Source organism: Arthrobacter sp. PGP41, from assembly GCF_002953935.1.
In the GTDB taxonomy this organism is placed as follows: Bacteria; Actinomycetota; Actinomycetes; order Actinomycetales; family Micrococcaceae; genus Arthrobacter.
In genome coordinates, this window is record NZ_CP026514.1 from 340,710 (window position 1) to 397,109 (window position 56,400).

Below are 56,400 nucleotides of genomic sequence, written 5' to 3' on the forward strand. Positions count from 1 at the left end.
ACGCCGACGAGGACGGGTTCCGCCGGGACGTGCTCGAGCTGACCCGGGAACTGGGGGTGTCCACGGTCCGCTATCCCGGCGGCAACTTCGTCTCCGGATACCGCTGGGAGGACGGCGTGGGCCCGGCGGACCAGCGGCCCGTCCGGCTGGACCTGGCCTGGCACTCCACCGACCCCAACCTGGTGGGGGTGGACGAGTTCGCCAAGTGGTCCGCCAAGGCCGGCGTCGAGCCCATGATGGCCGTGAACCTGGGCACCCGCGGCACGCAGGAGGCGCTTGACCTGCTGGAGTACTGCAACATCGACGGCGGCACCACCTTCTCGGACCAGCGCCGGGCCAACGGTGCGGAGGACGGCTATGGCATCAGGATGTGGTGCCTTGGCAATGAAATGGACGGGCCCTGGCAGATCGGGCACAAAAACGCGCTGGAGTACGGGCGCCTGGCAGCGGACACCGCCCGCGGCATGCGCATGATCGAACCGGACCTGGAGCTTGTGGCATGCGGCAGCTCCGGACCCGCCATGCCCACTTTCGGGGAGTGGGAGCGCGTGGTCCTTTCCGAAACCTACGAGCTGGTGGACCTCATCTCCGCCCACCAATACTTTGAAGACTTCGGCGACCTGCAGGAACACCTTTCCGCCGGGCACCGGATGGAGGCGTTTATCCAGGACATCGTCAGCCACATCGACCACGTGAAGTCCGTAAAGAAGTCCGCCAAGCAGGTGAACATCTCCTTCGACGAGTGGAACGTCTGGCACATGACCCGCGACGAGTCCAAGGTGCCCACCGGCAAGGATTGGCCCGTGGCCCCCGTCCTGCTTGAGGACACCTACACGGTGGCGGATGCCGTCGTCGTTGGCGATCTCCTGGTCACCCTGCTCAGGAACACGGACCGCGTCCACTCGGCCAGCCTGGCCCAGCTGGTCAATGTGATCGCCCCGATCATGACCGAGCCGGGCGGCCGCGCCTGGAAGCAGACCACGTTCCACCCGTTCGCGCTCACCTCCCGCCACGCTTCCGGAACCGTGCTGCAGCTCGCCGTCGAGTCCCCGCGGGTCAGCGGCGGCAAGACGGCCGACTTTGCCGCAGTGTCCGCCGTCGCAACCCATGACGCCGAAAAAGGCGAGGCGGTTGTCTTTGCCGTCAACCGCTCGGCCACGGACGTGATCGGTTTGGACGCCGCTTTGTCCGGGCTGGGCAGCGTGCGCGTGGTGGAGGCGCTCACCTACACGAACAAGGACCCGTACTGGCAGGCAACCGCTGACGACTCAACATCAGTCCTGCCGGCCGAAAACGTCACGGTGAAGGCCGACGGCGGCCGCCTCACAGCCGAGCTCCCGGCAGTGTCCTGGTCCATGATCCGGCTGGCGGTGGGGCAGTAGCCGCCAGCCAAACTCCTGCCGGGCCGGGGCGGGGACGGCATGACGGCGGCGGCCCGGGGATGGGAGGATGGACCGCATGGAATTGCACATCACGGGGGATCCCGCCGCGGACAAATTGCTGAGCGAGGACGCCTTCGCACTGCTGACCGGCATGCTGCTGGACCAGCAGGTCACAATGGAGTCCGCGTTCGCGGGACCGGAGAAGATCAGGACCAGGATCGGGTCAATGAAACCCGAGGCCATCGCCGCGCAGGAGCCGCAGGCCTTCGTGGAGATGTTCAAGGAACGGCCCGCCGTGCACCGCTTCCCCGGCTCAATGGCCGCACGCGTGCAGGCCCTCGCCGAAACGGTGCAAGACGAGTGGGACGGGGACGCCACCGCCATTTGGACCAGGGGCAACCCGGACGGCGCGGAGGTGCTTCGCCGGCTGAAGGCGCTGCCCGGCTTCGGGGAGCAGAAAGCCAAAATCTTCCTGGCGCTGCTCGGCAAGCAGTGCGGGCTGCAGGCGCAGGGCTGGCGGGAAGCTGCCGGGCACTACGGCGAGGAGGGCTCGTACCTCTCCGTGGCCGACATCGTGGACCCGGAGTCCCTCGCCAAGGTGCGGGCCAGCAAGCAGGCTGCGAAGGCGGCCGCCAAGGCAGCAAAGGCCTGACCGGCCGTTCCCCTCGCGGCCGTTCGCCCCTGCCCTGGCCGACGGCGGCACTAGCCCTTGGCCCGACGGCGGCACTGGCCCCTGGCAGCGTTGGTTGCGGCACCCACGCCATCTTCTGCAACGATGTATGGCAGGAACCGGCTGAACCACACGAAGGAGCCATGATGGCGGTCACCATGAACGACGTTGCGAGGGTGGCGGGAGTGTCGCTCAAGACCGTTTCCAACGTGCTCAATGACTACGAGTTCATCCGGCCCGCCACCAGGCAGCGGGTCCTGGACGCCATCGCGGAGCTGGGCTATGAGGCCAACCTGACCGCCCGCAGCCTCCGGTCCGGCAAAACCAGGATGCTGGGGCTGGTCCTCTCCGACCTTTCGGCCCCCTACTATGCGGAACTGGCGTCAAGGCTGATGAAGGCGGCGTCCCGGCGCGGATACCGGGTCCTGGTGGAACAGTCGGACGCGGTGGGTGAAGCGGAACTGAACGCCCTGCAGGGGCCGTTCCGCCAGCTCACCGACGGGCTGCTGTTCACCCCCCTGATGGTTGACGCGGACAGCATCGCCGCCCGCCTCGGCAAGAAGCCCCTGGTCCTGCTGGGCGAACACATTTTGGATCCCCGGTTCGACCTGGTCACCATGAAGAACGGGGAAGCGGCTGCCGCCCTGACCACCCACCTGCTGGCCGGCGGCCGCCGCCGGATTGCCGTGGTTGGTGCCTACCCAGGGGAGTCGGCGGGCAGCGCCGGGCTGCGGCTCAGCGGCTACCGAACGGCGCTGGACCATGCAGGAATCCCGTTTGATCCGGCACTGATAGCGCCCTGCGAGTGGCGGCGGGACGGCGGAGCGGCGGCCGTGGCCGGGCTCCTGGACAGCGGCGTGGAGTTCGACGCCGTCTTCGGCCTGAACGATGTCCTCGCCCTGGGAGCCATGCACGAGCTGCTGATCCGCGGCGTGCGGATTCCGCAGGAGGTTGCCGTGGCGGGCTTCGACGACATCGACGAGGCCCGGTTCGCCGCACCCTCGCTGACCACCGTCTCGCCCGGCATGGAGGAAATTGCGGAACGCTCCATCGGCCTGCTCATCGACCGGATCGAGGGGCTGGCCATGGAGGAACAGGGTGTGCAGGTCGAGGCCGGCTTCCAGTTGAAAGTGCGCGAGTCGGCCCCGTAGGGGTTGTACCTGCCGAGGTTTCGACGGCAAGGCACGGGGTACGTTTCCGGACATGATTGCACTTCTTGTCATCGACATGCAGAACGCGTACTTCGAGGCGCCCGAACTTGCAGCGCAGCAGGAACAGCTGGTGGCGTCCTGCAACAGGCTGCTGGAGGCCTTCAAAGCGAACGGCCACAAGGCCCTGATGGTGGGGACGGAGCACGAGCGGGACAAGTCAACCTGGACGCTGAACATGCTCGACGACGACCAGGGCTTCGTATTCCGCGGCACCGAGCAGGCCCAGGCAGTGCCGGGGCTCGCCCTCGACGGCCTGCCGCAGCTGAACAAAACCCGGGACAGTGCCTTCGTGGGCACCAACCTCCTGTCCCGGCTGCGCAACTGGGGCGCGGATGAGGTGGTCCTCGCCGGAGTCTCCACCCACAACTGCATCGCCCAGACCGGCGCAGACGCGTTCGCGCACAACATCCGGGTCACCTACGCCAAGGACGCGATGGCATCCGAGGACAGCCAGGACGCCGCGGACATGCTGCGCATCCTCTCCACCAGCTACCGCCAGCCAGTCCAGTCCATCGAGGAGATCCTGGCCAGGCTCACCAGGTGAGCCTCCCGCCGTCGGAGCCTCGCCTGGACCGGAGAGCCGCCCATAACAAAGCCGAAACGTAGCCGAAACGTCCGCCACCTACTGTGGGTCCCACGCCGTCCGCTGGCTGCCGAAGGGACCCTCATGCATTTGATGCCACGTGAGCAGGAAAAGCTTCTGATCGTGGTGGCCGCGGACCTCGCGCGCCGCCGCCAGGCCCGCGGGCTCAAACTCAATTACCCGGAAGCCGTGGCCATCATCAGCTACGAACTGATCGAGGGCGCCCGGGACGGCCGCACCGTCGCTGACCTCATGAGCTACGGCACCACCTTGCTCAGGCGCGAAGACGTCATGGAAGGCGTGCCCGAACTGATCCATGATGTGCAGATCGAGGCCACCTTCCCCGACGGCACCAAGCTCGTCACCGTCCACAATCCCATCCGCTGAAGGGGCAGGCCATGATCCCAGGAGAGTACGTCCTCCGGCCGGAGCCGGTGACGGCAAACGCCGGGCGGACGGCGATCGAGGTCGCCGTGACCAACACCGGCGACCGGCCCGTGCAGGTGGGCTCGCACTTCCACTTTGCCGAGGCCAACGCCGCGCTGGCCTTCGACCGGGAAGCCGCCTACGGGCGCCGCCTGGACATCCCCGCCGGGACGGCTGCGCGTTTTGAACCAGGGGACTCCCGGAGCGTTCGGCTGATTGAACTGGCCGGCACCCGCGAGGTGTACGGGCTCAGCAACGCCGTCAACGGGCCGCTGTCCGGCCGTGCCAAGGAACACTCGACGGAGGGTGCCAAGTGAGTTTCGAGATTCCCCGCCGGCAGTATGCGGACCTGTACGGTCCGACGACGGGCGACGCCATCCGCCTGGCGGACACCGAGCTGTTCCTCGAGATCGAGGACGACCTCACCGTCTATGGCGAAGAGGTGGTGTTCGGCGGGGGCAAGGTGATACGGGACGGCATGGGCCAGAACGGCCAGGCGGTCCGCGACAGTGTCGGTTCCGGCGGCGTTGGTTCCGGCGGCGGGGTGCCCGACACCGTGATCACCAACGCCGTCATCCTGGACTACACCGGCATCTACAAGGCCGACGTCGCCCTCAAGGACGGGCACATCTTCAAGATCGGCAAGGCCGGTAACCCGCAGATCACCGACGGCGTCACCATCACCATCGGCGCCAGCACCGAAATCATCGCCGGCGAACGCAAGATCCTCACCGCCGGCGGCGTTGACACCCACATCCATTTCATCTCCCCGGACCAGATCCCGACGGCGCTGGCCAGCGGCGTGACCACCATGATCGGCGGCGGCACCGGTCCCGCCGAGGGCACCAAGGCCACCACCGTGACGCCCGGGAAGTGGCACATCCAGCGGATGCTGCAGGCGGCCGAGGGGTTCCCCATGAACATCGGCCTGTTCGGCAAGGGCCACGCGTCCGCCGTCGAACCCCTGGCCGAGCAGATCCGCGCCGGTGCCATCGGACTGAAGGTCCACGAGGACTGGGGGTCCACCACCTCCTCGATCGACACTTCCCTGACTGTGGCCGACGAGTACGACGTCCAGGTGGCAATCCACACGGACACGCTCAATGAGTGCGGCTTCGTGGAGGACACCATCCGCGCCATCAACGGGCGCGTCATCCACACCTTCCATACCGAGGGAGCCGGCGGCGGGCACGCGCCGGACATCATCAGGATTGCCGGGATGCCCAACGTCCTGCCGGCCTCCACCAACCCCACCCTTCCCTACACGCGCAACACCATCGAAGAGCACCTGGACATGCTGATGGTGTGCCACCACCTCAACCCGGACATTCCCGAGGACGTGGCCTTCGCCGATTCCCGGATCCGTGCCGAGACCATCGCGGCCGAGGACGTACTGCAGGACCTCGGCGTCTTCTCCATCACGTCGTCGGACTCCCAGGCGATGGGGCGCATTGGCGAGGTGATCACCCGCACGTGGCAGGTGGCGGACAAGATGAAGAAGCAGCGAGGTGTCCTGGAAGACCCCCGCGGGGACAGCGCTGCCGGCACACACGGCAGCGCGGGCAGCGACAACTTCCGCCTCAAGCGCTACGTGGCCAAGTACACGATCAACCCCGCCATCGCCCAGGGGATCGCGGACTCCGTAGGCTCGGTGGAGGTGGGCAAGTTCGCCGACCTGGTGCTGTGGGACCCGGCCTTCTTCGGCGTCAAGCCCGAACTGGTCCTCAAGGGCGGCCAGATCGCCTACGCGCTGATGGGGGACGCCAACGCCTCCATCCCCACCCCGCAGCCGCGCACCATGCGGCCCATGTTCGGAGCCTTCGGGAAGGCGGTGCAGCAGTGCTCCATCACCTTCCTGTCCAAGGCAGCCATCGACGCCGGCGTCCCCGGGGAACTCGGGCTGGAGAAGGTCGTCCGGCCCGTCTCCGGCATCCGCACCCTCACGAAGGCCGACCTCAAATACAACGACGCCACACCTGACATCCAGGTGGACCCGGAAACCTACCAGGTGACGGTCGACGGAGAGGACGTCACCTGCGATCCGGCCGACGTGCTGCCCATGGCCCAGCGCTACTTCCTCTTCTGATTTCTTCCAAGCCCTCGGAGAACCAAGTGATCATCGACAAAGTCCTCGGCAACCTGCACGAACTGCCGGACCCGCACACCTACGCGGGCCTGCACCAGGAAAAAGTGGTCCTCCCCAGTGCCCAGCTGGTCAAACGCATCCAGCGCGCCACCACGGACCACGGAAAGGAGATAGGCATCCGGCTGCCGGCCGGCTCCGGCGACCTGCGCGACGGCGACATCCTGCACGTCGCTGAAACCAACATGATCGTGGTGTCCGTCCTGCCCACCGACGTCCTGGTGATCGCGCCGCGCTCCGTCTACGAAATGGGTGTCGTAGCCCATTCCCTGGGCAACCGGCACCTGCAGGCACAGTTCTTCGACGCTGCCTCGGAGTACGGGGCTGACGTCATGGTGTGCGCCTACGACCACACCGTCGAGGACTACCTCCGCCACAATGCCGTGCCCTACTCCCGCCAGGACCGCGTCATGCCTGTGCCTTTCCGCCATGCTGAGCACAGTCACTAAGTATCAGCTGGCGCTGCAGCAGCTTACTGACTCTGCGCTTCCTACAGGGGCTTTTGCGCACTCTCTTGGGTTTGAGACTTACGTCGACGCTGGGGTCGTTTTTGATGAGGGGTCCTTCCGGGTGTGGCTCGGTGCTTTCATCGGGCAGCAGTTGACCTATTCCGACGGGCTGGCTGTCCGGTTCCTCTATGAGGGGGTTGATGTTCTTGAGCTCGATGCCCTGCTTTCCGCCTCTCTTTTGCCGCGGCAGGTTCGGGAGGCTTCCGTCAAGATGGGGACCCGGTTGCTGGAAATCGGGGCGGAGGTCTTTCCCTCGGCGGAGCTGGAACTGTTCCGGGACCTGGTGGCCACCGGCCGGGCCGCCGGGCACCAGCCGCTGGCGTTCGCCGTCGTCGCCCGATCACTCGGGGTGCCGCTCCAGGAGGCGCTCGCCGCCTACCTGTTCGCCACGGTCACGTCCCTGGCGCAAAACGCCGTCCGCGCCATCCCGCTGGGCCAGAATGCAGGCCAGCGGCTGCTTCGCCAGGCGGCCGACGACGTTGCTGCCGCCGTCGAACGCATCCAGCACCTGACGCCGGACGACTTCGGGGCCGTAAGCCCCGGACTGGAAATTTCGCAAATGCGGCACGAACGCCAACGTGCCCGGATGTTCATGAGCTAACAGTGCTTTTGAATTCAAAGGAGGACATCATGGCTGAACCCATCAAAATCGGCATCGGCGGGCCCGTGGGGGCGGGCAAGACCCAGCTTGTGGAGCGGCTCACCCGGCACATGAGCGGGGAGGTCTCCATGGCCGCCATCACCAATGACATCTACACCATAGAAGACGCCAAAATCCTCGCCGCCAACGGCATCCTGCCCGCGGACCGGATCATCGGCGTCGAAACCGGCGGCTGCCCGCATACCGCCATCCGCGAAGACACTTCCATGAACACCGCCGCCATCGGGGAACTCAAAGCGCGGCATCCGGACCTGCAGGTCATCTTCGTCGAATCCGGCGGAGACAACCTCTCGGCCACCTTCAGCCCGGAACTCGTCGACTTCTCCATTTACATCATCGATGTGGCCCAGGGCGAAAAGATCCCCCGCAAAGCCGGCCAGGGCATGATCAAGTCCGATCTCTTCATCATCAACAAAACCGACCTCGCTCCCCACGTCGGGGCGGACCTCGCTGTCATGGAACGGGATTCCAAAGAGTTCCGCGGAGCCAAGCCGTTCTGCTTCACCAACCTCAAGACCGACGAAGGGCTGGACAAAGTCATCGATTGGATACGCCATGACGTCCTGATGCTTGACCTGGCGCAATGAGCACGACGGCGGCCCGGTCACCGATGGGCCGGCTTGAGCTTGGCGTGAGTTTCCGGGGCGGCAGGTCCGTTGCCTCCCGCCAGTTCCATCAGGGTGCCCTGCGGGTGGTGCGGCCGCACTACCTGGATGACTCGGGACAGGTTTGCTATGTCGTCGTGAATCCTGGCGGGGCCTATCTCGGGGCGGACCTCTTCGTGCTTGATGTCGAGGTCTGTGAGGGCGCTGACCTGCTGCTCACCACGCAGTCCGCCACCAAGGTTTACCGGACACCCGGGTCCTTCGCCGAGCAGCGGATGGCTGTCCGGCTGGGGGAGGGGGCCCGGCTGGAGCTGGTGCCGGACCAGCTCATTGCCTACCGGGAGGCCAGCTACCGGCAGCGGACGCACATTACTGTTCGGCCGTCGTCGAGCCTTGCCATGGCCGAGGTGGTGACCCCGGGCTGGTCTCCGGACGGTGCTGCCTTCCGGTTCGAGGAAGTGCGGCTGCGGAACGAGATCCACGTCAGGACGGAAGGCGCCACCCAGCTGCTGGCGCTGGACAACCTGCTCATCCGGCCGCCGTCGGGGGATGTCACAGGGCTTGGCTTCATGGAAGGCTTCAGCCACCTGGGCTCGCTGATCGTGGTGGACCCGCGCGTGGACCAGGCGCTCGCAGATGAGCTGCACGGCGTCACGTCGGACAATGCCCTGACCGGCATCTCCCTCACCCGCACAATCGCCGGAACCACGGGCCTGGTCCTCCGTGCGTTGTCGAACAGTACCGGGGAACTGAACCGCCTCCTTGGGTCCTGCACCGCGCTCCTCCGGGAGCGGTGGCACGGGCAGGGACCACTGAACCTGAGGAAACACTGATGACTGCCCTCGGCAACATCACCACGCTGTACCGGGACCGGGAAGCGCTGCCGCTGCGGACCCGCCTGCTGTGGATGTTCGGTGCCGTGGCCGCGCTGCATGCAGCCGCCGTCGTGCTCCTGCTCGCCGGGAACGCAGGCAAAGCAGGCGGAACCGGGGCGCAGGCACTCACCTGGGGGCTGGTCCTGACCGCCTACCTCTCCGGCGTGAAGCACAGCTACGACTGGGACCACCTCGCGGCCATCGACAACTCCACCCGCAAATTCGTGGCGCAGCGGCAGGACCCGGTGAGTGTCGGCTTCGCGTTCAGCCTCGGCCACAGCTCCGTGGTGACGCTGGCCGGCGTGCTGGTGATCGCGGGCGCCGCCGTGGTGGGGGAGTTGATGCAGGAAGGGTCCGCCGGCAACCTGGTGCTCGGGCTGGTGGGCAGCGGCATGTCCGGACTGTTCCTGCTGGCCATGGGCCTGTTCAACGGTTCAGCGTTTGCCCGCTCGGCCCGCGCCTACCGCCGGGCACGGACCGGGGCCGCGATCAATCCGCAGGACCTCGCGCCGCAGGGACTGGTTGCCCGCCTCCTTGCCCGGCCGCTGGCCAGGGTGCGGCGGCCGCGGAACATCTATGTGATCGGCTTCCTGTTCGGGCTGGGCTTCGACACCGCCACCACCGTCGGACTGTTGATGATCACCACCGCGGCCTCGCTGGCCGGGGTGCCCGCGTTCGCCTTGCTGGCGCTGCCCCTCGCTTTCGCGGCCGCCATGACCCTGTGCGACTCCCTCAACGGGATGGCCATGATGCGGATGTACCGCTCGGCCCTCGACGATCCGCAGCGGAAACTCGGCTTTAACGCGCTCGTCACCGGAATCTCGGCTGTCTCCGCCCTGTTTATCGCGGTCATCACCCTGGGCGGCTTCGCCGACACAGCCTTCGCGCTGGAGGACCCCTTGACGGCGTGGCTGGGATCCGTTGACCTGGGCGACGCCGGCCTGCTGTTGGTGGCGCTGCTGGTGACCGTCTGGGCAGCAGCAGCCTTGAAGGCACGGACGCAGGATAGTAAGACGCACGGCCGGCCTGCCCCTTAGCTTGCTGCACGTGCCGGCGCGGCGGCCCGTGCAGCAATGCGGCTCAGGCGGCTACCCGGCCCCTGCCCTTGGCATGCGTCCGGTTCTTACCGGGAACGGGCCGGGAACGTTTTCCATAGGGCCCGGAAAGGACCTGTCCGCCGTCGGGCACTGTTGCGTCCGCTTCCAGGTGGGCGCCGTGCTCAATCGTCACGCTTGAGCCGATCCGGGAATGGCTCCCGATGTGGACCCGGTTACCCACCACGGCGCCGCGGCCAATCCGCACTCCGTCGCCGATCACCGTCCGCTCGCCCACCGTCGCGTCGCGGTCAATCCAGCTGCCGTGCCCGATCCTGCACCCCGGGCCGATCCGGGCGCCGCTCTCCACGTACGTCATGGCGCCAATCCGGGCGCTCTCGGCCACAACGGCGCCGGGCCCAACAAGCCCGCCGCCGTTGGCGTGCCGGACGTACCGGGTGACCTTCCCGGCGTCGTCTTCCACTGATACAAACTTCGCGGTCATTCAATCCCTCGTTCGAATGAGCGGAACTTTCCGCACATTCAGTTAACGGCGCGGAACTCAGGAGGATTCCCGAACGGCGTAGACCAGTCCGCTACGGTAGGTCCTCTCCGGGCTGTGCATCTTCGTCCTGCTCAGGGGCTTCTTCTGTCAGCTGCAGGACGGTTCCGTGGAAGGCGGGCAGTTCGAGGAAGAAACTGTGCAGGTCATCCACCTGGCCAACAGCGTCGCCGCTGAAGAGGTCGTGGACGGCGGCCCCCGGCACCAGGTGGCTGGACTGGATGCTGCCGGCAATGTCCTGGTCCGAGAAGTTCAGCACGGTGACCCCCAGGGCCCCGCTCTCCAGCCGGATGACCATCACCAGCAGCCCGCGGTTGGAAACGTCCGGAACATCGAGCAGGGCCCCTGTGGCTATGCCGCTTTCTTCGCGCACAGCCAGGATCCGCTGGAGCCTGCTGGCGTAGGAGTCCGGGTTCTTGAGCTGCTCGGGGAGCGGGCCGTAAAGGCTGCGCGCCCGGGGCATGCCGGAGGAGGACACTTCCGCGTCCGGGCTGGTGCCCATGATGTCGTGGGCCCCGCGGTTGATCCAGCGGGTGTCGCCCTGGGCGGTGAGTTCCTCGACGCTCTTCCGGTCCAGCGCGGTGATGCCGGCCAGGTCCCAGCCGGAAAGGGCGAAGACCCCCGGCTGGAGGGCGTTGAACATCGAGAGGAGGATGTGCACATCCAGGACCTGCGCTTCCTCTTCGGAAGTGATGGCATCGGGGTCCCGGATTCCCAGCGCGGCCATGATGAAGCTGACCGATGTGCAGGCGATGCCGTTCGTAGTGAACACCGCGTTGTAGGGTGCGTTCTCGCCGGTGAGCCGCTCGCGCATGGTCTGCTGCACCTGCTCGGCAAGCTGCGCCCCGGTGAGCTCCTGCCCGTTGAGCTCGAACATCTCGTCCCGGTGTCCGGCAGCAAAATGCATCAGCTCGTAGGTCAGCTCATCATGGTTCTGCAGCGCATGCACCAGCGAAGCCTGGTCCACGCCGATTTCCATTGACAGGCGCAGTGTGAGCCGCAAGAGCTCTGTGTCCGCGGTGACAAGCGCGTAGTGGTAGGCCGGCCTGGTGATGAAGTCGTACGAAAGGTCGGGGCCTGCTTCGGAGGTCGCCTTGATGTCGTCGATGGTCAGGTTCAGCTCCTGGAAGGAGAACCCGCCCACCTTCCGGATCATGGAGCCGATGAGCTGGTTGGCCGCCTCGGACAGCGGATGCCCCTCGGACCAGCCCGGCTGCTCCTCGGCACTCTTTTCCACACCGAGGAATCCGTTGGCGTCCAGCCTGAGCGCACCGGTGCCCAGGTCAACCAGGGAATGCAGCGCATCGCCCACCACCAGGCGCATCCCGGCGAACGTGGGGTCCAGCCAGTTGATGGACGGCTGTCCTGCCTTGAAGTAGTGCAGGTAAACCCAGCGGCGCGTCTTCCCGGTGGTGTCAACGATCGGCCGGGTTGCGCTCCAGTTCGTTTCCTTGACGCCGGGCTCATAGAAGATGACCCGCTGCAGCCGGCCGATGATGTACCCGGCCTTCTGCAAAGCCTGCTCGGCGTCCGGGCTCAGGTTTACCGAGTCCTGCCCTTCGGGGACGTCCGGCAGCAGGTGCCAGTCCTCCTCCGGGATATCCACCATGTGGTAGATCCCCGGGTAGTCCCGGAAGTTCATTTCGGCGAGGCGGAAGTCCGCTCCCTTGCCGGTGTGCCCCGGAACGATGTCGTCGATGATGGTCCCGCCATGGTCGGCAGCAACCTCGCACATCCGGCGGAATTCATCCTCAGTGCCGAACACGGGATCAATCGCCATGCTGATCCTGTCGAAGTGGCCGTCCACGCTGGGTGTCTGGGACCAGCCGCTGATGCCGCCCGCCAGTTTGACCGGGCCGGTGTGGATGGCGCGGATACCTATTTGGCTGAAGGCTTCCCACATGGCCGGATCGCCGAGGGCCGAGAGGAAGGACTGGCTGGACCTGGTGATGAAGGACAGGGGATATGCGGTGAACCATACGGGTGCGCGTTCAACGGCGGCCCGGGGATTCGGATGGGCGTAGGAGTTCTGCCACATGCTGGCTTGCCCTGAGAGCTGCCGGGCCAGCGTATTGGCGTCGCCCAGCATCGCCTGGTTCCGCAGCCATTCGACGTAGGCCGTATTGCGTCCATCGAATTCGAAGGAGGGCCTGGTGGCAAAGTATTGGCGGCGGCGGGCGGTGGGGCGCAGCGCCTTGGGCCGGGCAGGATAGAACTGCTCGTCGAAATTGACGTCCGGCTCCACCGAGGGTTCAACAGTTGCCGAAGTAGCTTCCTGGTCATCACCCGCAACGGTCTCCGCTTCATAAACACCGTCGCTGGCCATCGGTTCCCGCATACAGTCCTCTTTCTACACGTTGATTCCGCGGTCCCAAGGCGCGCCGCCTGACACCCTTCCCATAGTCCCAGTACCCGGGGGTGCCGAGACTATTCGGGCGAACTACGAAACTACCAAGAAATGGCTAGGCCACAAGATTGGCCGCGGCAGTGTCCATATGTTCCCGGATGGTTTTCCGGGCCAGCGAGGCGTCGCCGGTTTCGATGGCCGCCACAATATCGTGGTGGCGGTCCACGCTCATGTTCTTAACGCCCTTTTCGAGCCCGGCGAACATGATGGACATCCTGATGGACCCTTCCAGCGCTTCCCAGGTGTGCAGGAGTGTCTCGTTGCCCGTGAGCCGGCACAGCGTACGGTGGAATTCCAGGTCGGATTCGACGCGCTGCTGCAGGCCTTCCTCCTCGGCTGCCTTCATCGCGTCGATGGCCGAGCGGAGGGATGAGATGACGTTTTGGCGGTCCGGCAGTTCACAGAGCGTGCGGGCGGCCAGTGCTTCCAGGGCGGCGCGAACGGTGTAGATGTCGCGGATTTCTTTTTCGTCCAGGTGCCGGACGGAGAGCCTGCCACGGGGCCCGGCAGAGACCAGGCCTTCCTGTTCCAGCTGGCGCAGGGCTTCGCGCAGGGTTCCCCGGCTGATCTGCAGCATCTCGGAGAGTTCGGTTTCCACCAGGTGGCGGCCCGGTTCAAGTTCTCCGCTGGTGATTGCGGCGCGCAGGGCCGAGAGTGCCTGTTCGCGCAGGCTCTTTTTTTGCAGTCCCAGCAGCGGGGCGGTCAGTCCGGCCATGGCCTCTGTCCTCAATGTTGTAAGTCGACTGTTTACAGTCGGTAGTAGTTTCGATAGTACGGCAGAAAGCACGGCGCCGGCCGGGTCCGGTGCCGTGCTTTCTGCGGTGCGGGGCGGATGCTAGCCGAGTTCGGCGAGGACCTTTGCCACGATGCGGTCCACGGCCAGGCCGTAGCGGTCGTGCAGGGTGGGCAGTGCGCCGGCGTCCAGGAACTGGTCCGGTAGTGCCACGGGCACCACGCGCTTGCCGAGCCCTGCTGTGACCACCGCGGAGGCGACGGTTTCGAACAGGCCGCCCACCACTGAGTGGTTCTCGAGGGTGACGGCGAGCCGGTCGGTGTTGATCTCGGCGAGGACGGTTTCGGCGTCGAACGGCTTGATGGTGGGGGTGTGCACGACGGCGACGTCCACGTTGTGTGCCGCCAGGGCCTTTGCTGCCTGCAGGGCCCGCATGGTCATCAGCCCGGAGGAGATGAAGACGACGTCGTTGCCGCCGCGCAGCACCTTGGCCTTGCCGAGTTCGAACGTGTAGCCGTACTCGTCCAGCACGGTGGGCACGTTGCCGCGCAGCAGGCGCAGGTACGTGGGCCCGTCGCTGGCAGCCAGTTGGGGGACCGCCTGCTCGATGTCCACCGAGTCGCACGGGTCCACGATGGTCAGGTTGGGCATGCCGCGGAAGATCGCCATGTCCTCGGTGGCCTGGTGGCTGGGGCCGTACCCGGTGGTCAGGCCGGGCAGGCCGCCCACGATGTTGACGTTCAGGTTCGGCTCGGCCGCGTCCAGGCACAGGAAGTCATAGGCGCGGCGGGCAGCGAACACCGAGTACGTGGACGCGAACGGCACGAGCCCGGTTTCGGCCAGGCCGGCGGCGGCACCGAGGAGCAGCTGCTCGGCCATGCCCATCTGGAAGAACCGTTCCGGGAAGGCTTTGGCGAAGATGTGCATGTCCGTGTACTTGCCCAGGTCCGCCGTCAGGCCAACGATCTTGTCATTTTCCTGGGCGGCCTTGACCAGCGCGTGCCCGAACGGGGCGGAGCTGGTTTTCTGGCCGGGGTCGGCGAAGGAGGCGATCATCGCCGAGGTCTTCAGCTTCGGCTTCGCCGCTGTTGCGGTGTCGGGGGCCTCGGTGGTGGTGCTCATGCTGAAGCCTTTCCTTCGTATCCGGCGGTGAGCTGCTCGCGGCAGATTTGCCATTCGTGTTCGTCGATACGCATGAAGTGTGCCTTCTCGCGCTCCTCCAGCAGCGGCACTCCGCGGCCCACCTTCGTGTCGCACAGGATCACCGAGGGACGTCCGACGGCGGCGGCCTGGGCCGCTGCATTGTCGAACGCCGCCAGCAGCGCGCCGACGTCGTTCCCGTCCACCCGCTGCGTGTACCAGCCGAAGGACTCCCATTTCTCGGTCACCGGCTCGGTGCGGAGCACTGTGTCCGTCTTGCCGTCCGCCTGCAGGGCGTTGATGTCCACCATCGCGGTGAGGTTGCCCAGCTGGTGGTGGTGCGCACCCATGGCAGCCTCCCAGGTGGAGCCCTCGTCCAGTTCACCGTCGGAGAGGAAATTGAAGACGCGGGCGCTGGAGCCCTGGTAGCGCAGGCCCAGGGCCATGCCCACGGCAATGGTGAGGCCGTGCCCCAGGGAGCCGCCCGAGATTTCCATTCCCGGCGTGTAGGTGGACATCCCGGACATCGGCAGCCGCGAATCATCCGAACCGTAGGTTTCCAGCTCTTCGACCGGGACGATCCCGGCCTCGGCGAGGGCGGCGTAGTGGCCAATTGCGTAGTGCCCGGTGGAAAGCAGGAACCTGTCCCTGGCCTCCCAGTGCGGATCCTCCGCCCGGAAGCGGAGCTGGTCTCCGTAGACCGCGGCCAGCATGTCCGCGGCTCCCAGGGCCTGGCCGACATAGCCCTGGCCCTGGACCTCGCCCATGTTCAGGGCATGGTGGCGGATGCGGTAGGCCGCGGCGCTGACCTGCGCCAACCGGTCCTGGACGATTCCTGCGGGCATTGCCGACTCCGTGTTCGATTCGTGGGTGATGGTCATTAGACAGTTACCGGATGCGGGGTGCTTTTGCTGGCCTCATCAGCCAGCTGGCGTTCGCGCTTGCCCCAGGTCTCCCTGGTGACGAGGGCGGCCCAGAGGCCGATGGCTGCGTAGAAGCTGAAGAGGAGCGCCGGGCCCATCCAGCCGAGGGCTACGAACAGCAGGGTGGTGACGAAGGGCGTGAAGCCGGAGACCATGGCTGAGATCTGGTAAGCCAGGGACGCTCCGGAGGAGCGGGTCTTGGCCTGGAACAGTTCCGGGAACCACGGGCCCTGGGCGCCGGCAAGCGAGTTCTGGCAGACGGCGTAGGAGATAACGATCGTGGCAATGACGAAGATGAACAGTCCGGTGTTCACCATCAGGAACATGGGAATGCCGAACAGGGCAGCGAAGGCTGTGGACCAGATGTACAGGGGCCGGCGGCCGATGCGGTCCGTGAGGCGGGCCCATGCCATGGTGGCGAAAATGCCGATGAACGAGGCGATGCAGAGGGCCACGAGGGTTTCGGTCTTGTTTGCGAGCTGCTGGGTGTGCAGGTAGGAAATCATGTACGTGACGGACACCGCGTAGCCTGCAGTCTCGGCGATGCGCAGGCCGATGCCGCGGACAATGCTCCGCCAGTCGGTCCTGATGACCTCGGTGATGGGCGACTTCACAATGGAGCCGCTCTCCTTGACCTCGTCGAAGACGGGGGACTCCGGCACCTTGGAGCGGATGATCAGGCCGACGGCCACCAGCACGATGCTTGCGAGGAACGGAACACGCCACGCCAGTTCACCGCCGAGGTTAACGCTGACCAGGAAGACGAGGTTGGCCAGGAGGAGGCCCACGGGGAAGCCTGCCTGCACAATGCCCGTGTACTTGCCCTTGGACTTCCAGGGCGCATGTTCGTAGCTCATGAGGATGGCGCCGCCCCATTCCGCGCCGAAGGCGAGGCCCTGCACGATGCGGACAAACACCAGCAGCGCGGGAGCCAGCAGGCCAACCTGTTCGTAGGTGGGCAGCAGGCCGATAAGGAACGTGGCCACACCCATCAGGATCAGGGAGGCAACCAGGACGGGCTTGCGGCCCACCTTGTCACCGAGGTGGCCGCCGATGATGCCGCCGATGGGGCGGGCGGCGAAGCCGACGCCGAGGGTGGCGAATGCTGCGAGCGTTCCTGTTACGGGATCGCCTGTGGGGAAGAAGGCTGTTCCGAAATAAAGGGCCGCAGCGGTGCCGAATCCGATGAAGTCGTAGGTTTCAATGACGGCGCCCACTCCGGAGCCGATGGCGACGCGCTTAGCATCCTTGGTGCCGTGAACGTGTCCACGCATTTTTAGAGCTTCGTTGCTCATGGTGTTTCCCTTTCGAAAAGCGGTCCGAGGGGGTTCGGCCGCTGTCGACTGTTAACAAATGATATCCCCAGTGTGACGTGCCTCATGCCGACTGTCAACAGTCAATGTTGGAAGTTGACTGTTAACAATGAAAGGCCTACAGTGATTCACATCACCCCCCGCTCATCCAGAGGATCAACGACGATGTTCAACTCCCGGCTCGGCTGCTCATCCATCAGCTTCAGGCACCAGGACCTGCCGGCCGCCCTGCGGACCATCAGCGGCCTGGGCTTTGAAGAGATCGATCTCGGCGCCCTCCCCGGCGTATGCGATCACGTCCCGTACAACCTGGACGCACCTGCCGTTGAGGCGGTAACAGCCGAGGTTGCCGCCTCCGGGCTGCGGGTCCGTTCCGTCAACGGGGATATCGGTGACCTCAATGCCGTACTCGACGCCGGACAGCAGGCAGCCCGCGAGCGGCACTTGGAGGCGCTGCTGACCCTCACGCGGAATACCGGCGCGAAGGCGCTCGTCCTCCCGTGCGGTGCCCTCAGCCACGAACCTGTCCGGAGCCTTGGGGAGGACCTGGACCTTATTGCCGCCCAGCTCACCCACGCGGGTCAGCGCGCGGCGGAGTTCGGCGTCGAACTCTGGACAGAGTCCCTGCATTTCCTGCGCTTCTGCTGGAACCTCGAACGCGCGGAAGTGCTGGCACAGCGGCTGGCGGGCACCGGCGTCGGAATTGTCATGGACTTCAGCCATATCGTCGCCGCCGGCGAAGACCCGCTGGAGTACCTCGAACGGCGCAAGGGCAGTATTTCCCACGTCCATCTCCGGGATGCCGTGCCGGGCAACATCAACCTCAGCATCGGCAACGGCAACGCCGATTTTGCCGCAGGGCTGCGCCGCCTTGCGGCGGACGGCTACGGGGGGCACTTCTCGCTGGAACTCGAAACCAGGGACGTCACCCACGACGAACGCCCCGCAGCGGCAGCCAAAGCCGCGAGCTTCATCACTGACCTCATCTGACCATCGACACCCACTTCAACAATCCAAACGATTCAAGGGAGCATCATGACCACCATCCAGCGCACCGCCGTACTCACCGGGGCAACCTCGGACCGGGGCATCGGCATCACCACCGCCCGCCGCTACGCACGCCAGGGCTGGGCGGTGGTGATCCTGGACCTCGATGGCGAGAAGTCCGCCAAGGTCGCCGCCGAAATCGGCAATGAATTCAACGTCCCCGCCTTCGGCCACGAGATCGACGTCGCCTACGAAGCGTCCGTCACCGCAGCCCAGGCCGCCGTCGCCGCCGAGGTCGCTTCCGGCAACCTTCCGCCGGTAGGCGCGCTGGCCAACATCGCCGGCATCACTTCGCCTGTCCCGTTCCTGGAAACCACCCTTGAGCTCTGGCACAAGGTCATGGATGTCAACGCCACCGGCACGTACCTGGTCACCAAGGCATTCCTGCCGGACATGATCAGCAACGGCTGGGGACGCATCGTGAACATGTCCTCGGTCTCCGCCCAGCGGGGCGGCGGCGTGTTCGGCAAGGTTCCCTACTCCGCCGCGAAGGCCGCCATCCTGGGCTTCACCAAGGCACTGGCCCGCGAGCTCGGCACCACCGGTGTGACCGTCAACGCCATCACCCCCGGCGCCGTGGACACCAACATCCGCGTGGGCAGCACCGAGGAGCAGGAGGCCGCCATCAATGCCGGCATCCCGCTGGGCCGGAACGCCACCACTGAGGAAGTTGCCGCGGTGATCACGTTCCTTTCCTCCGAGGACTCGGCCTACCTCACCGGCACCACCATCGACATCAACGGCGGCAGCCACATCCACTAGGGAGCCGTAGCCACCCAGCGAACCCTTAGTCCCGCCCAGGAACCCACGGCAGAGAGCACATCATGACAAAAATCTTCAACGATCCCTCGGAGTTTGCCGAGGAGGCCCTGGCGGGGTTCTGCGACGTCCACGGGGACCTGGTGCGCCAGGTCCCCGGCGGTGCCGTGCGGCGCTTCCGGCCCCCGCAGCCCAAGGTTGCCGTCCTCGCGGGCGGCGGGTCGGGACACTACCCGGCCTTCGCCGGCATCATCGGACCGGGATTTGCAGACGGCGCAGTGGTGGGCAACATCTTCACGTCCCCTTCGGCGCAGCAGGCGTACGCCGTGGCGAAGGCGGCTGAGTCCGGCGCAGGCGTTGTGTTTACCTACGGTAACTATGCCGGCGACGTCATGAACTTCGGCATGGCCAGCGAGCGCCTGGCTGCAGAGGGCATTGCCGTGGAGAACGTCCTGGTGACTGACGACATCGCCAGCGCACCGCCGTCGGAATCCGCCAAGCGCCGCGGCATCGCCGGTGACTTTACCGTCTTCAAGGTGATGGGGGCCGCAGCCGAGGCCGGCGCGGACCTCGCCGAAGTGGCACGCCTGGGCCGCAAGGCCAATGACCGGACCCGCACCATCGGCAGCGCGTTCTCCGGCTGCACCTTCCCGGGCGCGGAATCGCCGCTGTTCTCCCTGCCCGACGGGCAGATGGGGCTGGGCCTGGGCATACACGGCGAGCCGGGACTGTTCGACACCGCGCTGCCGTCCGCAAAGGAGCTTGGCCGTGAACTGGTGGCACGCGTGCTCGCTGAAACGCCGCCCGGCGCCGGCGAACGGATGGCGGTCATCCTCAACGGGCTCGGCTCCACCAAGCACGAGGAGCTCTTCGTTCTCTGGGGCACCGTGGCGCCGCTGCTCCGCGCCGCAGGGTACACCCTGGTGATGCCCGAAGTCGGGGAACTCGTCACCAGCCTCGACATGGCCGGGGTATCGCTCACTGTCACCTGGCTGGACGAGGAACTGGAACCGCTGTGGCTTGCCCCGGCGGAAACACCCGCCTACCGCCGTGGCAACGCGGTCCGGGAGGCCGGCACCGTGGCGGCCGGAGGAACGTCCGACGACGATGCGGCTTCTGCCCCGTTTGTTGCCACCGACGCCTCCCGGCAGTTTGCCGCCGCGGGCTTTGCCGCGCTGGAAGCCACGCAGTCCCTCCTGCACGACGCAGAGGAGCGGCTCGGCAGGATGGACGCCATTGCCGGAGACGGTGACCACGGGCGCGGCATGGTGCGCGGGATCGACGCCGCTGCCGCGGCTGCATCCGCTGCCCTCGGGCAGGGCGCCGGAGCGGGCGATGTGCTGGCAGCCGCCGGTGATGCCTGGGCCGACAAGGCGGGCGGAACGTCCGGCGTCCTGTGGGGAGCCGGATTGCGGGCTTTTGGCGAATCCCTGGGAAACAGTTCAGCGCCGGAACCCGGGCAGCTGGCAGCGGCGGTCAGGGCATTCGCGGACCGGATCGTGCAGCTGGGGAAGGCGGAGGCAGGCGACAAGACCATGGTGGACGCGTTGCTGCCGTTCGCCTCTTCCTTCGCCGGGCTGGTGGCAGCAGGCGTGGAACCGGGCCGGGCGTGGGAGGACGCGGCCCGCGCCGCGACGGCGGCCGCCGAGGCGACAGCCGGCCTGCTGCCGCTCAAGGGCCGCGCCCGCCCTTTGGCGGAAAAGAGCCTGGGTGCACCGGATCCCGGAGCAACCTCGCTGGCCATGATCTTCACCGTCATGGGCCCGCACCTCACCGCCGCCGTATCCAGCGAATCTGTGGGAGCACGGCAATGAATACTGAAGGACGAACCATGGGACTGAGACTTGTTGTAGGCGCGGACGAAGCGGGAGTCGACTACAAGGACAAGGTCCTTGAGGACCTCCGGCAGGATCCCAGGGTCAGTGAAGTGATCGACATTGGCGTCAACCGGTCCGATGCTCCGAATGACTTCACCAGGCCGTATCCGTACGTGGGAATCGCGGCGGGCGAAATGATCAGGGATGGCGTCGCGGACCGGGCCATCCTCTTCTGCGGCACCGGAATCGGCGTGGCCATCGCGGCGAACAAGGTGGAAGGAATCAGGGCCACCGCCGCCCACGATTCCTTCTCCGTGGAACGCTCCATCCTGTCCAACGACTGCCAGGTCCTCACCATGGGCCAGCGCGTGGTGGGCATCGAACTCGCCCGCCGGCTGGCCAAAGAGTGGATCGGTTACACCTTCGATCCGGCCTCCGCGTCTGCGGGAAAGGTCAAGGTCCTCACGGACTTCGAGGCCTGCTAAGCCCTGCCCTGCTGCAGGAAACAGGCCACGATGGTGATCAGGGCGGCAATCGACAGTAAAGTTTAGAGGGCCCGCACCAGCGGGCAACGCCAAAGGCAGGAGCCAGGATGGGCCGCAGGACACTCGTTGACGATCTCGTCGACGGCCTGCTTGACGACATCCTGGCGGGCAAGCTGAAACCGCACGATGCCATCCCTCCCGAAGGGGACATAGCAAAGGCCTACGACGTCAGCAGGCTCACGGTCCGCGAGGCCCTCAAGGCGCTGAGGGCGCAGAACATCCTTTACGTCAAGGCGGGGCGCGGAACCTTCGTGAACCCGTCGGACAACTGGACCGGGCTGGACGCGATCTTCAAGGCCGCCTCGCATGGAAACGGCGCGGACCAGGTGTCGGTGGGGCTGATCGAAATGCGGCGCATGGTGGAAACAGGTGCGGCGTCCCTGGCGGCCAAGCGCCATACTCCCGAGCATGCCCGGCAAATGGCGCAGTGCATCGCGGATATGAAGCGCTTCCAGGAGGCCGGGGACCTGGACCGCTTCGTCGAAGCCGATATCGCGTTCCACGATGCTGTGCTCAGGGCCTCCGGGAATCCCTTCGTGCGGGCCCTCTTCGCGCAGTTGGGACAACTGCTCTACATGACCCGGCGCGAGACCTCGGCCGTGCCCGAGATCCAGCTTCATGCGATTGAGTACCACCAGAAGGTCATGGAGAGCATCGTCAGTGGTGACGCCGAACTTTCCCGCCGGGTCATGGATGACCATATGGAGCAGACGTACCGCGATTACGAGCGCTACGTCCAGCACCCCGAACCGCAGGGCTAGGTCGCTGGCGCCCCCGCCCCGGCGATGCGCCATCCCCGGTGGGCGGCGCCCCTTTCCACTCGGCTTGACGTAATCCGGATCACCCTTCTATGATCTTTCTCATGTTGCTTCGTCAGATGTCAGACATCAGACCCAATGGGCAGCAGAAGGAATATCCCCATTTCCCTCGGACGCGCCGCCCCCAACGCGCCGCGTCCGCCAGATAGAAGGTCGACGATGACTTCACTCTCCATGCCGTCCGCAGGACTGGGCGAACTCGGCGAGCGCACGCTCCGCAAGGTCCGCCGCCGCGTCATGCCGCTGATTGTCCTGCTTTACTTCATTGCCTACCTTGACCGCAATAACGTAGGTTTCGCCAAACTCACCATGAGCGAGGACATCGGCCTCACCGCCGCTGCCTACGGCCTTGGCGCCGGCATCTTCTTCCTCGGCTACGCACTGCTGGAAGTTCCCAGCAATGCTGGAATGTACCGCTTCGGCGCCCGCAAGTGGCTGGCCAGGATCCTTATCACGTGGGGCATCTTTGCCACCGCCATGGCGCTGGTCAACGGCGAAAGCACCTACTACATCATCCGCTTCCTGCTGGGTGCAGCCGAGGCCGGGTTCTTCCCCGCGATCCTCTTCTACCTGACCCTGTGGTTCCCCGCCGCCCAGCGCGTCACCGTCCTGGGAATCTTCATCCTGGCCCAGCCCATTTCCAACGCACTCGGCGCCCCGGTCTCCGGCCTGCTGCTGCAGATGGACGGCATCATGGGACTCCACGGCTGGCAGTGGCTCTACATCATCGAGGGCATCCCCGCCATTCTGCTTGGCCTGCTGACCCCGATGCTGATGACCGACCGTCCCCGTGACGCCAAATGGCTCAACACTGAAGAACGCGAATGGCTCGCCACCACCATGGACGCCGAGCTTGCCGCCAAATCCAAGGTCGGCAGCCACAACTTCCTGGCCGGCCTCAAGGACAAGCGCACGCTGACCTACTCGGCCCTGTACTTCGGCCTGGTCTGCGGCATCTACGGCCTCGGCCTCTGGATGCCCACCATCGTGGCCGCCCTTGGCAAGTTCTCCACCACCGAGGTGGGCTTCATTGTCCTCATTCCCTACTCCATTGCCGCAGTCTTTGTGTACTTCTGGAGCCGGCGGGCGGACCGCACGGGCAAGCGCGCCTGGCACTCCTCCGTCAGCATGGTGCTGGCCGGCATGGGCCTGCTGGCCGCGGGCTACCTGCTCCCGGTCAACCCCATCCTTGCCCTCATCGCCCTGACCGCTGCGGCGATGGGCATCTACGGCGCTATTGCACCGTTCCTGTCCATGCCGTCCGCCGCGCTCACCGGAGCAGCTGCTGCCTCCGGACTGGCGCTGGTGAACTCCCTTGGCAACCTCGGCGGCTTTGTGGCCCCGTACGCCGTGGGCCTGCTCAAGGACGCCACCGGCAACAACCAGAGCGGCCTGCTCTTCCTGTCCTTCTGCCTGTGCGTCACGGCAGTGGCCACGTACTTCTACGCCCGGAAGCGGCCTGAGGGCGACGCCGCCCTGGACCCCGCAGTTGCCGCTGCGGCAGAAGTCAACGCAGCCAAAGTCTCCTGACCCCGAACCCTGACGAAAGATACACCTGTGACAACCACCCCATTTCCCGCTGAACGAACCGTCGTACTGACCGGGGCTGCCTCTGCCCGCGGCATCGGCCGGGCCACGGCGGACCTGATGGCCAGCGAGGGCTGGTCCATCGCGATCCTCGACATCAACGCCGAAGATGCCAAAGACGCGGCTGCGGAGATCGGATCCAACCGTGCAGTGAAGGCCATTGGAGTCGGCGCGGATGTTTCCGACGCGGCCTCCGTGGACCGGGCCATTAGCGAAATCGAAGACTCGCTGCCGCCGATCGTTGCCCTCGCCAACCTTGCCGGCATCAGCTCGCCCACAACCTTCATGGAAACCAGCGTGGAGGAGTGGGACAAGGTATTCGCGATCAACATGCGCGGAACGTTTATCGTGTCCCAACGAGTCCTCAAGGGAATGATTGAGCGCAAGCTTGGACGCATCGTGAGCATTTCCTCGATTTCCGCCCAGCGCGGCGGCGGCACCTACTCCAAGGTGGCCTACAGCGCCTCCAAGGCCGGAATCATCGGCTTCACCAGGGCCCTTGCCCGTGAAGTGGGGGAGTTCGGCGTTACCGTCAATGCGATCGCACCGGGTCCCATCGACACAGACATCATGGGCGGCACCCTCACCGAGGAACGCAAGGCCCAGATGTCCGAGGGCATCATGATGGGAAGGGTGGGTACCCGCGAGGAAGTGGCCGCCCTCATTTCCTTCCTGCTCGGGAAGGACGCTGGCTACATCACCGCAGCGACCTACGACATCAACGGCGGCCTGCAGGTCAGCTGACCGCACAACCGTGATTCACGGCAGCAGCGCCCCGGCGGGTTCCGTCCGGTGCGCTGCTGCCGTTCCCGTGCGTGGGCACCGGAGGGCTGGGCTTCCCGGTTGCCTGTTTCCTACACTGGGGTGATGATCACAGTCACCGGAAGTGTGGAAACCAAACTGTCCGCTGAGAAGGCCTTTGCCTTCCTGAGCGCGTTCGAGAACACCAGTGAGTGGGACCCCAACACTCCGGTGATGGAAAAACTGACGCCCGGCCCGGTTGCGGTGGGGCACCGGTACCACGCCGAGTCCGAATTCCGTGGCAAGCGCCAGTCACTGGAGTACGAGGTCATCGAGCTGACGGAGAACCACATCAAGCTCCGTGGCGAGAACAAATCCGTCACGGCCTTCGACTCCATTGACGTGAGTCCCGCCGCCCAGGGGTCTGTAGTGAAATACACCGCGGAGTTCAGCATCAAAGGGCCTGCCAAAATCGTCCAGCCGCTCCTGAAGCCTGCCTTTATGTCCCTGCGGGACCCGGCGCTGAACGGGATACGGGACACGCTCAACGCCTTGGCCGCCGCCTAGGCTTACACCGTTACACCGTTACGCCGTCAGCCGGCGGCCTTCGCAGACTCACCAAACACTGTGACATTCCCGGTGCGCGGGCATGCGTCTGTCATGGTGGACACATTATGACTATCCCGCGGGTAGGCTGGGATTACCGTTCGGCAGTGAGCGGCCAAGGCGTTCTTTAATGGACTACATGGCCTTTGTGCTGTTCGGGAGGGGGAAGCAGTGGCTCACGCCGAAGCCGCGAATGACGAGGTTTTCACTGACGTCGCGCTGCATCTTCAGGACCTGGTGCTGGACAGCCCCGATGTTGACCAGTTCCTTCAGGACCTGGCCAGCTATGCCGCGGGACGGTTCAGCAGCCCTGGCCGGGAAATTTTCTGCGGAGTCGCCGTCGAAAGGCACAAGAAGGCCACGGCCATCGCCGGCAGCGATCCCTGCATCCGCATCCTCGACCAGTTCCAGGACAAGGACGGCGACGGTCCAGGCGTCACCGCCATGCGCACCTCGGACACGGTCCTGGTCGCCGATGTGAGCCAGGAAAAGCGGTGGCCCGCGTATGCGAGTGCCCTTTCCAGGGAGGGACTGTCCTCCGCAGTGAGCGTTCCGCTCGCGCTGGGCGAAGACATCCGTGGGGCACTCAGCCTGTACTGCGGGCAGCTGCAGGCATTCAGCAGCGAAGACATTGCCGCTGCCCGGGCCTTCTCCGGCCAGGTTTCAAAAAGCCTGCGGCTGGCCCTGCGGATCGGCAAGTTGCAGGACACCAGGGACAGCATGAGCGAGGCCATGAAATCGCGGACCGTGATCGACCTGGCCACAGGCGCCATCATGGCCCAAAGCCATTGCAGCCAGCACCAGGCGTTCAGCGTGCTGCTGCAGGCATCCAACACACGGAACATGAAGCTCAAGGACGTTGCCGCAACCGTGGTTGCGTCAATCCCCGGCAGTTCCGGAATCTCGACCTACTTCGACGAGTAGGGTTCCTGCGAGTCGCTGCGTGCCAGGGCCAGCAGGGAGTCACTGAACGGCGCCCGGGACAGCAGTCCCGCTGCAGCACAATGCTCATTGACGGCCTGGGCCAAAGTGTCCCGGTCCTTTGGAGGAAGGGTTGCCAGCCCAGCGCTGTAGTCCCGGATTTCCTCCTCGGAAGCGTCGCCGCCGATGGCCAGGTGTTCCAGCCACAACTGCCCCATGTCCAGGCCGTGCTCCCGTATCACTGCGCCGGTCAGGGCCTGCTGGTCCGCTGCGTCCACCGTTCCGTCCTTTCCTGGAAAGACTTTTGTCCCCAGTGGGGGTTCGGAGCGGCGGCGCTGCCGGATGGGCGGGGCGGTGACTCTTTTTCCTAAGCCCGGCAAATGCGGTGGGATTCCTGGAACCGTCCGTGTGGAATGGAAGCACGACGACGGCGCGTTCCACCTCGAGGCGACGGTACCTGGGGGAGTGGAGGCCGGCGTCGTACTAGCTGCCCACGGCCAGGAGCCGCTGGATCTGCTCAGCGGCGTCGCTTTCCGGCGCCGGAGTGTAGACCACAAGATGGAGGTCGGGCCGGTCCGAGGGCGAGACCTGGTGGTGTTCCAGCCTGAGGACGCCCACCGACGGGTGGTGGAACAGCCGCTCGCGGGATTCGAAGCCCAGGATGTCGTACCGGTCCCAGCCCTCCTTGAATTCCGGACTCGTGTCCTTGAGCCGCTCCACCTGGTAGGCCACGTCCGGATCGCCGAGCCGCTGCCCGGCTTCTGCCCGGAATTCGGCAAGGAACCGCCTGCTGGTGACGTCCCAGTCGGGGAGCAGTTCACGGACATACGGGTCGGTGAAAACCAGCCACAGCAGGTTCCGTTCCGGGGCGGCCACGTTGGCGATGTTGGGGTACAGCGCGGCGTAGGCCCTGTTCCAGCCCGTGACGCTCCAGTCCGGGGCGAGCGCAAAGGCCGGGTTCGGGCCCAGGGCGTCGAGGAGCCGCTGGATGTGGGCTGGAGCGTCGGCAGCCGCCGGGCCTGCGGACACCGGCGCGGAATAGCCCGCGAGGGACAGGACGTAGGAGCGGCCGGTCTCCGAGAGGTGGAGGGTCCGGGCCACGGATTCCAGGACTTCCCGCGAGGGCCTGATCTCGCGGCCCTGCTCGAGCCACGTGTACCAAGTGACGCTCACGCCGGAAAGGAAGGCCACTTCCTCCCGCCGCAGCCCCCGTTCCCGCCGGCGGGCCACGGGCGGCAGGCCGTACTCCGACCGCAGTGCCTGGTCGCGACGTGCCCGCAGGAAAAGACCGAGTTCCTTGCGCTTTTCGCCTGCCTCTTTCACGACATCCAACACTAGTACTCTGGTACTCCTGCTACTAGTATCAACACTGTCTTCCGCCCGCGCGCCCGGAACGGCAGGATCGGTAGCATGCCTCCTCTTCGTTCACGTACTGTCACCCACGGCCGCAACATGGCCGGCGCCCGCGCACTGCTGCGCGCCTCCGGCGTCGCTAACACGGACATCGGCAAGCCGATCATCGCCGTGGCCAACTCCTTCACCGAATTCGTCCCAGGCCACACCCACCTCGCCCCCGTGGGCCGGATCGTCTCCGACGCGATCCTCGCCGCCGGCGCCGTGCCGCGCGAGTTCAACACCATTGCCGTGGACGACGGCATCGCGATGGGCCACAGCGGCATGCTCTACTCGCTGCCATCGCGCGACCTGATCGCCGACTCCGTGGAGTACATGGTCAACGCCCACTGCGCCGACGCCCTGGTCTGCATCTCCAACTGCGACAAGATCACCCCGGGCATGCTCATGGCGGCGCTGCGCCTGAACATCCCCGTTGTCTTCGTTTCCGGCGGACCCATGGAGGCCGGCCGCGTGACCCTGACCGACGGCTCCGTGCGCTCCCTGGACCTGGTGAACGCGATCGCCGACGCCGTGGACGAGTCCATCTCCGATGAAGACATCAACCTCATCGAAGAGAACGCCTGCCCTACCTGCGGTTCCTGCTCCGGCATGTTCACCGCCAACTCCATGAACTGCCTCACCGAGGCCATCGGCCTGTCCCTGCCGGGCAACGGCTCCGTGCTGGCCACCCACACCGCGCGCAAGGCGCTGTATGAGAAGGCCGGCAGCACCGTCGTCGAGCTGGTGAAGCGCTATTACGACGGCGACGACGACTCCGTGCTGCCGCGCTCCATCGCCACCGCCAAGGCATTCGACAACGCCATGGCGCTGGATATTTCCATGGGCGGTTCCACCAACACCATCCTGCACCTGCTGGCCGCGGCCCAGGAGGCAGGCGTGGATTATGGACTGGCGGAGATGGATGCCAAGTCCCGCAAGGTGCCCTGTTTGGCAAAGGTGGCCCCGAACGTCGCCAAGGACAAGACCTACTACATGGAGGATGTGCACCGCGCCGGCGGCATCCCTGCCCTGCTGGGCGAGCTGAACCGCGGCGGCCTGCTGCACAAGGACGTCCACTCCGTGCACTCCGCCGACCTGGACGGCTGGCTGGACGACTGGGACATCCGCGGCGGCAAGGCAACCGAAGAAGCGAAGGCCCTGTGGCACGCGGCTCCCGGCGGCGTCCGCTCCTCCACCGCGTTCTCCCAGTCGAACGAGTGGACCTCCCTGGACACCGACGTCGCGGAAGGCTGCATCCGCTCCGTGGAACACGCGTACTCCAAGGACGGCGGGCTGGCCGTGCTCCGCGGCAACGTGGCCATCGACGGCGCCGTGGTGAAGACCGCCGGCGTGGACGAGTCGATCTGGACCTTCTCCGGCCCGGCCGTGGTGTGCGAGTCCCAGGACGAGGCCGTGGAAAAGATCCTGAACAAGACCGTCAAGGAAGGCGACGTAGTGGTCATCCGCTACGAAGGCCCCCGTGGCGGTCCGGGCATGCAGGAAATGCTCTACCCGACGTCGTTCCTCAAGGGCCGCGGCCTGGGCAAGAAGTGCGCCCTGATTACGGACGGCCGCTTCTCCGGCGGCACCTCCGGCCTCTCGATCGGCCACATCTCCCCGGAGGCCGCCTCCGGCGGCACTATCGCCCTGGTGGAGAACGGCGACATCATCAGCATCAACATCTCTCAGCGCTCAATGCAGCTGGAGGTCTCCGACGAGGTCCTTGCCGAGCGTCGCGAGAAACTGGAAGCCAATGGCGGTTACAAGGCCAAGAACCGGGACCGCCTGGTGTCCCCGGCCCTGCGCGCCTACGCCGCCATGGCTCTGTCTGCAGACAAGGGTGCGGTGCGGGATGTCTCGCTGGTGGAGAACCTCGTTTAGGCCCTCCTGGGTTCTGGGGCGTCTTTACGGCTGGAAAGGTTGGCTAGTGTGGAAGCGCGCGAAGCCGGCGTGGAGGTCGTGGACGATGACGGATCCGGTCCACGGGCACCTGAACCTCGCCGCGGGCATGCCCGAAGCATTGCCTGCGCTGGAATTCCTTGTGAAATGGGCTGGCTTCGGCCAAGGGGCGGTGAGCCTCGGCGTGAAGCGCCCGAAGCGCGCTTGCCTTGCGGGGGTCCTTTAGGAGTGGGCGATGTCCGCCGGGGGGCCCAACGGAGCGTTGCCCGCTCCGCCCTGGTTGCTTGACCAAATCTGGCCCATTTCTTCGGTGGACTGCTCCACAATCCTGCTCATCGCCGCGTGCGCTGCGCCCGCCTCGCCGCGCTGGATCGCGCTGGCCAGATCCACATGCAGCTGCAGGGCCTCGTGGTGCGGCAGGTGGGGCATCAGGCCATGCTCTGTCCGGCCCGTGAGGACCTCTGCCACAAGGTTTTGCAGCTGGGAAAACATTGCATTGCCGGAAGCTTTGAGTATTGCGGCATGGAACTCCACGTCCAGCCGGAGGAATTCCTCCTGGTCTCCGCGCTGGCCGGCGGCCCACAGCCTGGCCGCGAGGGAGACGAGCTCGCTGCCGGCATCCCAGGAGGCCCGTTCGGCGGCGAGGCGTGCAGCCTGCGGCTCGATGGCTCCGCGAAGTTCATTAAGGGACTGCAACTGCTCCAGCCGGCGGGCGGAAGCAAGGCGCCAGCGGATCACTTGCGGATCGTAGAGATTCCAGCACTCCTCAGGCTGCACAACTGTCCCAAACCGCCGCCGGGATTCCAGCATGCCCTTTGATGACAGCACCCTGGCCGCTTCACGGACCACGGACCGGGATACGTTGTGCTGCCCCTCCAGCTCATCAAGCCGCAGGACGGAATGCGGGGCCCAGCGCCCATCGGCAATGCCGAGCCCCAGGCTTTCGACCAGCGCGGCATGCAGGTCGGTAGGAGACTCCGCCTTTGGGGTTTTCATAAATAAATCATACGGCTCACTGGCAAGGGGTTGTCTAAGTCTGCCTTATTTCCATATGATCGCTTCCAAGGCAGATGTAAAGATGCATTTGTAGGGCGGCTGGACAGTGATGTCAGTCCTCAGAAAGCAAAGGGAGTCGTAATGAAGCGACGTTCAATCGTGAAGTACGCGGCAGTCGCCGCAGCACTTTCGCTGGGGCTGACCGCCTGCAGCGGGGGCGGCGGCAGCACGGACGCCAAGGAATCAGGCACGGTGCGGGTGACGCTGGCCAACCACGTCTGGACCGAAGGCATCAAGGCAGCCATTCCCGACTTTGAGAAGTCCAGCGGGCTCAAGGTGGAACTTACCCAGCTCGGCGAAGACCAGCTCTCGGACCAGTACAACGTCAAGCTCAACGCGGGCAGCGATGAGATCGACGTGATGATGTACCGCCCGCTCCAGGAAGGCAAGGCATTCGCCAAGAACGGCTACCTTGCCGACCTGACCGAAAAGGTGTCCTCCGATTCCGGTTGGGACTGGAAGGACTACCAGGAAGGCCCGGTCAAGGCCACCACCGCCGACGGCAAGGTCGTCGGCGTTCCGATCATCACCGAGCGCGAGGTCCTCTACTACCGCAAGGATCTGCTGCAGGCCGCCGGCCTCCAGGTTCCCAAGACGATGGAGGAGCTCGAAGCGGCAGCCAAGGCCATCAAGGCGTCCAACCCCGACATTGCCGGCTTCGTGGCCCGCACCGGCAAGTCCGCGGCCGTCACCCAGTTCTCCAGCTTCCTTTACAGCTTCGGTGGCGACTTTACGGACGCCAGCGGAAAGTCTGCAGTCAACTCGGATGCAGCGAAGAAGGCCTACGGGTACTACGGCGGCCTGATCAGGAACTACGGCCCCGCCAATGTCAGCACCGACATGAGCTGGCCCGAGGCGATGGCAATCTTCACCCAGGGCAAGGCCGCCTTCTACACTGAGGCGGACTCGCTCTACAAGAACGCCACTGACCCGGCCAAGTCCAAGGTTGCGGACAAGGTCGGGTTCGCGCCACTGCCCGCAGGTCCTGCAGGGTCCAAGCCCTACAACATCCCGTCCTGGGGCCTTGCCGTCAACGAGGCGTCCAGCAACCAGGACAACGCGTGGAAATTCATCCAGTGGGCCACGGGCAAGGAACGCACCCTGGCCGCGCAGAAGGCCGGTGTCCCCGGACCCAGGACTTCCGTCTGGTCCAACGCCGAGGGAACCTCCACCTACCCCAAGGACCTCGCCGAAGCCATCGCCGTCAGCGCGAAAAACGGTGTTGGCCACGACCGTCCCCAGGTTGTCACCGTGGGCAAGGCCAGGGAAATCGTGGGCGAGCCCATCGTAGCCAGCATCACCGGCGCCGACCCCGCCGCCGCGGCTGACTCAGCCCACGAAGCCTTCCAGAAGTTCCTGGACGGCGAAAAGAAGTAACGCAGCAGGCGCCTGCGTGCGCCACAGCCCGGCGGGACGGCAGACCCTGTCGCCGTCCCGCCGCGGACCGCTCCCCCCCAACTCCTTAGGTGAACCATGTCCGTAACGAACGCTCCCCGCAGCGCTCCCGCCCGCAGCGCCGGCCGCCCTCCCAGCCTTGGGGGGAACATCTCCGCCTGGTCCAACCGGCACCGCAAATGGCTCTTTGCGGCCCCCGCGATGATCTTCGTCGGCGTTCTGATTGTCTTCCCGCTGGTGTGGACCCTGTACCTGAGCCTCACCGATTCGCAGGGCTCGGTGCGCGCCGCCACGGAGTTCATCGGCCTTCAGAACTACCTCACTGTCCTCACTGACACCGAACGCTTCTGGCCTGCAGTGGGCCGCACGCTGACCTTCACGGGTGTCGCGCTGGTCTGCGAGGTTGTGCTCGGCATGGGCATCGCTCTGCTCCTATGGCGTCCCTTCCGCGGTGAAAAGTGGGTCCGCGTGGCCATCCTGCTTCCGCTGGTGGCCACCCCGGTTGCCGTCGGCATGATGTGGCGGCTGATCTTCGATCCCAACATCGGCTTCGCCAACCAGTTGCTGGGAATGGTCGGCATTCCGCCGCAGCCCTGGCTTTCCGGCCAGGACACGGCCCTGGGCACAACCATCTTCATGGACGTCTGGCAGTGGACCCCCATGGTGGTGCTGATCCTCCTGGCCGGGCTGACGTCCCTCTCCGATGAACCTGACGAGGCTGCCCGGGTGGATGGCGCGAACGCCTTCCAGCGCTTCTTCTACATCACGCTGCCCCTCATGATGCCCACCGTGATCGTTGCCATCCTGCTCCGCGGCATCGACGCCCTGAAGACCTTCGACATCCTGTACGCCACCAAGGGCAAAGGCGGCGGCTCCTTCAACGAAGTGGAAACCCTGAACGTCTATGCCTACGGACTGAGCTTCGACTACAACCAGTACGGGCTGTCCTCCGCCGTCTTGATCCTGTTCTTCATGATCATCATCGGCTCCATGTGGCTGCTGACCATGCGCAAGAAAGCGGTAAGCAAATGACCGTCCTGACCCCAACCCAAACAGCCGGAAAGCCCCAGGTGCTTCACCGCCGCCGGAAGCCCCTGTCCGTCAGGCTCTACAAGGTCTTCCGGGTTGCAGCCCTCATTGCCGTGGTGGTGTTCCTCCTCGCCCCGCTGTTCTGGATGTTCCTTGCCTCCCTCAAGACCAACGTGGACATCTATGACACCGGCAAGGCCCTGTTTTTCACGCCCACCGGCGAGAACTACGCCAACGTCCTGCAGCGGAACAACTACTTCGTCTTCATTTTCAACAGCTTCTGGGTGGCCTTCGTTTCCACCGCACTGTCCATTGTGCTCGGAGTGCCTGCCGCATACGCGATGAGCCGCTTCACGATGCACCGCTCCGCCCTCGTGGTCCTGATGGCCCGCGTGATTCCCGGCGTGTCACTGCTGGTGCCCTGGTACTACGTGTTCTCCAACCTGCGGATGGTGGGCCGTTTCGAGGTGCTTATCCTCAGCCACATGTTCGTTGCCCTGCCGCTGATCGTCTACATCATGATGAGCTACTTCGATTCACTGCCGTTGGAGCTGGAGGAGTCCGCCCAGGTGGACGGCCTCACCCCGATCGGCGCGTTCCGCCTCATCACGCTGCCGCTGTCCGTCGCGGGGATCGCCACGGCCGGGATCCTCTCGTTCATCTTTTCCTGGAACAACTTCATGTTCGCACTGGTGCTCTCCGGCTCCAGCACCAAGACGCTGCCCGTGGCCATCTTCGACTTTGTGTCCTACGCCAGCATCGACTGGGGCGGGCTGATGGCTGCTGCCACCGTGGTCACCATCCCGATCATGATCATTGCGCTCTTCACGCAGAAGTACATCGTTTCCGGCCTCACCGCCGGCGCGACCAAGGGCTAGGGAACAGATGACGTTCATCAGCAGGATTGAAACCTTCCTCGTCGCGCCGCGCTGGCTCTTCGTCCGGATCGAGACGGACAGCGGAATTGTCGGCTGGGGAGAGGCAACATGCGAAGGCCGCAGCGAGACGGTGCGCACCGCCGTCGAGCAGCTCGCCGAACTCCTGATCGGCAACGACGCACTGCGGATCGAGGACCACTGGCAGGTGATGACCAAAGGGTCCTTCTACCGCGGCGGCCCCATCCTCGCCAGCGCCGTCTCGGGCCTGGACCAGGCGCTCTGGGATATCGCCGGCAAGCACTTCAACACCCCCGTGCACCAGCTGCTGGGCGGCCACGTCCGGGACCGCATCCGAATGTACGGGTGGGTGGGCGGCGACGAACCCAACGAGGTGGCCGACCAGATCAGTGCCCAGCTGGAGGTGGGCCTCACCGCGGTGAAGATGAATGCCAGCGGCCGGATGAGCCCGATCGCCTCGGTGGCCGAGCTAGACGGCGTTGTCCGCCGGGTGGCCGCCGCCCGCGAAGTCCTGGGTGAGCACCGGGACGTTGCAGTGGACTTCCACGGCCGCTTCAGCCTCGCCAACGCCCGCCGCGTGGCGCCGCTGCTGGAACCGTACCGGCCTTTCTTCCTCGAAGAGCCCGTGGTCCCCGAGAACACGCACCTGCTGCGCGAGTTCACGTCGTCCACTACCACGCCGGTCTCCTCGGGCGAGCGGCTCTACAGCCGGCAGGAATTCCTGCCGGCGCTGCAGGCCGGCATCGCCGTGGCCCAGCCGGACCTCTCCCACGCGGGCGGCATCACGGAGGTCCGCAAGATCGCCTCGCTTGCCGAGGTCTATGAAGTCCAGCTGGCGCCGCACTGCCCGTTGGGCCCGCTGGCACTCGCCGCATGCCTCCAGGTGGGCTTCGCGACACCCAACTTCCTGATCCAGGAACAGAGCATCGGCATCCACTACAACAAGGGTGCCGAGGTCCTGGACTACGTGGTGGACAAAACGCCACTGAAGTTTGTGGACGGCCACATCGAGCGGCTCACCGGACCCGGCCTGGGCATTGAGATCGACGAAGCCGTGGTCCGGGCCGCGGACAAGCGCGGACACGCCTGGCGGGGCCCGGTCTGGCGGCAGCCGGACGGCGCGTTCGCAGAATGGTGACGGCCCGGACTGCGGGCACGGACACGGACACCCCTCAAAAGGAGAATCCCGGCATGGAAAACACCCTGACCCCCGAGGCCCTGCTGGCCGGGGTGCGCCAGGCCAGGCTGGTGGCGATCGTGCGCGGCACGGACGGCGCGGCCACGGGGAGGGCGGCCCTCGCTGCGATGGAGGAAGGCTTCAAGTACGTTGAAATCGCCCTGACGACGCCGGGAGCGCTCACCGCGATCAGCCAGGTTCGCGCCGCTGCACCCGCCGGGTGCTTCGTGGGCGCCGGGACCGTGCTGACAAAGCAGGACGCGGAAAACGTCGAGTCGGCGGGCGGCCAGTTTGTGGTCACCCCGTCACTCGCCCCCTCCATTGAGGCGGCGGCCGGGCGGGGGATCGCCGTCCTGGCCGGGGCCCTCACTCCGAGCGAGGCATTCGAGGCGATGAACCGCGGCGCCACGGCAGTCAAGCTTTTTCCCGCCTCCATCGGCGGGCCCGGTTACCTCAAGGCGCTGCGCGATCCGTTCCCGGACATCCCGTTCATCGCAGTGGGCGGCGTCGGGCTCGGGGAAGCCGCCGGGTACTGGGGAGCCGGGGCCATCGCGGTCGGGCTGGGAGGGCCGCTGTTCGGCGATGCCGGATCCGGGGGCGACCTTGCGCCGATGCGCGGACGCGCGCGCCGCTTTGTTGCCCTTGCCGCGGAGTACAACGGCCGGGCCGCCGAGGGCCTGCGGTGACTGCCGCCGTCGAACGGCCTTCCGTGGACCTCCTGACCTTCGGCGAGTCCATGGTCTCCCTGCGCTCCGCCGGGCCGCTGTCCGCCGGCGGCGCCCTGACCATGCACGTTGCCGGCGCCGAGTCGAACGTGGCCGTCGGCCTTGCACGGCTCGGGCACAGCGTCACCTGGGCCGGCGTGGTGGGTGCCGATCCGCACGGCGAGTTCATCCTCCGCCAGCTCCGTGCCGAGGGGGTCCGGCTGGAGCACCGCGAGGTCGCTGCCCGACGGACCGGGGTGATGTTCCTTGAACAACGCACGGCCGACGTGACCCGCGCCTTCTACTACCGCTCCGGCTCGGCAGGGTCAACGCTGTGCCCGGAGGACGTGGAACAGGCCCTCAGCACGGGCGCCCGCATCCTCCACCTGACCGGCATCACGGCCGCCCTCAGCCTGGAGTCACGGAAGGCAGTGGAATATGCTGCCGAACAAGCCGCCGGCGCCGGTGCAGTGGTGTCCTTCGACGTCAACTACCGCAGCAAGCTCTGGTCCCGGGAAGAGGCGCGGAAAGTGCTGGCACCGCTGGTGCGGCACGCCGGCATCCTGATCGCTTCCGACGACGAACTTGGCCTGGTTGCCGCCGCACCGGACAGTGCACCAGGGACCGGTGAATCGGCGATGGTTGCCGAAATCCTTGGGCTAGGAGTCCGCGAAGTTGTGGTCAAGCGGGGCGCGGCCGGCGCCAGCGTCCACACCCCGGAGGGCCGGTGGGACGCCCCGGCCGTCCCGGTGACCAGCATCGACACGGTGGGAGCCGGCGACGCCTTCACCGCCGGCTACCTGTCCGCCCTGCTTGACGGCGCCGACGTGGCCGGCCGCCTGCAGCGCGGCGTGCTCACCGGAGCCTTCGCCGTCAGCACTGCGGGCGACTGGGAAGGCCTTCCCGGCCGTGCGGAGCTCGCCCTGCTGGGAACCACTCCCAGCGGAGCCACGCAACGTTGACCCCTTCGCGGTCCACCCCTGCCCGCTTAACCCGCCGCTTTATCGATTAAGAAAGCCTGGATCTTTTGTGAAAATCATTGCTGCTGATGTGTTTGTGACCAGTCCCTCCCGTAATTTCGTGACGCTTCGGATTACTACGGAGGATGGTGTGACCGGTATTGGTGATGCGACGCTGAACGGGCGTGAGCTCGCCGTCGCCGCCTATCTCAAAGAACACGTTGCGCAGTTGCTGATCGGGAAGGATCCGCACCGGATCGAGGATACGTGGCAGTTTCTGTATCGGTCGGCGTATTGGCGGCGGGGGCCGGTGACGATGGCGGCGATCGCGGCGGTGGATATGGCGTTGTGGGATATTAAGGGCAAGCTGGCGGGGATGCCGGTGTACCAATTGCTCGGGGGTGCGTCGCGGAACGGTTTGCGGGCGTACGGGCACGCGTCGGGCGCGGATTTGCCGTCGTTGTTTGATTCGGTGCGGGAGCATCTGGAGCTGGGGTATAAGTCGATCCGGATCCAGACCGCGGTGCCGGGGATCAAGGCCGTGTACGGGGTCGCCGCGCAGGCGCAGGCTTCGGGGGAGCGGTATGACTACGAGCCGGCCGGGCGGGGTGCGTTCCCGGTGGAGGAGGATTGGGATACCCGGGCGTATCTGCGGCACCTGCCTACCGTGTTTGAGGCGGTCCGGAATGAGTTCGGTCCGGAGATCCCGTTGCTGCATGACGGGCATCACAGGATGACGCCGATTCAGGCGGCGAAGCTGGGCAAGGCGCTGGAGCCTTATGATTTGTTCTGGTTGGAGGACTGCACTCCGGCGGAGAACCAGGAGGCGCTGCGCCTGGTCCGGCAGCACACCACCACGCCGCTGGCGATCGGTGAGATTTTCAACACCGTGTATGACTACCAGACGATCATCAAGGAACAGCTGATCGATTACGTCCGGGCCGCGTCCACGCATTTTGGGGGGATCTCCCCGTTGAAGAAGGTGATGGATTTCGCCGCGCAGTACCAGATCAAGTCCGGCTTCCATGGTCCTACGGACATTTCCCCGGTGGGGTTCGCGGCGCAGCTGCATGTGGGCCTGGCGATCCACAATTACGGGATCCAGGAGTACATGCAGCATTCGGACAAGACCAACGAGGTGTTCGGGCAGTCCATGACGTTCGTGGACGGCTACCTCCACCCCGGGGACAAGCCCGGCATCGGCGTCGAATTCAATGAAGAAGCGGCGGCGGCGTTCCCGTACCAGCAGGCCTACCTGCCCTACAACCGCCTCATCGACGGAACGGTCCACGACTGGTAGGCCTCACGCGCTGCCGGAGGCCGGTTATTACCGCGTGTCAGCCCGCTGGCCTTCTTTCCAGCCGGCCGGGGTGGAGGCAGTGCAGCGCCGGCCTCCACCGGACAAACCGCCCCTCTAGGACTCGCACTCCCGGCAGTACTTCTTGCCGTCCTTCTCCCTGGCGAGCTGGCTGCGGTGATGGACCAGGAAGCAGGACATGCAGGTGAATTCATCGGCCTGGACCGGCACCACATGGATCTGGAGCTCCTCGTTTGAGAGGTCCGCCCCGGGCAGCTCGAAACTGTCCGCGAGCTCCGCCTCGTCTACGTCGGCTATAGCCTCCCGTCGGCCCGACTTCTCGGTCTTCAGCTCCTCGAAGCCGGCGTTAGGCTCTTCCTCGGGCGTCACCCGTGGAGCGTCATAGTCAACTGACATCGATGTGTTCTCCTGTCGGCTGGAAGCAGTTTGTTCTGAACAGAGCAACAACATGAAGGCGGGCCGGGTTATTCCCGATGGTTAAATAGGTAGACTGATCTAACTACTTTTGACCCAAGGAGTCGCTTTGTCCCTCCCGCGAACCACCAGATCCGGCGCTCCCGTTGCCGCTTCGGGCGGACCAGCAGCCGCGAAGCCAGTTCGCGCCGGATCGACCAGGCATCCGGCCCGGGTGCTGCTGCTTGACGCTGCGGCCCGGCTCTTTTACGCCCGCGGTGTGGGGTCCACCGGCATCGATGCCATCACCGCTGAAGCCGGCGTGGCCAAGAAGAGCCTTTATAACAATTTCTCCTCGAAAGCGGAGCTGGTGGCGGCCTACCTGGAAGCCCGGCACGATGAATGGCTTGGCATGTACCGCCGGCGGCTGGAAACCGCGAAGACTCCGCAGGAACGGGTACTGGCCGTCTTTGACGCGTACATGGACCATGCGAATTTCGCCTACCAGGACGGGTTCAGGGGATGCGGGCTGCTCAATGCGGCAGCGGAACTTCCCGCGGGGGCGGCCGGGCGGGTGGCGGTCCGGGAGCACAAGGAGGAGGTTGAGGAACTGCTGGCCGGGCACGTCGCCGAACTCCTGCCGGGGCAGGATGAGCGCACCGCCGGACTGGCCCGGCACCTGGCTTTCCTGCTTGAGGGTGCCATGGCAAGGGCAGGGCTGGAGGGGGATGACCAACGACTGAAGGACGGCCGGACCATCGCTGCCCGGCTGTTGGAGGGGCTGTGAACCCGGGCGCCGGAAATTTCAAGGTGACGCTCTGGGGCGCTTTGTGCGTTGCGGCCGCATCCGTGCTGTGGGGAACCACGGGCACGGCTGCCACCTTCGCCCCGTCGCTGAGTCCGTTGGCCGTTGGGGCGGTGGCCATGGGAATCGGCGGGCTGCTCCAGGCCCTTTACGCCGTCGGTGCCATCGCCGGGCAGTGGCCGGGCCTGCTGGACCGCTGGCGCCTGGTGTCCTTGGGTGCAGCGGCGGTGGCCGTCTATCCCCTCGCCTTCTACAGCTCGATGCGTCTTTCGGGGGTAGCAGTGGGAACTGTGGTTTCCATTGGCTCGGCGCCGGTGGCGGCCGCCCTCATTGAGCGTTTCGCGGACGGAAAGCCGCTCACCCGGAGGTGGCTGGCCGGAGCTTTCCTGGGTGTCACGGGCGCAGCACTGTTGTCCTTCGCCGGGCAGGGGCACGGGCAGGCCGCCGGCTCCGGTTCCCCCGGCGGGTCATGGACGCCATTGGCGGGAATAGCCCTGGGCCTGGTGGCCGGTGCCACGTATGCCGTGTATTCCTGGGCAGCCCACCGCCTTATCGGCGGCGGCCTGTCCTCGCGGGCTGCCATGGGAACTGTCTTTGGCCTCGGTGGGCTCCTGCTGATGCCCGTGCTCGCGGTCACCGGTGCGCCCCTGCTGGAATCCTGGACCAATTTCTCGGTGGGGGCCTACATGGCACTGGTTCCGATGTTTGCCGGCTATGTCCTGTTCGGCTGGGGCCTGGCCAGGATCCGGGCCAGCACTGCCACCGGCATCTCCCTGCTGGAAACGGTGGTGGCGGCGGTCCTGGCAGTGCTGGTGGTGGGTGAACGCCTGCCCCTCCATGGTTGGCTTGGCGCCGCCGTCGTGATTTTCAGCCTCTTCATCCTGACGCCCCGGAGGCCGGCCGCTGGTCCGGCGGCGGGGCCGCTACCGCCGTCGTAGTTCCGCGAACTCAATGGACGGGACGATTGCGCCGGCGTCCCGCTCCACGAAGTTGGTTCCGGGCGGCACCACGTCGTCGATGGCATCCAGAACTGATTCGCTGAGCTGGACGTCCGCTGCCCGCAGGTACGCCTGCAGGTGTTCCTCGCTGCGGGGCCCGATGATGACGCTGCTGATGGCGGGGTGGCTGAGGGCGAAGCCGATGGCAAGGTCCACCAGCGAAAGCTCCAGCTTGTCCGCCAGGCGGGCCAGGGCGTCCGCGGCGTGGAGCTTCCGTTCGCTGGAGGGGCCGGAGATGTCGTACCGGCCCGGAAGCGAATGCACCCGGGTGGGCGCCTTGCTTGCCTCGAGCGTGAAGTCGCCGGACAGCCAGCCGCCGGCGAGCGGCCCGTAGGCCAGGACACCAAGCCCGTACTGCTGGGCGATAGGGAAGACGTCGCGCTCGTTGCCGCGCACCAGCATGGAGTACGGCACCTGGTTTCCCAGCGGCGGGATGAGGTGGTTGGTGGTGGCCAGCCACTGTGCCTCCACAAGCTGGGCCGGGGTGAAGACGGACGTGCCGTAGTAGAGGATCTTGCCCTGGCGGATGAGGTCGTTGAGGGTGGTGATGGTTTCCAGGACATCGGTGTTGTAGTCCGGCCGGTGTGCCTGGTAGAGGTCGATCCGGTCTGTCTGGAGCCGGCGGAGGCTGCCCTCCACTGCCTGGGTGATCCAGCGGCGGGAGTTTCCGGAGTGGGCGGGGTTGGCGCTCATCTGCCCATGGAACTTGGTGGCGAGGAAGACGTCGTCGCGCCGTCCGCGCAGCGCCCGGCCCACCACCTGTTCCGACTCGCCCTGCGAGTAGACATCGGCGGTGTCGACGGCCGTGATCCCGGCGTCCAGCGCCGCCTGGATGATCCGGATGCCCTCATCGGCGCCGGTGGGGGCGCCGTGCGGGCCGCCGTTGCCCTCGCCAAAATTCATGGTGCCCAAAGTGAGCGGGCTGACCGGGGCTCCCGACCGCCCGAATACCCGCAGTTCGCTGAGGCTCATCCCCGGTTCCTCCCGTTGCGTTGCCACTGATGCCTTCGATCGTCATGAGGCTACACAGCTTCACCAGGAGGCGGCAGGTGTATGCCTTAGTCCTTCGCTTTTCTTCGCACGGAGTAACGCAGGAGCGCCGGCGTGACGAATTGTGGCGGGCGTTTTCCCCGTGGCTTCGCCTATATTGAGGGATGGGCACTACCCGCGATGACGAACAATTCATTAGGTTGCACGACCTGATCATTGGCAGCCCTAATGTGAACGACTTCCTCACGGAGCTGTCCGGACTGGCAGCATCCGCCCTGAGTGAGTCGGTGGGTTCGCTGGTAGAATGCGGTGTGACACTGCGGCGGCGTAAGCGCAGCATCACGGTGGCGGGCAGCAGTGACCGGGCCAGGGAACTGGACAGGCTGGAGCAGGTTCTTGGTGACGGCCCGTGCCTGGCATCGCTGCAAACCATGCGGCCTGTTGTCCTGGCTGACGTGGAAACAGATACCCGCTGGCCGGAGTTCCAAAAGATTTTGGCTACCAGCGGCTGCCGGAGCGTGCTGGGCGTACCTCTCGCCCTCGATGACAGCCAGGCGGCTGCCCTGAACTTCTTCTCCTCGGAACCCGGCGTCTTCACCAGCGCCGTCATCAGCAAGGCACAGGGCTTTGCTGACCAGGCCCGGCGGGCGCTCCAGCTGGCCCTGCAGATCGCGGACGCGCGGAACTTGGCTGACGACCTTTCCGCCGCCCTGCAGAACCGCACCACCATTGACTTGGCATGCGGTGTGATCATGGCCCAGAACCGTTGTTCGCAGGAAGAAGCCATGGCCCTGCTCACCAAGGCGTCCAGCCACCGGAACCAGAAGCTGAGGGACCTTGCGGCGGAAGTCCTGAGCCGGGTGAGCTCGGGCCCGGTCAGCACACACTTTGATCCGTAGCCCCGCGAGCTCTCAACGTATACAGCCTGCAAGGGGCAGCCACTGTGGAGGCGCCTGCCCGGGCAGCTCCACCCTGGCGGTGGTTCCGGTGGGGACTTCGATTTCCACTGCGTGTCCCGCCGGTTTCGTCTGGGCGCCGCCCTGCAATAATCTGAACCAACGGTTGTGCGCGGGGGTGCAGGCGCCCCGGTACAACAGGCAGCAACAGGCAGCACTGTAAGTTCGGGCCACATCACACCAGACGAGGCGGACACGCATGACGGCTTCAGACCAGCAGCACTCATATCCTCCAGGGATGCCAACTGATCCTCCGGGCCCCCTGCCTGCTGCGGGGGAAGCTGCTGCCGGCGGGGCCGTCGACCCCCACCTGCTCCAGAAGCTCGCGGACGCCCATGGTGTGGGCACTTCCTTCCAGGGCTGGGTCGGGCTTCCGCACACTGTGGCCGAAAGTACCCTGATCAAGGTCCTGGCTGCCCTGGGCGTGAAGGCGGACACCAACCCGGCGATTGAGGCCGCGCTGGCGGAAGCGGAACTGGCGCCGTGGCGGCGGATGCTGCCTCCCGCCGTCGTCATCCAGCATGGCGAGCCGGCGCTGGTCCCGGTCCATGTGCCCGACGGTGCCGCTGTCCGGCTGGGCATTGCCCTCGAGGACGGTGCAGGCACCGTGGACGCTGTCCAGCAGGACGTTTGGGAACAGCCTGTGGATGTGGACGGCGTGTCCACCGGCCGTGCCACGTTCGCCCTCCCGCAGGACCTGCCGCTTGGCTGGCACACCCTGACCGCCGAGTCCGGCGGCGCCACCGCCACGGCCACCCTGGTAGTGACGCCGCGCCAGCTGACAACCGCCACGCCCCTCGAACAACGCCGCGGCTGGGGGCTTGCCACGCAGCTCTATTCCGTGCGCTCCAAACGGTCCTGGGGCATTGGCGACTTCGCCGACCTGGCTGACCTTGCTGCCATCAGCGGTGAGCGGGGGGCCGACTACGTGCTGGTCAACCCGCTCCATGCGGCCGAACCGGTGCCGCCGGTGCAAGCGTCCCCGTATTCGCCGTCCACGCGCCGGTTCTTCAACCCGCTCTACATCCGCATCGAAGCCATTCCCGAGCTGGCCTACCTGAAGCCGCGCAGGCGGGCCGCGGTTGAAAAGCTTCGGGAGGAAGTCGCCGGGCTCAACAAGGAGGCCGGCCGGCTGGACCGGGACGCCGTCTATGCCGCCAAACTCCAGGCCCTGGAAATGCTCTACCACGCCCGCCGGTCCCCGGCCCGGCAGGCCGCATTTGACGAGTTCTGCCGGATCTCCGGGACCGGGCTGGACGATTTCGCGCTCTGGTCCGCCATCCGCGAAGACGTCGCGCCGGACGATCCCCTGTGGACGGATCCGGCCACTTCCCTGGGCACACCGCAGGCTGAAGCACTGCGCGAAAAGCTTGCGGACAGGATCGGATTCCACCGCTGGCTGCAGTGGATCTGCGATGAGCAGCTCGAGGAGGCCCAGAAGGCGGCCCTGCGTTCCGGAATGCGCCTGGGCGTGGTGCACGACCTCGCCGTCGGCGTGGACCACAGCAGCGCCGATGCCTGGACGCTCCGCCACGTGCTGGCTCCCGGCACAAGCGTGGGCGCACCGCCGGACATGTACAACCAGCAGGGCCAGGACTGGGGGCAGCCGCCGTGGCATCCCGCCCGCCTGGCCGAAGCCGGCTACATTCCGTTCCGGAACATGCTGGCCACCGTTCTGCGGCACGCCGGCGGCATCCGCGTGGACCACATCCTTGGCCTTTTCCGGCTCTGGTGGATCCCGGTGGGAAACGCCCCCGGTGACGGCGCCTACGTCCGCTACGACCATGAGGCGCTGATCGGCATCCTCGCCCTGGAGGCCCAGCGCGCCGGCGCCGTGGTAATCGGCGAGGACCTGGGCACCTTCGAACCGTGGGTGCGTGACTACCTTGCCGCCCGCGGCATCCTGGGAACGTCCATCCTTTGGTTTGAGTACGACGGCGATTCCCCCCTTGCGCCGGAAAAGTACCGGACGCAGGCACTTTCCAGCGTCAACACCCACGACCTTCCGCCCACGGCCGGCTACCTGGCCGGTGACCACGTGGCGCTCCGCAGCGGGCTGGGCCTCCTGGAGCGGTCCGAGGCGGAGGAGCGGGCCGAGCACCACGCCTCACTGGAGAAGATGCTGGCCCTGGTACGGGAGCGTGGCTACCTGCCGGGTGGCACGGGCTCCCTGGCGGAAACCGAGGAACAGACCATCGAGGCACTGCATCTCCTGCTCACCCAGACGCCGTCGATCCTGCTGGGCGTTGCCCTCGTGGACGCCGTGGGGGAGCGCCGCGTCCAGAACCAGCCCGGCACCACCGAGGCCCTGTACCCCAACTGGCAGGTTCCGCTGGGCGGGCCTGACGGCAAGCCGGTATTCCTTGACGACCTTCCCGCCAACGCGCGGTTCAACTCGCTGCTCGCAGCGGTGGACGGTGCGCTGCGCAGCTAAACGCCACGTGGGCCCACACCCGCAGGGTTCCCTGGCCGAGCTTGCGAGGCTAGGGCGCGGGTGGGGAGGGTCACTTCCCGCCCATCCAAAGCTCTGGATTGGACGGGAAGTGACCCCGCGATTTCTGCCCTGGCGGAACGGCTCCGCTAGCTAGCCGTAATCAGGTGGCTGAAGTGGTCGTAGCGGAAGGTGACCGGGCCGCCGTCGTGCTTGTATGCGATGTTGCCGCCCGGGGAACTCCCTCCCGCGCCGTAGCTGACGTTCCAGGACCGGTCCAGGGCGGCCTTGAACTCGTACGTGCCCGCGGGCAGGTTCGGCACTGCCAGCTTCCAGACGAGTCCTGCCGGGTCCAGCACCAGCTGCGCCTGGTCGCAGGCCGGATCCCAGTCCTTGATGCAGCCCAGCTCGCTGTTCATGCTCCCCGCAGCCGCAACGGCGCCGGGCTGCTGGGAGGCGTACACGGCCGTGATCACGTGCGTGCTGTTGTCATAGCGGAACGTCACGGGGCCGCCCGGATGGTCCAGGGCGATGTTCGGCCCGTTGAGCTTGCCGCCGGCGCCGTAGTTCTCCGCCCAGCCGCCGTTCAGCGCGGCCTTGTACTCGTACTGGCCGGCGGGCAGGTCCACCGTGAGCCGCCAGATCTTGTCGGCCGGGTCCAGTGTCATCTTTGCCTGGGAACAGGTGGGCTCCCAGGGCGCCGCGCAGCCCATGGCCGTGTTCAGGGATCCAACCACGGTCACTGAGCCGGGCTGCGGGGCATCTCCCACCGTGACGGTCCTGGCCTCGCTGGCCACGCTGAAACCGGGGCCGGTCATTGTGGCCCGGTATGCCACCTTGGTGCCGTCCTCAAGCCTCGAGATGTCGTCCGTGGCCGAGTAAACGGGTGAGGACCCGTCGGTGGCAACCGTGGTCCACTCGCCGCCGGCCACGCTGCGTTCGAAGGTAACCACGTGGCTGGCCTTCTCGGGATCGACCGTGGCGCTGAGCTCCACCGAGCCTTTCACGTTGCTGCCTTCCACCGGCTTCTGCAGCGTGATGACGGGCGCGGGAACGTTTGCCGTGCGGGACTCTGAAGTGGCGGTGTGCCCGCCGTTGTCCAGTACGGTGGCGCGGTACTCCATCGCTGTGCCGGCGTCGAAGGCCGCCACGTCGTGGAAGACCTGGTACGGGGCAGTGTCATCAGTGCCGATGGGCGTCCAGTCCCCGCCTGCCGCCCTGGCTTCGAAGGTGACCTCATAGAACGAGGAACCGCCGACGTCGGCCGTCACCTTGAGGCGCCCGTTGTCACCCTGCGCGGGTGCCGGGTCCTGGAGGACGACGGCGGGTGCTTCCTTGGAGTGCGGGATCCTGCCGGAGGACTGGTACACCACGGCGGAAAGCGGCGGGACGGTGACGGTCAGCCTGCCGTCCGCGGAAGTCTTCGCCTCGTCTGCGCCTTCGCCGTACATCCGCGTGTAGGTGCGCTTGGCAATGTAGGCGGGCACCTCTGCGGTCTGTGCCTGTTCGCTGTTATTCAGCGCCACCACGTACTCGCGCTGGTCCGCCGCATCCGTGCGGGAGAAGGCGTAGATGCCGGGTCCGTCGGAGGCATAGCGGTGCTGGTGGGCGCCGTCGCGCAGGGCCGGGTGCTCCTTGGTGAGTGCGGCGAGCTCGCTGATCTTGCTGTACAGCGGGTGCCCGGGGTTGAAGTTGTCCTCGGCGTGCGTGGCGTCGGTGCCCAGCAGGTCGTCGTCGAGGTATGCCTCCACTTTGCTGGGGAAGAGGGTCTGGCGTGCGTCCTGGTCACCGCCGGGGCCGGTGAAGCCCTGCTCGTCCCCGTAATAGATCACGGGGTTGCCGCGGGAGAAGTACATCAGTTCGTGGGCCAGCCGGTCGCGGGCCACCTTTTCGTCGTCCGTTGCTCCGGGGTTGTCCGCGGCGATGAAGCTGCCGATGCGGCCCATGTCGTGGTTTCCCAGGAAGGTGGGCAGCTGGTACACGTTCGAATCCGCATCCGTGTACCAGTCATCGCCCGCGAAGAAGGTCTCCAGGGCGCGGGTGTCCTGGCCCTTGGAGGCGAAGCTCCGCGCGGCCTCCTGGAACGGGAAGTCCAGGACAGCCTGCATCTGGTTGCGGGTGGTGAACTGGGAGGTGAAGCTCTTGGTGGTGTCGAAGACCTCGCCGAACATAAAGAACTCGTCCTTGCCCTGCTCCTTGGCGTAGTTGAGGACGTCCGGGCCGAATTCCTGCCAGAACTCGTTGTTGACGTGCTTCATGGTGTCGATCCGGAAGCCGTCCACGCCGAAGTCCCCGATCCAGGCCTTGTAGATGTCCTTCATGCCGCTGACCACTTTGGGGTGTTCGGTGAAGAGGTCATCCAGGCCGAAGAAGTCGCCGTAGTAGGCGTCCTCACCCGCGAAGGTTGTGTCGCCGCGGTTGTGGTACAGCGTGGGGTCGTTCAGCCAGGCGGGGACCTTCAGGTCCTGCTCTTCGGCTGTCAGTTCGGGGATGTAGGGGAAGGATTCCAGCGGGTCGAGTTGCGGGAAGCTGTCCGAGCCGGCGTAATCCCGGTCGTCGAACGCCACGCCATCCGCGCTCTTGTAGGGCACTTCATCTTTGGAGACGTATCCCTGGCGAGCGCCGTCCTTGTAGCTGATGACATCAGCCGTGTGGTTGGTGATGATATCGAAATACACCTTCATGCCGCGGCTGTGGGCCTCATCAATGAGGGCTTTGAGCTCGGCATTCGTGCCCAGGTGCGGATCGATCTGGGTAAAGTCGGTGATCCAGTAGCCGTGGTATCCGGCCGATCCGTCCTCTTTCTGCACCGCTTTGTTCTTGAAGCTGGGGGTGAGCCAGATGGAGGTGGTGCCGAGGCCCTGGATGTAGTCGATCTTGTCCAGGAGGCCCGCAAGGTCTCCGCCGTTGTAGAACCCCTTGTTCGTAGGGTCGAAGCCGGACACCATGGGATCGCTGCCCAGGCCGCCCTGGTCATTTGCCCTGCTTCCGTTGCTGAAGCGGTCCGCCATCACAAAGTAGAAGTTCTCATCCGTTACGGGGGCGCGGAGTGAGTGAAGGGCCGACGCCGACCCAGGGTCTTTGGGGCCAGGTGCAGCCTGGGCGGGAAGGACTGCCGCGGAGGCGGCGACGGCGGCTGCCAGCAGTCCGGCGGCAACAGCCCGGGCCGGCGCGGCCGGGGGTTTGGTGGATCCTGGAGACTTTCGGGCGCGTGGGGGCGCGCTGGGACGGGTGCGGAATATCAAGGCTGAGACCTTCCTGGGAGCGGCGCTGCTGTTCAGGCTTGCCGGCGGGAAACAGCCGGCGACTGCTGTGAGGGCTCACGGGTAAGCAAGCTTCCTTGTGAGCCACGGCACAACTGTAAGCGCTTGCACTGAATAACTCCAGTGTTTTGCCAATGGCGTCCGCGGTTCCGCTTGGCTTCAGCGTTTCCCGCCGGCCGCCCTTTGAATGTTCAGCCGGGCGGCGCCAAGGCGGGGACCAGGGCAGTCGGCGACCGGACCTGCACGTCGTTGATTATCCCGGTAGGAATGCCGGTCACGTCGTCCAGGGCGAGTGTTGCCACGTTGTCAGACCGCTCGTGGGCTACGTGCAGCCACGTTCCCCTGACCAGGTGGTGGCGCGGCCAGTTTCCGCCGGTGGGCGTGTCCTGCACCGGCATCAGCTCCGTCCCGCCGGATCCAACCTTGAGTGCACTGATGATATTGGAGCCGCGGACACCCACATATGCGAAACGGCCGCCCTGGCCAAGGCAGATCTCCGCGGCGGAGTCGCCCGGAGCCCAGCCGCCGGAGGTGGCCGGACCACGGAAGATCAGCTCGAATGTCCCCGCTTCAGGCCTCACGACGAACACTTCAACGGAGTACTCGGACACCACGAACACATTGCCGCTATGGTGCTGCACCACGTGGCGGGGACCGCTGCCGAACGGGAGGGCAACCTCATGGTCGGCCACCAGGCCGGTGCCCGGCACGTAGTTCCAGACCCGGAGGGTGTCGTGGCCAAGGTCCGTTGTCATGACGCGTCCGTCCGCCAGCATCAGGCTGGCATGGGCCCTGCTTTGCCGAGGTTCATCCGGGTTGAGGCTGGCGTGCGGATCCACCGATGGTGCCGCCGGGAAGCAGCCTGTCATCCCGCCGTCGTCATCCAATCCATAGAGCAGGACCTGGCCGTCGCCCCAGCAGGCGGACGTAAGGAAGCGGCCCAGGGGGTCCACTCCCACATGGCAAGCTGCCTGTCCGGCTGGTTGTGGATCGCCGAGCGGCTCCAGTCCAAAGTCCCCGGTGCGGCGGAAAGCCCGGACCGCCCCGCGGTGCTCGGCCGCCGCGTACACCACGGGCAAGGCGGGATGAACGGCAAGGAACGACGGCGAGTCCGCCTTCACCGCCGTCCCCAGCCATTCGAGGCTTCCGTCCCTGCGCGCAGCGAGGGCACCGATGCCATCGGCACGGCCGCCTCCATCGGCGGTGTAGGTACCGGTCCAAATGAGGTCGTTCCGGGCAGGCGGGGTCATAGGTCCATCCTGCCGACAAGCGCTGCCGTGCGGTGCAATTGGGGATTAGCATTGGACTCCATCCGGCCCAGGCCGGCTCGGCTTGTAGAAACACCCGGCCCACAGAAAGGTGTGCCCTTGCCAGTTTCCGGGACCTCCGCGCCCCACACGTTTGCCGCCATAGTTTCCGCGTTGCGGGCCGCCGGATGTGTTTTCGCCGAAGATGAGGCGGGGCTGCTCATCAGGGAGGCGCCCGGCCCTGCAGCACTCGCTGACTGGGTTGGCCGGCGCACATCCGGCGAGCCCCTGGAGTACATTCTTGGCTGGGCCGGCTTCGACGGAAACCGCATCGCTCTCGAGCCGGGGGTTTTTGTACCCCGGCGCCGGACCCAACTGTTGGTTGACGAGGCAGTGGGACTGCTGCAGTGCGGCCGGTTTCCCGCACCCCGCATTGTTGTTGACTTGTGCTGCGGATCGGGGGCAGTTGGGGCTGCAATTGCCCGACGGGTCCCGGGCGCCGAACTGCATGCGGCCGACGTTGACCCTGAGGCCGCGAAGTGCGCGCGCCGCAACGTGGGGCCGGTGGGCGGACGTGTGTACGAAGGGGACCTGTTCGCGGCGCTTCCGCCCGGGCTCCAGGGCCGGGTGCGCGTCCTGGCCGTGAATGCTCCCTATGTCCCCACGGATGCGATAAGGACCATGCCGCCGGAAGCCCGTCACTATGAATCACGGATAGCTCTCGACGGAGGCGCGGACGGGCTCCATTTTCATCGGCGCGTGGCCGCCGGGGCCCGGGACTGGCTTTCCTCCGAAGGGCATCTGCTCATTGAGACCAGTGAGCAGCAGGCTGAGGGAACTGCATCCGTTGTGGCCGCGGCAGGACTTGCCGTTCGGACAGTCCGCTCAGACGAACTCGACGGCACGGTGGTTATTGGCGCAGCTGTCGTTGGCAGTGCCCAGGCCACGGCTGTTCCTAACTCTCCTGTCCACTCCGCGCACCCTTGAATCCCTTATTCCCCCGACTGCGTCTTTGGGTCCCTCACTCCGGGGGTACTGCCGGCGGCGGGGGTGGTTTGAAGTACTGGTTTTGTTGGGGTTTTTGTTGGGGGTCGATGTGGGGCGGGGGTGTGAACCAGGGGGTGCCATGGCGGGTGGCGATGGTCCATTGCTCTTTGTGTATGAGGTGATGGTGGTGTGCGCAAAGGAGTGCGCCATTGTCCAGATTGGTGGGTCCGCCGCGTGACCAGTAGGTGATGTGGTGGGCTTCGCACCACGGCGCGGGGATGGTGCAGCCGGGGAAGGTGCAGCCTTGGTCGCGGGCGATAAGGGCGAGGCGTTGGGCCGCGGTGAAAAGGCGGGTTCTCCGGCCGAGGTCCAGGACCTCCCCGTCGGTGCCCATGAGGGCGGGGATGATCTCGGCGTCGCAGGCAATCTTGCGCAGGGCTTGGGCGGCGACGGGGCCAGTGAAGGCGAAGTTCCCCGTCCCTGACAACTGGCCCTTGCTTGACCCGCTGCCCGTCCCCGACAAATTTCGGGTTCCTGACGAGTTTTCCCAGCCCTGTAGGCGGCGTGATCCTCCAGCGGCCTCTGCGTCTGTTCCCCCTCCGGTTTCCGGGCCTGTTCCTGGGCCAGCCGGGCCAGCCGGGCTGGCGGGGAGGTGGGGGAGGAGGTCTTTGTAGTTGATGGTGGCGATGATTTGGGGCCGGTTGCCGCCGGTGGTTGGCAGGGTGTCGGTGGTGAGTCCTGCTTTGACGGTGCCGATGATGCCGTCGGGTTGTAGCTGGGGCCTGGTGCGCCGTTCCAGGTCCGGGCCGGTGTCCCCGCGGGTGTCGCTCCAGACGGCGTCCTGGCCGGCGCCGTTTCCCTCCAGGCCCACACTGTCTATAGCCACGGTACCCGGGTTGTGCGCAATCCCGGAGGCAATGCCGGCTGTGGTGCGGGGGTTGGTGGCGGCATTCATGGCGGTAAGGAGGTATTCGTATTGTTCAGTGGTGGCGAAGATTTCTAAGTGGTGCAGACCGTGGCGCGGCTTGCGGAGGAAGGCGCCTTGGGCGTGGCGGAGGGCTTCTTCGCTGGGTTCGGCTCCGTCAGCGTCGATGGCCTCAGTCCAGCGTTGGACAAGCCTGGCGAGGAAGTCGGGGTCGGCGGTAATTGCGGCGCTGGTGAGGTCCTTCTCGATCAGGTCCAGGGCGTCGGGTGTAATTAAGCGCTCAAGCCGGTCCAGTGCGGTGGCAATAATGGTGCCGGCGTAGGAGGACACCACCGGCGGGGAGGACTTGCCCTGTGCCGAGACGCGACCGGGTACAGGGGCGAGGGCGGTGGCAAGGTGTGGCCGTGCCGGTGGGAGGGGTTCACCTGTGAGGCTGGTGCCGGGCAAGGTCTGGCGGGCCAGGGCGAGGCGGCGGCGTGCTTCACGCAAGGGGATGCGGAGGCGGAGCCGGAGGAACTCAGCCGTGTTCCTGCACCCGTCATCGGCCGGCGAGGTCAGAATCCGCCTGGCGCTGCCCGCGCGGGTCTCCGTAGAGCCGGTCCCCGCAGGGCAGTTCCCCGCAGGGCAGTTCCCCGCGGGACTCTCCGCAGGGCCGTTCTCCGCAGGGCAGTCAGCCGGGGCGGCTGGTGCGGGCCAGTCCGCGTCGGTTTGGTACAGGGTTTCGACGCCGTTGTCCCAACCGGTGACCCACGAACGGGAGCGGGTGGAGCGCTCAGCTGCAGCGTCGGCGATCGCCTCCGTGCGCTTGCGGTCCACGGCACCGGCGGACAGCAGCTGAAGGTGCTCAATAGTCCGGGCAATGTCTTCAACCTGGCCCGCGAACCTGGACACCTCCACGTAGCTGGCCCTCCGCAAGGGGCCTGCGCTGTTTGCCACGACGGCGTTGAGCAGGTCGCCGAGTCCGGACAGCCCGACTGCCGACAATTCGTCCATGTCCATGTCCATGTCACCGTGGACCGGGAGCACCCCGGAACCGGAGGGAGACGCGGTGCTGTCTGCGGGCACCGCATGCAGGTGGCCGTGCCTAAGTGGAAGGGCATGGGAGGCCAGGGCGGCTAAACCGCCGAACTCCTCAAGGTGCTCCCCAATGGCCTCCATAGGACAACTCTGCCAAAGACCACTGACAAAAAACCGTGCTGGATCTGCTATGTGGAAAACGTGGCCGAGGTCCGCCACCCGAACAGTCCCGGGGCCGGGAAAGGGGGCACGCGGGCCAGTAATGTGGCTAAGACGCTGCTGGCCGCCGCGTCCCCCAAGGATCGCGACGGCCAGCAAAGCCATTCAGTTGTAGCACAGACCCGATGTTTTCCCGCTGTCAAGCGGACGCGGGGCCGTCACAGGCCGGACGGCGCGCCGGAACTAGGCCTTTGAATCGGTCTCGTCGGAGGTGCCGAGGTTCAGCGTTTCCGGGTGGGTGCTGTGCGCGGGGATGTGGTCCTCGCCAAGGTCGTCGCCGCTTGGGGTGCCCGAGGTACCTGGAACCGTGGTGCCGGGGGCACCGGCTGTCGTGCCGGCGTCGGAGGTTGTCTGCTTGGTGCCGTCGGAACCGGAGGAGCCTTCACGATGCACCGCTGAGCCGATCACCGTACCTGCCCGGCGTGCGGCCTCACTCAACTGGTCCGCGACCTCGGGAGCCTTTTCCTTAATGGCCTCCGTTGCAACCGCAACTTTGTCCTGCACAGGTTTACTGTCCCAGATGCCCGCAGCGCGTGCCTTGAGCTTGTCATAGGCGGCCCTGCCGGACCTCGACCCAAGCACGTAGCCTGCGGCAATACCAATGCCCAAAAGAAGTTTGTTTTTCACGATGAACTCCTGCTCACTGAGAAGGTTTCGCTTCCGGCCAGAGAGGCCGGGAGATAGGAAAACCGGCCCGGGGATGTTGTCCCCAGGCCGGTTTCCTGGCTTACGCGGCAGTTAGCCGCGAGCGCCACGCTTGGTGACCATGCCGTAAACCAGCAGCACGATAAGCGCGCCGCCGATGGCCAGCAGCCACGTCTGCAGGGAGAAGAACTCCTGCAGTCCGCTGCCAAAGATCATTCCGCCAATCCAGCCGCCGAGGAGTGCTCCAACGACGCCCAGGACGAGGGTGATGATCCAGCCGCCACCCTGCCGGCCCGGGAGGATCGCCTTAGCGATCGCACCAGCAATAAGTCCGAGAATCAGAAATGCAAGAAATCCCATTTTTCGTTCCTCTTCCTAAGTAAAGGAGGCCTCCGGATCCCGGAAGCACTTCATCCTTCTGGCTCAATAGTAATCATGCTTATTATCTATTTGCCAACCCCGGATTCACGGAAAAGTCCACTTCAGGCCCGTTTCAGTGCCCCGTCACGTCTGAATCGTTGCCCGCACCGGGACCTTCGTCCAGGACCGATAATTCCGCTAGATCCTGCGGATCCAGGGCGAAGTCGAAGATGTCCAGGTTTTCCCTCATCCGGTCCGGATTCGACGTTTTCGGAATCGTTACAATTCCGTTTTGAACATGCCAGCGAAGGACCAGTTGGCCGGGCGTTTTTCCGTGCTTTTCGGCAAGTTGGAAGAGGATGGGAGCGCCGAGCAGGCTGGCTCCGGCGCCCCCCAGCGGGCTGTAGGACTCCGTGACGATTCCGTGCTTCGCGTGGAATTCCCGCTCGGCCGCGCGCGTGACGGCCGGAGTCAGCTGGATCTGGTTGACGGCGGGGACCACGTCAGTGTCGGCCATCAGCCGTTCCAGGTGGGCGGGTTTGAAATTGGAGACGCCGATGGAGCGCACTTTTCCTTCCGCCTGGAGCCGCTCGAAGGTTTTCCACGTGGAGATGTACTCGTCCCGCGCGGGCAGGGGCCAGTGAATCAGCAGCAAGTCCACGTAATCCAGCCCCAGCCGCTTCAGTGACCCCTCCAGCCCTGCCACCGCCCTGTCGTTCCCCTGGAACTGGCCGTCCAGCTTGGTGGTGATGAACAGCTCGCCACGGTCCACGCCGCTGGCCCGGATGCCGTTGCCCACGCCCTGCTCGTTGCCGTATTTCACTGCGGTATCGATGTGCCGGTATCCGGCTTCCAAGGCCTGCACGACGGCGGTGGCCGCCTGGTCGTCGTCGAGCGGCCAGGTGCCAAGGCCCACTTGGGGGATGGAGTAGCCGTCATTGAGCTTGGTCAGCGGTGCAAGTGTCATTTCAACAGTCTCTCCCGGATCGGCCTGCCCGGCCTTTGAACGCCCGGGGAATATTGGAAAGCGGCGCTGCCCGCCTGCGTCAGGCGCCCTGCCTGGCCCAGCCGGTCAGCCGGTCGCTGAGGTCCATGAACTGCCGGTCCACCAGCTGGAGACCAGGATTCGCGTCATACCAGTCCACGATTTCCCGGGCGCCGTCGGAGAAGGGAATGGTGGCGCAGTAGCCGGGGACCAGGGACTTGATCTTGGTGTTGTCGAAAACCACCGAGTGGGAGCGGTCGCCCAGGAGGTTAGGTCCGAGTTCCGGGCTGTGTGCGGCGATGGTTTCCGAGGCAACGTGGACCAGTTCCGGGTCCGCCACACCGGCTGCACGGGCGAACAGCTGGTAGACCTGGTTCCAGGGCAGGTACTCGTCGGACGTGATGGTGTAGCTCTCGCCTACCGCCTGCGGCAGGCCGAGCAGCCCCACAAAAGCCTTGGCAAAGTCCATGCTGTGCGTCAGGGTCCACAGCGAGGTCCCGTCCCCGTGCACCATGACCGGCAGCCCCGCCCGCATCCGGTGGATGTCCGTCCAGCCGCCCACCATGGCGATCTTGGTGCGGTCATACGTGTGGGAAGGGCGCACCACGGTGAGCGGGAAATCCTGCTCTCTGTAGGCCTCGTAAAACAGTTCTTCGCAAGCGATCTTGTCCCGCGAATACTGCCAGAACGGGTTCTTCAGGGGCGTGGACTCGCGGATCGGAAGCCGGGTGGGCGGCTTCTGGTACGCAGAGGCGGAGCTGACGAACACGTACTGCCCCGTGCGGCCTGTAAACAGGTCCAGGGCGGCCTTGGCGTGGTCGGGGGTGTATGTGATGAAGTCCGCGACGGCATCGAAATCGCGTCCCCCCAACGCGTCACGGAGCGCGGAGGCGTCCCGGACGTCCGCGGTCAGGCTTTCGGCCCCTTCCGGGACCGGCCTTGTGGACCGGCCCCGGTTGAGGATGGTCAGCCGGTGCCCCAGCGCGACGGCGCGTTCTGCCGCCGCCGCGCTGATGACGCCGGTGCCGCCGAGGAAGAGGATGTTCCTCGGCGCAACCGTACCGGCTTCAGGGGTGGATGGGTTCACCATGCGTAGTCTTCCGGTGCCGTACGGTGGCCCGGGAAAATGTCGTCCAGCCGCTTGAGGGTGTCGGCGTCCAGGGCCACGTCCAATGCCCTGACGGCGGCGTCCAGCTGTTCCTGGGTGCGCGGTCCCACGATGGGTGCCGTGACGGCAGGCTGGTGCAGGAGCCAGGAAAGGGCGATGTCGCCCGGCTCGTGGCCCAGCTCATCGGCGAAATCCTCGTACTGCCGGATCTGGTCTTCGTGCTTCTTGAGCGTTTCGGCTGCACGGCCCTCGGTGCGCCGGACGCCGTCGCGCTCTTTCTTCAGCACCCCGCCCAGCAGCCCGCCCTGCAGCGGCGACCAGGGGATGAGCCCCAGCCCGTACTGCTGGGCCGCCGGGATCACTTCCAGCTCCACCTGGCGCATGAACAGGTTGTAGATGGACTGCTCGCTCACCAGGCCGGTGTAGTTGCGCCGCCTGGCCGCCTCCTGGGCCTGGGCAATGTGCCAACCGGCGAAGTTGCTGCTGCCCGAGTAGAGGATCTTCCCTTGCTGGACAGCCACTTCGATGGCCTGCCAGATTTCGTCCCACGGGGTGTCCCGGTCGATGTGGTGGAACTGGTAGACGTCGATGTAGTCCGTCTGCAGGCGCTTCAGGCTGGCGTCGAGGGCGCGGCGGATGTTTAGGGCGGAGAGCTTGGACTCGTTAGGGCGGTCCGTCATGGTGCCGTAAAGCTTGGTGGCCAGGACGGTGTGCTCGCGGCGCTCGCCGCCCTTGGCGAACCAGCGGCCAATGATTTCTTCGGTCCAGCCGCGGTGGCCGGCGCCGCCGTAGACGTTGGCGGTGTCGAAGAAGTTGATGCCCTGCTCGCGGGCCGAATCCATGATGGAGTGGGCGTCCGCTTCCTCTGTCTGCGGACCGAAATTCATGGTGCCGAGGCAAAGGCGGGAGACTTTCAGGCCGGAGCGGCCCAGGTGGGTGTACTGCATTGCTGAATCCTTTGGGTTTGGTGGTTCTACAGCTGCGTGAAGGCGGCGACGGCGGGATCGGAACCGATGCGGGCACCGGACTCAAGGGCGCTGATGGCGGCAAGCTCATCGGCGGAGAGGGTGAGGGCGGAGGCGGCGAAGTTCTCCCGGATCCGGGCGGCCTGGCTGGACTTGGGAATCACGATGTTTCCTGCGGCCAGATGCCAGGCGAGCACCACCTGCGCCGGGGTGGCATTGTGGGCGTTGGCAATGCCGGTCACCGCATTGCCGTTCAGGTC

The 56,400-nt window shown here is 65.9% G+C and carries 55 protein-coding genes (2 of these 55 running past the window's edge); 35 read left to right on the plus strand and 20 right to left on the minus strand.

Translation table 11 applies throughout. The annotated features are described in order from the left end of the window. From arfA to C3B78_RS01625, 12 genes are all read left to right on the plus strand, one after another. Nucleotides 1-1,382, plus strand: the 3' portion of a protein-coding gene (arfA, locus tag C3B78_RS01570; protein ID WP_104996511.1) for an arabinosylfuranosidase ArfA. The gene continues 145 nt to the left of window position 1, outside the view; only the last 1,382 of its 1,527 coding nucleotides appear in the window; its start codon lies beyond the left edge, outside the window; it ends in the stop codon at nt 1,380-1,382. 67 nt (nt 1,383-1,449) lie between these two features. After that, complete coding sequence (locus C3B78_RS01575; RefSeq protein ID WP_104996512.1) at nt 1,450-2,034, plus strand: HhH-GPD-type base excision DNA repair protein; 585 nt, start codon at nt 1,450-1,452, stop codon at nt 2,032-2,034. Nucleotides 2,035-2,198: 164 nt separating this feature from the next. Then, nucleotides 2,199-3,203 carry a LacI family DNA-binding transcriptional regulator gene (locus C3B78_RS01580; protein ID WP_104999577.1) on the plus strand — a complete coding sequence of 335 codons (1,005 nt, stop codon included), beginning with the start codon at nt 2,199-2,201 and terminating at the stop codon, nt 3,201-3,203. A gap of 52 nt (nt 3,204-3,255) precedes the next feature. Next, nucleotides 3,256-3,807, plus strand: coding sequence for a cysteine hydrolase family protein (locus C3B78_RS01585; protein WP_104996513.1), 552 nt, complete (start codon nt 3,256-3,258; stop codon nt 3,805-3,807). 123 nt (nt 3,808-3,930) lie between these two features. Next, on the plus strand, nt 3,931-4,233 hold the full coding sequence (locus tag C3B78_RS01590; protein WP_104996514.1) for an urease subunit gamma: 303 nt from the start codon (nt 3,931-3,933) through the stop codon (nt 4,231-4,233). Between the two features lie 11 nt (nt 4,234-4,244). Further along, nucleotides 4,245-4,589, plus strand: coding sequence for an urease subunit beta (locus tag C3B78_RS01595; RefSeq protein WP_104996515.1), 345 nt, complete (start codon nt 4,245-4,247; stop codon nt 4,587-4,589). Further along, nucleotides 4,586-6,358 (plus strand): urease subunit alpha, encoded by a 1,773-nt coding sequence (gene ureC, locus C3B78_RS01600; RefSeq protein ID WP_104996516.1) that lies wholly within the window; start codon nt 4,586-4,588, stop codon nt 6,356-6,358. The genes C3B78_RS01595 and ureC overlap by 4 nt, the downstream gene beginning before the upstream one ends. A gap of 26 nt (nt 6,359-6,384) precedes the next feature. Continuing rightward, nucleotides 6,385-6,864 (plus strand): urease accessory protein UreE, encoded by a 480-nt coding sequence (gene ureE / locus C3B78_RS01605; protein ID WP_104996517.1) that lies wholly within the window; start codon nt 6,385-6,387, stop codon nt 6,862-6,864. Continuing rightward, on the plus strand, nt 6,845-7,525 hold the full coding sequence (locus C3B78_RS01610; protein ID WP_104999578.1) for an urease accessory protein UreF: 681 nt from the start codon (nt 6,845-6,847) through the stop codon (nt 7,523-7,525). The genes ureE and C3B78_RS01610 overlap by 20 nt, the downstream gene beginning before the upstream one ends. A 29-nt stretch (nt 7,526-7,554) precedes the next feature. Continuing rightward, nucleotides 7,555-8,172 carry an urease accessory protein UreG gene (gene ureG, locus C3B78_RS01615; RefSeq protein ID WP_104996518.1) on the plus strand — a complete coding sequence of 206 codons (618 nt, stop codon included), beginning with the start codon at nt 7,555-7,557 and terminating at the stop codon, nt 8,170-8,172. Beyond that, nucleotides 8,169-9,023 (plus strand): urease accessory protein UreD, encoded by an 855-nt coding sequence (locus tag C3B78_RS01620; RefSeq protein WP_104996519.1) that lies wholly within the window; start codon nt 8,169-8,171, stop codon nt 9,021-9,023. Before ureG ends, C3B78_RS01620 begins: the two co-directional genes overlap by 4 nt. Further along, nucleotides 9,023-10,102, plus strand: coding sequence for a HoxN/HupN/NixA family nickel/cobalt transporter (locus tag C3B78_RS01625; RefSeq protein ID WP_104996520.1), 1,080 nt, complete (start codon nt 9,023-9,025; stop codon nt 10,100-10,102). Before C3B78_RS01620 ends, C3B78_RS01625 begins: the two co-directional genes overlap by 1 nt. A gap of 43 nt (nt 10,103-10,145) precedes the next feature. On the opposite strand, the gene C3B78_RS01630 is transcribed toward C3B78_RS01625, so the two are convergent. The 6 genes from C3B78_RS01630 to C3B78_RS01655 form a co-directional block, all read right to left on the minus strand. Next, nucleotides 10,146-10,604, minus strand: coding sequence for a DapH/DapD/GlmU-related protein (locus tag C3B78_RS01630; RefSeq protein ID WP_104996521.1), 459 nt, complete (start codon nt 10,602-10,604; stop codon nt 10,146-10,148). A 91-nt stretch (nt 10,605-10,695) separates the two neighbouring features. Beyond that, on the minus strand, nt 10,696-12,999 hold the full coding sequence (gene treS, locus C3B78_RS01635; protein ID WP_104996522.1) for a maltose alpha-D-glucosyltransferase: 2,304 nt from the start codon (nt 12,997-12,999) through the stop codon (nt 10,696-10,698). A 124-nt stretch (nt 13,000-13,123) separates the two neighbouring features. Beyond that, entirely contained in the window at nt 13,124-13,783 is a 660-nt protein-coding gene (locus tag C3B78_RS01640) for a GntR family transcriptional regulator (RefSeq protein ID WP_104996523.1), read from the minus strand. A gap of 120 nt (nt 13,784-13,903) precedes the next feature. Further along, the gene (locus C3B78_RS01645; RefSeq protein WP_104996524.1) at nt 13,904-14,923 is read right to left on the minus strand and encodes a transketolase family protein; all 1,020 of its coding nucleotides are present in this window, start codon (nt 14,921-14,923) and stop codon (nt 13,904-13,906) included. After that, nucleotides 14,920-15,786: a transketolase gene (locus tag C3B78_RS01650; protein ID WP_442778252.1), complete on the minus strand. Its 867-nt coding sequence runs from the start codon at nt 15,784-15,786 to the stop codon at nt 14,920-14,922. The genes C3B78_RS01645 and C3B78_RS01650 overlap by 4 nt, the downstream gene beginning before the upstream one ends. Before the next feature lie 35 nt (nt 15,787-15,821). Then, a complete protein-coding gene (locus C3B78_RS01655) occupies nt 15,822-17,159 on the minus strand; it encodes an MFS transporter (RefSeq protein ID WP_104996526.1) in 1,338 nt (445 codons plus the stop codon). Nucleotides 17,160-17,342: 183 nt separating this feature from the next. Between C3B78_RS01655 and C3B78_RS01660 the strand changes: the two genes are divergently transcribed. The 9 genes from C3B78_RS01660 (at nt 17,343) to C3B78_RS01700 (ending at nt 26,021) form a co-directional block, all read left to right on the plus strand. Continuing rightward, the gene (locus C3B78_RS01660) at nt 17,343-18,167 is read left to right on the plus strand and encodes a sugar phosphate isomerase/epimerase family protein (protein WP_104996527.1); all 825 of its coding nucleotides are present in this window, start codon (nt 17,343-17,345) and stop codon (nt 18,165-18,167) included. A 45-nt stretch (nt 18,168-18,212) separates the two neighbouring features. Then, nucleotides 18,213-18,986, plus strand: coding sequence for an SDR family NAD(P)-dependent oxidoreductase (locus C3B78_RS01665; protein ID WP_104996528.1), 774 nt, complete (start codon nt 18,213-18,215; stop codon nt 18,984-18,986). Between the two features lie 62 nt (nt 18,987-19,048). Beyond that, entirely contained in the window at nt 19,049-20,797 is a 1,749-nt protein-coding gene (locus C3B78_RS01670) for a dihydroxyacetone kinase family protein (protein WP_104996529.1), read from the plus strand. Then, a complete protein-coding gene (locus tag C3B78_RS01675; protein ID WP_311216979.1) occupies nt 20,794-21,285 on the plus strand; it encodes an RpiB/LacA/LacB family sugar-phosphate isomerase in 492 nt (163 codons plus the stop codon). Before C3B78_RS01670 ends, C3B78_RS01675 begins: the two co-directional genes overlap by 4 nt. Nucleotides 21,286-21,392: 107 nt before the next feature. Further along, nucleotides 21,393-22,106 carry a FadR/GntR family transcriptional regulator gene (locus tag C3B78_RS01680; protein WP_104996531.1) on the plus strand — a complete coding sequence of 238 codons (714 nt, stop codon included), beginning with the start codon at nt 21,393-21,395 and terminating at the stop codon, nt 22,104-22,106. Between the two features lie 216 nt (nt 22,107-22,322). Then, nucleotides 22,323-23,693 (plus strand): MFS transporter, encoded by a 1,371-nt coding sequence (locus C3B78_RS01685; RefSeq protein WP_104996532.1) that lies wholly within the window; start codon nt 22,323-22,325, stop codon nt 23,691-23,693. Between the two features lie 27 nt (nt 23,694-23,720). After that, nucleotides 23,721-24,494: an SDR family NAD(P)-dependent oxidoreductase gene (locus C3B78_RS01690; protein ID WP_104996533.1), complete on the plus strand. Its 774-nt coding sequence runs from the start codon at nt 23,721-23,723 to the stop codon at nt 24,492-24,494. Nucleotides 24,495-24,617: 123 nt separating this feature from the next. Next, complete coding sequence (locus tag C3B78_RS01695; protein WP_104999579.1) at nt 24,618-25,058, plus strand: SRPBCC family protein; 441 nt, start codon at nt 24,618-24,620, stop codon at nt 25,056-25,058. 210 nt (nt 25,059-25,268) lie between these two features. Then, nucleotides 25,269-26,021, plus strand: coding sequence for a GAF and ANTAR domain-containing protein (locus C3B78_RS01700; protein WP_104996534.1), 753 nt, complete (start codon nt 25,269-25,271; stop codon nt 26,019-26,021). Here the strand turns inward: C3B78_RS01700 and C3B78_RS01705 are convergent. Both C3B78_RS01705 and C3B78_RS01710 read right to left on the minus strand, forming a co-directional pair. Next, nucleotides 26,006-26,296: a hypothetical protein gene (locus tag C3B78_RS01705; protein WP_104996535.1), complete on the minus strand. Its 291-nt coding sequence runs from the start codon at nt 26,294-26,296 to the stop codon at nt 26,006-26,008. The genes C3B78_RS01700 and C3B78_RS01705 overlap by 16 nt on opposite strands. A 205-nt stretch (nt 26,297-26,501) precedes the next feature. Next, nucleotides 26,502-27,353: a helix-turn-helix transcriptional regulator gene (locus C3B78_RS01710; RefSeq protein ID WP_104996536.1), complete on the minus strand. Its 852-nt coding sequence runs from the start codon at nt 27,351-27,353 to the stop codon at nt 26,502-26,504. A gap of 75 nt (nt 27,354-27,428) precedes the next feature. On the opposite strand from C3B78_RS01710, the gene ilvD reads away from it, so the two are divergent. Continuing rightward, complete coding sequence (ilvD, locus tag C3B78_RS01715; protein ID WP_104996537.1) at nt 27,429-29,294, plus strand: dihydroxy-acid dehydratase; 1,866 nt, start codon at nt 27,429-27,431, stop codon at nt 29,292-29,294. Nucleotides 29,295-29,379: 85 nt separating this feature from the next. Further along, nucleotides 29,380-29,538 carry a hypothetical protein gene (locus C3B78_RS01720; RefSeq protein ID WP_158677168.1) on the plus strand — a complete coding sequence of 53 codons (159 nt, stop codon included), beginning with the start codon at nt 29,380-29,382 and terminating at the stop codon, nt 29,536-29,538. Here C3B78_RS01720 and C3B78_RS01725 read toward each other — a convergent pair. After that, nucleotides 29,535-30,308: a FadR/GntR family transcriptional regulator gene (locus C3B78_RS01725; protein ID WP_104996539.1), complete on the minus strand. Its 774-nt coding sequence runs from the start codon at nt 30,306-30,308 to the stop codon at nt 29,535-29,537. The two genes, C3B78_RS01720 and C3B78_RS01725, sit on opposite strands and share 4 nt — an antisense overlap. A gap of 141 nt (nt 30,309-30,449) precedes the next feature. Here C3B78_RS01725 and C3B78_RS01730 point away from each other — a divergent pair, with 141 nt between their 5' ends. The 7 genes from C3B78_RS01730 to manD all read left to right on the plus strand — a co-directional run bounded on the left by C3B78_RS01730 (nt 30,450) and on the right by manD (nt 37,828). Further along, nucleotides 30,450-31,745 (plus strand): ABC transporter substrate-binding protein, encoded by a 1,296-nt coding sequence (locus C3B78_RS01730; RefSeq protein ID WP_104996540.1) that lies wholly within the window; start codon nt 30,450-30,452, stop codon nt 31,743-31,745. A gap of 96 nt (nt 31,746-31,841) precedes the next feature. Continuing rightward, on the plus strand, nt 31,842-32,795 hold the full coding sequence (locus tag C3B78_RS01735; RefSeq protein WP_234005487.1) for a carbohydrate ABC transporter permease: 954 nt from the start codon (nt 31,842-31,844) through the stop codon (nt 32,793-32,795). After that, on the plus strand, nt 32,792-33,670 hold the full coding sequence (locus C3B78_RS01740; RefSeq protein WP_104996541.1) for a carbohydrate ABC transporter permease: 879 nt from the start codon (nt 32,792-32,794) through the stop codon (nt 33,668-33,670). The genes C3B78_RS01735 and C3B78_RS01740 overlap by 4 nt, the downstream gene beginning before the upstream one ends. A gap of 7 nt (nt 33,671-33,677) precedes the next feature. Next, nucleotides 33,678-34,826 (plus strand): galactonate dehydratase, encoded by a 1,149-nt coding sequence (dgoD, locus tag C3B78_RS01745; RefSeq protein ID WP_104996542.1) that lies wholly within the window; start codon nt 33,678-33,680, stop codon nt 34,824-34,826. A 53-nt stretch (nt 34,827-34,879) separates the two neighbouring features. Then, nucleotides 34,880-35,551 carry a bifunctional 4-hydroxy-2-oxoglutarate aldolase/2-dehydro-3-deoxy-phosphogluconate aldolase gene (locus C3B78_RS01750; protein WP_104996543.1) on the plus strand — a complete coding sequence of 224 codons (672 nt, stop codon included), beginning with the start codon at nt 34,880-34,882 and terminating at the stop codon, nt 35,549-35,551. Beyond that, on the plus strand, nt 35,548-36,531 hold the full coding sequence (locus C3B78_RS01755) for a sugar kinase (protein WP_234005488.1): 984 nt from the start codon (nt 35,548-35,550) through the stop codon (nt 36,529-36,531). The genes C3B78_RS01750 and C3B78_RS01755 overlap by 4 nt, the downstream gene beginning before the upstream one ends. A gap of 67 nt (nt 36,532-36,598) precedes the next feature. Then, the gene (gene manD, locus C3B78_RS01760; RefSeq protein ID WP_104996544.1) at nt 36,599-37,828 is read left to right on the plus strand and encodes a D-mannonate dehydratase ManD; all 1,230 of its coding nucleotides are present in this window, start codon (nt 36,599-36,601) and stop codon (nt 37,826-37,828) included. A 114-nt stretch (nt 37,829-37,942) separates the two neighbouring features. Here manD and C3B78_RS01765 read toward each other — a convergent pair whose 3' ends face one another. After that, complete coding sequence (locus tag C3B78_RS01765; RefSeq protein ID WP_104996545.1) at nt 37,943-38,242, minus strand: DUF4193 domain-containing protein; 300 nt, start codon at nt 38,240-38,242, stop codon at nt 37,943-37,945. Between the two features lie 232 nt (nt 38,243-38,474). On the opposite strand from C3B78_RS01765, the gene C3B78_RS01770 reads away from it, so the two are divergent. After that, nucleotides 38,475-39,026, plus strand: coding sequence for a TetR/AcrR family transcriptional regulator (locus tag C3B78_RS01770; protein ID WP_104996546.1), 552 nt, complete (start codon nt 38,475-38,477; stop codon nt 39,024-39,026). Next, a complete protein-coding gene (locus C3B78_RS01775; RefSeq protein WP_199775307.1) occupies nt 39,023-39,982 on the plus strand; it encodes a DMT family transporter in 960 nt (319 codons plus the stop codon). The genes C3B78_RS01770 and C3B78_RS01775 overlap by 4 nt, the downstream gene beginning before the upstream one ends. Here the strand turns inward: C3B78_RS01775 and C3B78_RS01780 are convergent. After that, nucleotides 39,968-41,014: an aldo/keto reductase gene (locus C3B78_RS01780; protein WP_104996547.1), complete on the minus strand. Its 1,047-nt coding sequence runs from the start codon at nt 41,012-41,014 to the stop codon at nt 39,968-39,970. The two genes, C3B78_RS01775 and C3B78_RS01780, sit on opposite strands and share 15 nt — an antisense overlap. A gap of 182 nt (nt 41,015-41,196) precedes the next feature. On the opposite strand from C3B78_RS01780, the gene C3B78_RS01785 reads away from it, so the two are divergent. Both C3B78_RS01785 and malQ read left to right on the plus strand, forming a co-directional pair. Further along, nucleotides 41,197-41,931 carry a GAF and ANTAR domain-containing protein gene (locus C3B78_RS01785; protein ID WP_104996548.1) on the plus strand — a complete coding sequence of 245 codons (735 nt, stop codon included), beginning with the start codon at nt 41,197-41,199 and terminating at the stop codon, nt 41,929-41,931. Between the two features lie 295 nt (nt 41,932-42,226). Beyond that, entirely contained in the window at nt 42,227-44,422 is a 2,196-nt protein-coding gene (gene malQ, locus C3B78_RS01790; RefSeq protein WP_234005489.1) for a 4-alpha-glucanotransferase, read from the plus strand. A 146-nt stretch (nt 44,423-44,568) separates the two neighbouring features. Here malQ and C3B78_RS01795 read toward each other — a convergent pair whose 3' ends face one another. Further along, nucleotides 44,569-47,664, minus strand: coding sequence for an alpha-amylase family glycosyl hydrolase (locus tag C3B78_RS01795; protein ID WP_104996550.1), 3,096 nt, complete (start codon nt 47,662-47,664; stop codon nt 44,569-44,571). Nucleotides 47,665-47,873: 209 nt separating this feature from the next. Beyond that, on the minus strand, nt 47,874-48,932 hold the full coding sequence (locus C3B78_RS01800; protein ID WP_104996551.1) for a lactonase family protein: 1,059 nt from the start codon (nt 48,930-48,932) through the stop codon (nt 47,874-47,876). Between the two features lie 117 nt (nt 48,933-49,049). Between C3B78_RS01800 and C3B78_RS01805 the strand changes: the two genes are divergently transcribed. Further along, nucleotides 49,050-49,916 (plus strand): putative protein N(5)-glutamine methyltransferase, encoded by an 867-nt coding sequence (locus C3B78_RS01805; protein WP_234005490.1) that lies wholly within the window; start codon nt 49,050-49,052, stop codon nt 49,914-49,916. 34 nt (nt 49,917-49,950) lie between these two features. Here C3B78_RS01805 and C3B78_RS01810 read toward each other — a convergent pair whose 3' ends face one another. The 7 genes from C3B78_RS01810 to C3B78_RS01840 all read right to left on the minus strand — a co-directional run. Further along, on the minus strand, nt 49,951-51,999 hold the full coding sequence (locus tag C3B78_RS01810; protein ID WP_104996552.1) for an HNH endonuclease signature motif containing protein: 2,049 nt from the start codon (nt 51,997-51,999) through the stop codon (nt 49,951-49,953). 261 nt (nt 52,000-52,260) lie between these two features. After that, entirely contained in the window at nt 52,261-52,704 is a 444-nt protein-coding gene (locus C3B78_RS01815; RefSeq protein WP_104996553.1) for a hypothetical protein, read from the minus strand. A 111-nt stretch (nt 52,705-52,815) separates the two neighbouring features. Then, complete coding sequence (locus C3B78_RS01820; RefSeq protein WP_104996554.1) at nt 52,816-53,082, minus strand: GlsB/YeaQ/YmgE family stress response membrane protein; 267 nt, start codon at nt 53,080-53,082, stop codon at nt 52,816-52,818. Nucleotides 53,083-53,215: 133 nt separating this feature from the next. Then, entirely contained in the window at nt 53,216-54,049 is an 834-nt protein-coding gene (locus C3B78_RS01825) for an aldo/keto reductase (RefSeq protein WP_104996555.1), read from the minus strand. A gap of 79 nt (nt 54,050-54,128) precedes the next feature. Beyond that, entirely contained in the window at nt 54,129-55,157 is a 1,029-nt protein-coding gene (locus tag C3B78_RS01830; RefSeq protein ID WP_104996556.1) for an NAD-dependent epimerase/dehydratase family protein, read from the minus strand. Then, entirely contained in the window at nt 55,151-56,122 is a 972-nt protein-coding gene (locus C3B78_RS01835; RefSeq protein WP_104996557.1) for an aldo/keto reductase, read from the minus strand. The genes C3B78_RS01830 and C3B78_RS01835 overlap by 7 nt, the downstream gene beginning before the upstream one ends. Before the next feature lie 26 nt (nt 56,123-56,148). Beyond that, a protein-coding gene (locus tag C3B78_RS01840; protein ID WP_104996558.1) for an aldo/keto reductase crosses the window boundary here: on the minus strand, nt 56,149-56,400 show its 3' portion. It continues 570 nt past the right edge of the window; 252 of the gene's 822 nt are visible here — the last part of the coding sequence; its start codon lies beyond the right edge, outside the window — the gene reads right to left on this strand; its stop codon occupies nt 56,149-56,151.

Coding starts and splice junctions, on each gene's coding strand:
- C3B78_RS01665 (WP_104996528.1), top strand. CDS start 18,213: ATGACCACCATCCAGCGCACCGCCGTACTCACCGGGGCAACCTCGGAC.
- malQ (WP_234005489.1), top strand. CDS start 42,227: ATGCCAACTGATCCTCCGGGCCCCCTGCCTGCTGCGGGGGAAGCTGCT.
- C3B78_RS01590 (WP_104996514.1), top strand. CDS start 3,931: ATGCATTTGATGCCACGTGAGCAGGAAAAGCTTCTGATCGTGGTGGCC.
- C3B78_RS01730 (WP_104996540.1), top strand. CDS start 30,450: ATGAAGCGACGTTCAATCGTGAAGTACGCGGCAGTCGCCGCAGCACTT.
- C3B78_RS01610 (WP_104999578.1), top strand. CDS start 6,845: ATGCTGAGCACAGTCACTAAGTATCAGCTGGCGCTGCAGCAGCTTACT.
- ilvD (WP_104996537.1), top strand. CDS start 27,429: ATGCCTCCTCTTCGTTCACGTACTGTCACCCACGGCCGCAACATGGCC.
- C3B78_RS01650 (WP_442778252.1), bottom strand. CDS start 15,786: ATGCCCGCAGGAATCGTCCAGGACCGGTTGGCGCAGGTCAGCGCCGCG.
- C3B78_RS01810 (WP_104996552.1), bottom strand. CDS start 51,999: ATGGAGGCCATTGGGGAGCACCTTGAGGAGTTCGGCGGTTTAGCCGCC.
- C3B78_RS01685 (WP_104996532.1), top strand. CDS start 22,323: ATGACTTCACTCTCCATGCCGTCCGCAGGACTGGGCGAACTCGGCGAG.
- C3B78_RS01620 (WP_104996519.1), top strand. CDS start 8,169: ATGAGCACGACGGCGGCCCGGTCACCGATGGGCCGGCTTGAGCTTGGC.
- C3B78_RS01645 (WP_104996524.1), bottom strand. CDS start 14,923: ATGAGCACCACCACCGAGGCCCCCGACACCGCAACAGCGGCGAAGCCG.
- C3B78_RS01655 (WP_104996526.1), bottom strand. CDS start 17,159: ATGAGCAACGAAGCTCTAAAAATGCGTGGACACGTTCACGGCACCAAG.
- C3B78_RS01785 (WP_104996548.1), top strand. CDS start 41,197: ATGGGCACTACCCGCGATGACGAACAATTCATTAGGTTGCACGACCTG.
- C3B78_RS01695 (WP_104999579.1), top strand. CDS start 24,618: ATGATCACAGTCACCGGAAGTGTGGAAACCAAACTGTCCGCTGAGAAG.
- C3B78_RS01835 (WP_104996557.1), bottom strand. CDS start 56,122: ATGCAGTACACCCACCTGGGCCGCTCCGGCCTGAAAGTCTCCCGCCTT.
- C3B78_RS01720 (WP_158677168.1), top strand. CDS start 29,380: ATGACGGATCCGGTCCACGGGCACCTGAACCTCGCCGCGGGCATGCCC.
- C3B78_RS01680 (WP_104996531.1), top strand. CDS start 21,393: ATGGGCCGCAGGACACTCGTTGACGATCTCGTCGACGGCCTGCTTGAC.
- C3B78_RS01670 (WP_104996529.1), top strand. CDS start 19,049: ATGACAAAAATCTTCAACGATCCCTCGGAGTTTGCCGAGGAGGCCCTG.
- C3B78_RS01820 (WP_104996554.1), bottom strand. CDS start 53,082: ATGGGATTTCTTGCATTTCTGATTCTCGGACTTATTGCTGGTGCGATC.
- C3B78_RS01640 (WP_104996523.1), bottom strand. CDS start 13,783: ATGGCCGGACTGACCGCCCCGCTGCTGGGACTGCAAAAAAAGAGCCTG.
- C3B78_RS01725 (WP_104996539.1), bottom strand. CDS start 30,308: ATGAAAACCCCAAAGGCGGAGTCTCCTACCGACCTGCATGCCGCGCTG.
- C3B78_RS01660 (WP_104996527.1), top strand. CDS start 17,343: ATGTTCAACTCCCGGCTCGGCTGCTCATCCATCAGCTTCAGGCACCAG.
- C3B78_RS01740 (WP_104996541.1), top strand. CDS start 32,792: ATGACCGTCCTGACCCCAACCCAAACAGCCGGAAAGCCCCAGGTGCTT.
- C3B78_RS01595 (WP_104996515.1), top strand. CDS start 4,245: ATGATCCCAGGAGAGTACGTCCTCCGGCCGGAGCCGGTGACGGCAAAC.
- C3B78_RS01675 (WP_311216979.1), top strand. CDS start 20,794: ATGAATACTGAAGGACGAACCATGGGACTGAGACTTGTTGTAGGCGCG.
- C3B78_RS01625 (WP_104996520.1), top strand. CDS start 9,023: ATGACTGCCCTCGGCAACATCACCACGCTGTACCGGGACCGGGAAGCG.
- C3B78_RS01580 (WP_104999577.1), top strand. CDS start 2,199: ATGGCGGTCACCATGAACGACGTTGCGAGGGTGGCGGGAGTGTCGCTC.
- treS (WP_104996522.1), bottom strand. CDS start 12,999: ATGCGGGAACCGATGGCCAGCGACGGTGTTTATGAAGCGGAGACCGTT.
- C3B78_RS01750 (WP_104996543.1), top strand. CDS start 34,880: ATGGAAAACACCCTGACCCCCGAGGCCCTGCTGGCCGGGGTGCGCCAG.
- C3B78_RS01575 (WP_104996512.1), top strand. CDS start 1,450: ATGGACCGCATGGAATTGCACATCACGGGGGATCCCGCCGCGGACAAA.
- C3B78_RS01765 (WP_104996545.1), bottom strand. CDS start 38,242: ATGTCAGTTGACTATGACGCTCCACGGGTGACGCCCGAGGAAGAGCCT.
- ureG (WP_104996518.1), top strand. CDS start 7,555: ATGGCTGAACCCATCAAAATCGGCATCGGCGGGCCCGTGGGGGCGGGC.
- C3B78_RS01585 (WP_104996513.1), top strand. CDS start 3,256: ATGATTGCACTTCTTGTCATCGACATGCAGAACGCGTACTTCGAGGCG.
- C3B78_RS01780 (WP_104996547.1), bottom strand. CDS start 41,014: ATGAGCCTCAGCGAACTGCGGGTATTCGGGCGGTCGGGAGCCCCGGTC.
- C3B78_RS01825 (WP_104996555.1), bottom strand. CDS start 54,049: ATGACACTTGCACCGCTGACCAAGCTCAATGACGGCTACTCCATCCCC.
- C3B78_RS01630 (WP_104996521.1), bottom strand. CDS start 10,604: ATGACCGCGAAGTTTGTATCAGTGGAAGACGACGCCGGGAAGGTCACC.
- C3B78_RS01800 (WP_104996551.1), bottom strand. CDS start 48,932: ATGACCCCGCCTGCCCGGAACGACCTCATTTGGACCGGTACCTACACC.
- C3B78_RS01830 (WP_104996556.1), bottom strand. CDS start 55,157: ATGGTGAACCCATCCACCCCTGAAGCCGGTACGGTTGCGCCGAGGAAC.
- C3B78_RS01735 (WP_234005487.1), top strand. CDS start 31,842: ATGTCCGTAACGAACGCTCCCCGCAGCGCTCCCGCCCGCAGCGCCGGC.
- dgoD (WP_104996542.1), top strand. CDS start 33,678: ATGACGTTCATCAGCAGGATTGAAACCTTCCTCGTCGCGCCGCGCTGG.